This is a genomic window from Escherichia sp. MOD1-EC6098, assembly GCF_002965865.1.
In the GTDB taxonomy this organism is placed as follows: domain Bacteria; phylum Pseudomonadota; class Gammaproteobacteria; order Enterobacterales; family Enterobacteriaceae; genus Escherichia; species Escherichia marmotae.
Genome location: NZ_PTSN01000002.1, coordinates 1 through 57,671, shown reverse-complemented (window position 1 = coordinate 57,671; position 57,671 = coordinate 1). Strand labels below are relative to the sequence as shown.

Annotated in this window: 50 protein-coding genes (1 of these 50 running past the window's edge); 43 read left to right on the top strand and 7 right to left on the bottom strand. The window is 48.9% G+C overall.

The genetic code is table 11. The features are described 5' to 3' along the window. The 5 genes in view from hybC to hybG are tightly spaced (at most 12 nt apart) and all read left to right on the top strand, a layout consistent with a single transcriptional unit that may run on beyond the window. Positions 1 to 992 carry the 3' portion of a hydrogenase 2 large subunit gene (gene hybC, locus C0K55_RS02965; RefSeq protein ID WP_105266450.1) on the top strand. It extends 712 nt beyond the left edge of the window, so 992 of the gene's 1,704 nt are visible here — the last part of the coding sequence; its start codon lies off the left edge, out of view; the stop codon is at positions 990 to 992. Beyond that, entirely contained in the window at positions 992 to 1,486 is a 495-nt protein-coding gene (locus tag C0K55_RS02960) for a HyaD/HybD family hydrogenase maturation endopeptidase (protein WP_016249210.1), read from the top strand. The genes hybC and C0K55_RS02960 overlap by 1 nt, the downstream gene beginning before the upstream one ends. Continuing rightward, positions 1,479 to 1,967, top strand: coding sequence for a hydrogenase-2 assembly chaperone (gene hybE, locus C0K55_RS02955; protein ID WP_000134011.1), 489 nt, complete (start codon positions 1,479 to 1,481; stop codon positions 1,965 to 1,967). Before C0K55_RS02960 ends, hybE begins: the two co-directional genes overlap by 8 nt. Continuing rightward, positions 1,960 to 2,301: a hydrogenase maturation nickel metallochaperone HypA gene (hypA, locus tag C0K55_RS02950; RefSeq protein WP_000544957.1), complete on the top strand. Its 342-nt coding sequence runs from the start codon at positions 1,960 to 1,962 to the stop codon at positions 2,299 to 2,301. The genes hybE and hypA overlap by 8 nt, the downstream gene beginning before the upstream one ends. A 12-nt stretch (positions 2,302 to 2,313) precedes the next feature. Then, positions 2,314 to 2,562: a hydrogenase maturation factor HybG gene (hybG, locus tag C0K55_RS02945; protein WP_000334894.1), complete on the top strand. Its 249-nt coding sequence runs from the start codon at positions 2,314 to 2,316 to the stop codon at positions 2,560 to 2,562. A gap of 165 nt (positions 2,563 to 2,727) precedes the next feature. On the opposite strand, the gene yghU is transcribed toward hybG, so the two are convergent. Beyond that, on the bottom strand, positions 2,728 to 3,594 hold the full coding sequence (gene yghU / locus C0K55_RS02940) for a glutathione-dependent disulfide-bond oxidoreductase (protein WP_000131798.1): 867 nt from the start codon (positions 3,592 to 3,594) through the stop codon (positions 2,728 to 2,730). A 204-nt stretch (positions 3,595 to 3,798) separates the two neighbouring features. Between yghU and gss the strand changes: the two genes are divergently transcribed. Then, on the top strand, positions 3,799 to 5,658 hold the full coding sequence (gene gss, locus C0K55_RS02935; protein WP_001517098.1) for a bifunctional glutathionylspermidine amidase/synthase: 1,860 nt from the start codon (positions 3,799 to 3,801) through the stop codon (positions 5,656 to 5,658). Between the two features lie 301 nt (positions 5,659 to 5,959). Then, positions 5,960 to 7,459 (top strand): inorganic phosphate transporter PitB, encoded by a 1,500-nt coding sequence (pitB, locus tag C0K55_RS02925; protein WP_000933317.1) that lies wholly within the window; start codon positions 5,960 to 5,962, stop codon positions 7,457 to 7,459. Between the two features lie 48 nt (positions 7,460 to 7,507). Here the strand turns inward: pitB and C0K55_RS02920 are convergent, their stop codons facing one another. After that, the gene (locus C0K55_RS02920; protein WP_001517097.1) at positions 7,508 to 8,200 is read right to left on the bottom strand and encodes a dTMP kinase; all 693 of its coding nucleotides are present in this window, start codon (positions 8,198 to 8,200) and stop codon (positions 7,508 to 7,510) included. A gap of 173 nt (positions 8,201 to 8,373) precedes the next feature. Here C0K55_RS02920 and C0K55_RS02915 point away from each other — a divergent pair, with 173 nt between their 5' ends. From C0K55_RS02915 to lptG, 7 genes are all read left to right on the top strand, one after another. Further along, positions 8,374 to 9,087 carry a dTMP kinase gene (locus C0K55_RS02915; protein ID WP_105266449.1) on the top strand — a complete coding sequence of 238 codons (714 nt, stop codon included), beginning with the start codon at positions 8,374 to 8,376 and terminating at the stop codon, positions 9,085 to 9,087. Between the two features lie 31 nt (positions 9,088 to 9,118). Then, positions 9,119 to 9,820 (top strand): hypothetical protein, encoded by a 702-nt coding sequence (locus C0K55_RS02910; protein WP_105266448.1) that lies wholly within the window; start codon positions 9,119 to 9,121, stop codon positions 9,818 to 9,820. 102 nt (positions 9,821 to 9,922) lie between these two features. Continuing rightward, positions 9,923 to 11,272 (top strand): lipopolysaccharide biosynthesis protein, encoded by a 1,350-nt coding sequence (locus tag C0K55_RS02905; protein ID WP_000896902.1) that lies wholly within the window; start codon positions 9,923 to 9,925, stop codon positions 11,270 to 11,272. Continuing rightward, complete coding sequence (locus tag C0K55_RS02900; protein ID WP_038354416.1) at positions 11,272 to 12,096, top strand: hypothetical protein; 825 nt, start codon at positions 11,272 to 11,274, stop codon at positions 12,094 to 12,096. The genes C0K55_RS02905 and C0K55_RS02900 overlap by 1 nt, the downstream gene beginning before the upstream one ends. An 11-nt stretch (positions 12,097 to 12,107) precedes the next feature. After that, positions 12,108 to 12,665 carry a YtfJ family protein gene (locus tag C0K55_RS02895; protein ID WP_105266447.1) on the top strand — a complete coding sequence of 186 codons (558 nt, stop codon included), beginning with the start codon at positions 12,108 to 12,110 and terminating at the stop codon, positions 12,663 to 12,665. A gap of 30 nt (positions 12,666 to 12,695) precedes the next feature. Continuing rightward, positions 12,696 to 13,766: an LPS export ABC transporter permease LptF gene (lptF, locus tag C0K55_RS02890; RefSeq protein WP_000779618.1), complete on the top strand. Its 1,071-nt coding sequence runs from the start codon at positions 12,696 to 12,698 to the stop codon at positions 13,764 to 13,766. Further along, complete coding sequence (lptG, locus tag C0K55_RS02885) at positions 13,763 to 14,842, top strand: LPS export ABC transporter permease LptG (RefSeq protein WP_105266446.1); 1,080 nt, start codon at positions 13,763 to 13,765, stop codon at positions 14,840 to 14,842. Before lptF ends, lptG begins: the two co-directional genes overlap by 4 nt. Positions 14,843 to 14,876: 34 nt before the next feature. On the opposite strand, the gene spt is transcribed toward lptG, so the two are convergent. Genes spt through C0K55_RS02865 form a run of 4 tightly spaced genes read right to left on the bottom strand, consistent with a single transcriptional unit; the run spans position 14,877 to position 18,961 of the window. Beyond that, complete coding sequence (gene spt / locus C0K55_RS02880; RefSeq protein WP_000524948.1) at positions 14,877 to 16,049, bottom strand: serine palmitoyltransferase; 1,173 nt, start codon at positions 16,047 to 16,049, stop codon at positions 14,877 to 14,879. Next, the gene (locus tag C0K55_RS02875) at positions 16,049 to 16,297 is read right to left on the bottom strand and encodes an acyl carrier protein (protein ID WP_000248105.1); all 249 of its coding nucleotides are present in this window, start codon (positions 16,295 to 16,297) and stop codon (positions 16,049 to 16,051) included. Before C0K55_RS02875 ends, spt begins: the two co-directional genes overlap by 1 nt. Before the next feature lie 31 nt (positions 16,298 to 16,328). Continuing rightward, positions 16,329 to 17,243: an NAD-dependent epimerase/dehydratase family protein gene (locus C0K55_RS02870; protein WP_001077188.1), complete on the bottom strand. Its 915-nt coding sequence runs from the start codon at positions 17,241 to 17,243 to the stop codon at positions 16,329 to 16,331. Further along, positions 17,240 to 18,961 carry a fatty acyl-AMP ligase gene (locus tag C0K55_RS02865; protein WP_207105710.1) on the bottom strand — a complete coding sequence of 574 codons (1,722 nt, stop codon included), beginning with the start codon at positions 18,959 to 18,961 and terminating at the stop codon, positions 17,240 to 17,242. Before C0K55_RS02865 ends, C0K55_RS02870 begins: the two co-directional genes overlap by 4 nt. 370 nt (positions 18,962 to 19,331) lie before the next feature. On the opposite strand from C0K55_RS02865, the gene yghO reads away from it, so the two are divergent. Continuing rightward, positions 19,332 to 20,474, top strand: a complete 1,143-nt coding sequence (yghO, locus tag C0K55_RS02860) for a protein YghO (protein WP_061091046.1) — start codon at positions 19,332 to 19,334, stop codon at positions 20,472 to 20,474. A 6-nt stretch (positions 20,475 to 20,480) separates the two neighbouring features. Here yghO and glcC read toward each other — a convergent pair whose 3' ends face one another. Then, positions 20,481 to 21,245: a transcriptional regulator GlcC gene (gene glcC, locus C0K55_RS02855; protein ID WP_001517090.1), complete on the bottom strand. Its 765-nt coding sequence runs from the start codon at positions 21,243 to 21,245 to the stop codon at positions 20,481 to 20,483. A gap of 250 nt (positions 21,246 to 21,495) precedes the next feature. On the opposite strand from glcC, the gene glcD reads away from it, so the two are divergent. The 28 genes from glcD (at position 21,496) to C0K55_RS26455 (ending at position 57,564) form a co-directional block, all read left to right on the top strand. Then, entirely contained in the window at positions 21,496 to 22,995 is a 1,500-nt protein-coding gene (gene glcD / locus C0K55_RS02850; RefSeq protein ID WP_000026086.1) for a glycolate oxidase subunit GlcD, read from the top strand. After that, positions 22,995 to 24,047 carry a glycolate oxidase subunit GlcE gene (gene glcE / locus C0K55_RS02845; RefSeq protein WP_000943105.1) on the top strand — a complete coding sequence of 351 codons (1,053 nt, stop codon included), beginning with the start codon at positions 22,995 to 22,997 and terminating at the stop codon, positions 24,045 to 24,047. The genes glcD and glcE overlap by 1 nt, the downstream gene beginning before the upstream one ends. 10 nt (positions 24,048 to 24,057) lie before the next feature. Beyond that, entirely contained in the window at positions 24,058 to 25,281 is a 1,224-nt protein-coding gene (gene glcF, locus C0K55_RS02840) for a glycolate oxidase subunit GlcF (RefSeq protein ID WP_085449275.1), read from the top strand. A gap of 4 nt (positions 25,282 to 25,285) precedes the next feature. Then, complete coding sequence (locus tag C0K55_RS02835; RefSeq protein WP_105266948.1) at positions 25,286 to 25,690, top strand: GlcG family protein; 405 nt, start codon at positions 25,286 to 25,288, stop codon at positions 25,688 to 25,690. Between the two features lie 21 nt (positions 25,691 to 25,711). After that, positions 25,712 to 27,883 carry a malate synthase G gene (gene glcB, locus C0K55_RS02830; protein WP_105266947.1) on the top strand — a complete coding sequence of 724 codons (2,172 nt, stop codon included), beginning with the start codon at positions 25,712 to 25,714 and terminating at the stop codon, positions 27,881 to 27,883. Positions 27,884 to 28,237: 354 nt separating this feature from the next. After that, the gene (gene glcA / locus C0K55_RS02825) at positions 28,238 to 29,920 is read left to right on the top strand and encodes a glycolate permease GlcA (protein WP_000259271.1); all 1,683 of its coding nucleotides are present in this window, start codon (positions 28,238 to 28,240) and stop codon (positions 29,918 to 29,920) included. 493 nt (positions 29,921 to 30,413) lie between these two features. After that, positions 30,414 to 34,976 (top strand): lipoprotein metalloprotease SslE, encoded by a 4,563-nt coding sequence (gene sslE / locus C0K55_RS02815; protein ID WP_105266835.1) that lies wholly within the window; start codon positions 30,414 to 30,416, stop codon positions 34,974 to 34,976. A 325-nt stretch (positions 34,977 to 35,301) separates the two neighbouring features. Further along, entirely contained in the window at positions 35,302 to 36,111 is an 810-nt protein-coding gene (gene pppA, locus C0K55_RS02800; protein WP_105266836.1) for a prepilin peptidase PppA, read from the top strand. A gap of 65 nt (positions 36,112 to 36,176) precedes the next feature. Further along, positions 36,177 to 36,587 (top strand): type II secretion system pilot lipoprotein GspS-beta, encoded by a 411-nt coding sequence (gene gspS2 / locus C0K55_RS02795; RefSeq protein WP_001309757.1) that lies wholly within the window; start codon positions 36,177 to 36,179, stop codon positions 36,585 to 36,587. 17 nt (positions 36,588 to 36,604) lie between these two features. Beyond that, positions 36,605 to 37,564 (top strand): type II secretion system protein GspC, encoded by a 960-nt coding sequence (gspC, locus tag C0K55_RS02790; protein ID WP_000135106.1) that lies wholly within the window; start codon positions 36,605 to 36,607, stop codon positions 37,562 to 37,564. Between the two features lie 29 nt (positions 37,565 to 37,593). Further along, entirely contained in the window at positions 37,594 to 39,654 is a 2,061-nt protein-coding gene (gspD, locus tag C0K55_RS02785; RefSeq protein WP_105266837.1) for a type II secretion system secretin GspD, read from the top strand. Further along, positions 39,654 to 41,147, top strand: a complete 1,494-nt coding sequence (gene gspE / locus C0K55_RS02780; protein WP_000249315.1) for a type II secretion system ATPase GspE — start codon at positions 39,654 to 39,656, stop codon at positions 41,145 to 41,147. Before gspD ends, gspE begins: the two co-directional genes overlap by 1 nt. Further along, positions 41,147 to 42,370 carry a type II secretion system inner membrane protein GspF gene (gene gspF / locus C0K55_RS02775; RefSeq protein WP_016249202.1) on the top strand — a complete coding sequence of 408 codons (1,224 nt, stop codon included), beginning with the start codon at positions 41,147 to 41,149 and terminating at the stop codon, positions 42,368 to 42,370. Before gspE ends, gspF begins: the two co-directional genes overlap by 1 nt. A 16-nt stretch (positions 42,371 to 42,386) precedes the next feature. Further along, positions 42,387 to 42,842 carry a type II secretion system major pseudopilin GspG gene (gspG, locus tag C0K55_RS02770; RefSeq protein ID WP_001517083.1) on the top strand — a complete coding sequence of 152 codons (456 nt, stop codon included), beginning with the start codon at positions 42,387 to 42,389 and terminating at the stop codon, positions 42,840 to 42,842. Positions 42,843 to 42,845: 3 nt separating this feature from the next. Then, entirely contained in the window at positions 42,846 to 43,409 is a 564-nt protein-coding gene (gene gspH / locus C0K55_RS02765) for a type II secretion system minor pseudopilin GspH (protein WP_001517082.1), read from the top strand. Continuing rightward, complete coding sequence (gspI, locus tag C0K55_RS02760; protein ID WP_105266838.1) at positions 43,406 to 43,777, top strand: type II secretion system minor pseudopilin GspI; 372 nt, start codon at positions 43,406 to 43,408, stop codon at positions 43,775 to 43,777. Before gspH ends, gspI begins: the two co-directional genes overlap by 4 nt. Continuing rightward, positions 43,774 to 44,379, top strand: a complete 606-nt coding sequence (gspJ, locus tag C0K55_RS02755) for a type II secretion system minor pseudopilin GspJ (protein ID WP_061091037.1) — start codon at positions 43,774 to 43,776, stop codon at positions 44,377 to 44,379. The genes gspI and gspJ overlap by 4 nt, the downstream gene beginning before the upstream one ends. Next, on the top strand, positions 44,376 to 45,353 hold the full coding sequence (gene gspK / locus C0K55_RS02750; protein ID WP_000633185.1) for a type II secretion system minor pseudopilin GspK: 978 nt from the start codon (positions 44,376 to 44,378) through the stop codon (positions 45,351 to 45,353). Before gspJ ends, gspK begins: the two co-directional genes overlap by 4 nt. After that, positions 45,350 to 46,528, top strand: a complete 1,179-nt coding sequence (gene gspL, locus C0K55_RS02745) for a type II secretion system protein GspL (protein ID WP_016249199.1) — start codon at positions 45,350 to 45,352, stop codon at positions 46,526 to 46,528. Before gspK ends, gspL begins: the two co-directional genes overlap by 4 nt. Position 46,529: 1 nt before the next feature. After that, complete coding sequence (gene yghD / locus C0K55_RS02740) at positions 46,530 to 47,066, top strand: GspM family type II secretion system protein YghD (protein ID WP_061091036.1); 537 nt, start codon at positions 46,530 to 46,532, stop codon at positions 47,064 to 47,066. Positions 47,067 to 48,266: 1,200 nt separating this feature from the next. Further along, the gene (locus C0K55_RS02735; protein WP_001564072.1) at positions 48,267 to 49,043 is read left to right on the top strand and encodes an ABC transporter permease; all 777 of its coding nucleotides are present in this window, start codon (positions 48,267 to 48,269) and stop codon (positions 49,041 to 49,043) included. Beyond that, positions 49,040 to 49,732 (top strand): ABC transporter ATP-binding protein, encoded by a 693-nt coding sequence (locus C0K55_RS02730; RefSeq protein WP_061091035.1) that lies wholly within the window; start codon positions 49,040 to 49,042, stop codon positions 49,730 to 49,732. Before C0K55_RS02735 ends, C0K55_RS02730 begins: the two co-directional genes overlap by 4 nt. Positions 49,733 to 49,964: 232 nt before the next feature. After that, the gene (locus C0K55_RS02725; protein ID WP_105283412.1) at positions 49,965 to 51,722 is read left to right on the top strand and encodes a hypothetical protein; all 1,758 of its coding nucleotides are present in this window, start codon (positions 49,965 to 49,967) and stop codon (positions 51,720 to 51,722) included. 6 nt (positions 51,723 to 51,728) lie between these two features. Continuing rightward, entirely contained in the window at positions 51,729 to 53,471 is a 1,743-nt protein-coding gene (locus C0K55_RS02720) for a hypothetical protein (RefSeq protein ID WP_105268904.1), read from the top strand. 43 nt (positions 53,472 to 53,514) lie between these two features. Continuing rightward, on the top strand, positions 53,515 to 55,509 hold the full coding sequence (locus C0K55_RS02715; protein WP_061091032.1) for a glycosyltransferase: 1,995 nt from the start codon (positions 53,515 to 53,517) through the stop codon (positions 55,507 to 55,509). Positions 55,510 to 55,554: 45 nt separating this feature from the next. Beyond that, positions 55,555 to 56,664, top strand: coding sequence for a UDP-galactopyranose mutase (gene glf / locus C0K55_RS02710; RefSeq protein ID WP_105267081.1), 1,110 nt, complete (start codon positions 55,555 to 55,557; stop codon positions 56,662 to 56,664). 245 nt (positions 56,665 to 56,909) lie between these two features. Further along, on the top strand, positions 56,910 to 57,113 hold the full coding sequence (locus tag C0K55_RS26460; protein WP_236942601.1) for a hypothetical protein: 204 nt from the start codon (positions 56,910 to 56,912) through the stop codon (positions 57,111 to 57,113). A gap of 145 nt (positions 57,114 to 57,258) precedes the next feature. After that, positions 57,259 to 57,564, top strand: a complete 306-nt coding sequence (locus C0K55_RS26455) for an acyltransferase (protein ID WP_230076325.1) — start codon at positions 57,259 to 57,261, stop codon at positions 57,562 to 57,564. The last annotated feature ends 107 nt before the right edge of the window (positions 57,565 to 57,671 follow it).

Below are 57,671 nucleotides of genomic sequence, written 5' to 3'. Positions count from 1 at the left end.
AGCGCCTGATGTACATCAAGTCCTTCATCGACAAGCTGAGCGACTTTGTTGAGCAGGTTTATAAGGTTGATACTGCCGTTATCGCGGCGTTTTATCCGGAATGGCTGGAGCGCGGTAAAGGTGCGGTGAACTACCTGAGTGTGCCGGAATTCCCGACCGACAGCAAAAACGGTAGCTTCCTGTTCCCTGGCGGATATATCGAAAACGCGGATTTGTCCTCGTATCGTCTGATTACTTCCCATTCCGATGAATACCTGATCAAAGGGATTCAGGAAAGCGCGAAACACTCCTGGTATAAAGACGAAGCACCGCAGGCACCGTGGGAAGGCACAACCATTCCGGCTTACGACGGTTGGTCTGACGACGGTAAATACTCCTGGGTGAAATCACCGACTTTCTACGGCAAAACGGTAGAAGTGGGGCCGCTGGCGAACATGCTGGTGAAACTGGCGGCAGGACGCGAGTCTACCCAGAACAAACTGAATGAAATCGTTGCGATTTATCAGAAACTGACGGGCAACACGCTGGAAGTGGCGCAACTGCACTCCACGCTGGGGCGTATTATAGGTCGTACCGTTCACTGCTGCGAATTGCAGGATATCCTGCAAAATCAATACAGTGCACTGATCACTAATATCGGCAAAGGCGACCACACCACGTTCGTGAAGCCGAACATTCCGGCAACGGGCGAGTTCAAAGGCGTTGGCTTCCTTGAAGCGCCGCGCGGTATGCTCTCCCATTGGATGGTGATTAAAGACGGTATCATCAGCAACTACCAGGCGGTCGTTCCATCCACCTGGAACTCTGGCCCGCGTAACTTCAATGATGACGTCGGTCCGTATGAACAGTCGCTGGTGGGTACACCGATTGCCGATCCGAATAAACCGCTGGAAGTGGTGCGTACCATTCACTCCTTCGACCCGTGCATGGCCTGTGCGGTTCACGTAGTGGATGCCGATGGCAACGAAGTGGTTTCAGTGAAGGTTCTGTAATGCGTATTTTAGTCTTAGGGGTCGGCAATATTTTGCTGACCGATGAAGCCATCGGCGTGCGGATTGTTGAAGCGTTAGAGCAACGATACGTTCTGCCGGATTATGTTGAGATCCTCGATGGCGGCACGGCGGGAATGGAACTGCTTGGCGACATGGCAAATCGCGATCATCTGATCATTGCCGATGCCATTGTGTCGAAAAAGAACGCGCCGGGAACGATGATGATCCTGCGGGACGAAGAAGTTCCGGCGTTGTTTACCAACAAAATCTCTCCGCATCAGCTTGGCCTGGCCGACGTATTGTCGGCCCTGCGCTTCACCGGCGAGTTTCCGAAAAAGCTGACTCTGGTCGGCGTGATCCCGGAATCGCTGGAGCCGCACATCGGTTTAACGCCGACGGTCGAAGCAATGATTGAACCTGCGCTTGAGCAGGTTCTGGCTGCGCTGCGCGAATCAGGCGTGGAAGCCATCCCGCGGGAGGCAGCACATGACTGAGGAGATTGCTGGTTTCCAGACCTCCCCAAAGGCGCAAGTACAGGCAGCGTTTGAAGAAATTGCCCGGCGTTCGATGCACGACCTCTCGTTTCTGCATCCTTCCATGCCGGTGTATGTTTCCGATTTTACGCTGTTCGAAGGTCAGTGGACGGGGTGTGTGATCACCCCGTGGATGCTGAGTGCAGTGATCTTCCCCGGTCCGGATCAACTCTGGCCGCTGCGCAAAGTGAGTGAGAAGATCGGTCTGCAACTGCCTTATGGCACTATGACCTTTACCGTTGGCGAACTGGACGGTGTTTCGCAATACCTCTCTTGCTCGCTGATGTCGCCGCTTTCGCACAGCATGTCGATTGAAGAGGGCAAACGCCTGACGGATGACTGCGCGCGAATGATCCTTTCGCTGCCAGTCACGAATCCGGATGTGCCACACGCAGGGCGTCGCGCCCTGCTGTTTGGCCGCAGGAGTGATGAAAATGCATGAGTTGTCGCTTTGCCAGAGCGCCGTTGAAATTATCCAACGGCAGGCGGAGCAGCACGATGTTAAGCGCGTCACCGCCGTGTGGCTGGAAATTGGCGCGCTCTCCTGCGTTGAGGAGAGCGCGGTTCGTTTTAGTTTTGAAATTGTCTGCCAGGGAACGGTGGCGCAAGGGTGCGATTTACATATCGTCTATAAACCCGCCCAGGCCTGGTGCTGGGATTGCAGCCAGGTAGTGGAGATTCATCAGCACGATGCGCAGTGTCCGCTCTGTCATGGCGAGCGGTTGCGTGTCGATACCGGCGATTCGCTGATCGTCAAAAGTATTGAAGTTGAATAACCGGAGTTAACAATGTGTATTGGCGTTCCTGGCCAGGTGCTGGCCGTCGGTGAAGATATTCACCAACTTGCGCAGGTTGAAGTTTGTGGTATCAAGCGCGACGTGAATATCGCCCTGATTTGCGAAGGCAATCCGGCTGATTTGCTGGGCCAGTGGGTGCTGGTGCACGTCGGGTTTGCCATGAGCATCATCGATGAAGATGAAGCCAAAGCCACATTAGACGCGCTGCGCAATATGGATTACGACATTACCAGCGCGTGATAATTAAAGTCGGATGCTTTCGTAGGCCTGATAAGACGCGCGAGCGTCGCATCAGGCATTGTGCCTGATTGCCTGATTGCCTGATTGCCTGATTGCCGGATGCGGCGTGAACGCCTTATCCGGCCTACATCGGTCTGGAGGGCTTGCTGCGACGAACGCTAACCATTACCCCTGACGCTTATCTTCTGTATTTGTCTCGAAATCACTGGCGTCATGGCGCTCATGCAACTGCTCATTCAGCGGTCCGTTGGTGCGGTTAACAATACGCCCACGCTTCACCGCCGGACGTTCACCCACTTCTTTCGCCCAGCGTTGCACGTGTTTATAACTACCCGCATCAAGAAACTCTGCGGCATCATACACGCCGCCTAACACCACGTTGCCAAACCACGGCCAGATTGCCATATCAGCAATGGTGTACTCATCGCCCGCCACAAACTTATGCTGCGCCAGTTGCTTATCCAGCACGTCGAGCAGACGCTTGGCTTCCATAGTAAAGCGGTTAATGGCGTACTCAATTTTCACCGGCGCGTAATGGTAAAAGTGACCAAAACCACCACCGAGGAACGGCGCAGCACCCTGTAACCAGAACAGCCAGTTCAACGTTTCAGTGCGCTTCGCCAGATCCTGCGGCAGGAAGTAGCCAAATTTCTCCGCCAGATAAAGCAGAATCGAACCTGACTCAAACACGCGGATCGGCGGATTATGCGTATGATCGCGCAGTGCCGGGATTTTCGAGTTCGGGTTCACTTCGACAAAACCGCTGGAGAATTGATCGCCATCGCCAATGCGAATCAGCCAGGCATCGTACTCTGCGCCGGTGACGCCCAGCGCCAGCAGCTCTTCGAGCATAATCGTTACTTTCTGACCGTTTGGCGTACCCAGCGAATAAAGTTGCAACGGGTGCTTGCCAACAGGCAGCGTTTTTTCATGCGTCGGACCAGAAACCGGGCGATTGATATTGGCGAACGCGCCGCCAGCAGATTTATCCCACGTCCAGACTTTCGCGGGCTGATAAGTATTGTCAGTCATACTGAATTGCCTTCTGAGTGGTAGTGTTGAAGCAGTGTAGCAGCTCGCTTGCTGTACAGATTGTGAATTTTTTAACCCTTTGCACCAGCCGCTGCGTTGAGGTGTATGATAAGTCAGACCTCTGTCCGGTTAATGTCGCTGAGCAGGTAATCAGAGCACAACAATTACGCCAACTGCTTAGGTTGTATTGTTAAAGGTAAAGTGATGAGCAAAGGAACGACCAGCCAGGATGCCCCGTTCGGGACATTATTGGGCTACGCCCCCGGTGGTGTAGCAATCTACTCTTCAGATTACAGTTCTCTCGATCCGCAGGAATACGAAGATGACGCCGTATTCCGTAGCTATATCGACGATGAATATATGGGCCACAAATGGCAATGTGTTGAATTTGCTCGCCGTTTTCTCTTTTTGAATTACGGTGTGGTCTTCACCGATGTGGGCATGGCGTGGGAGATTTTCTCATTGCGCTTCCTGCGTGAAGTGGTTAACGACAACATCCTGCCATTGCAGGCATTTCCTAACGGCTCGCCGCGTGCGCCGGTCGCAGGAGCGCTTCTTATTTGGGATAAGGGCGGTGAATTTAAAGACACCGGCCATGTCGCCATCATTACCCAATTACGCGGCAATAAAGTCCGTATTGCGGAACAGAACGTGATTCATTCTCCATTGCCGCAAGGGCAACAGTGGACGCGTGAGCTGGAAATGGTGGTCGAAAACGGTTGCTATACCCTGAAAGACACCTTCGATGACACCACCATCCTGGGCTGGATGATCCAGACAGAAGATACCGAACACAGTTTACCGCAGCCGGAAATTGCAGGTGATTTGTTGAAAATCAGCGGGGCGCGGCTGGAAAACAAAGGCCAGTTTGACGGCAAATGGCTGGATGAAAAAGATCCGCTACAAAACGCCTACGTGCAGGCGAACGGTCAAGTGATCAATCAGGATCCGTATCATTATTACACCATTACCGAGAGTGCCGAGCAGGAGCTGATTAAAGCCACCAACGAGCTGCACCTGATGTATCTCCACGCCACCGACAAGGTGCTGAAAGATGACAATCTGCTGGCGCTGTTCGACATTCCGAAAATCCTCTGGCCGCGTTTGCGTCTCTCCTGGCAGCGTCGCCGTCACCATATGATCACCGGTCGTATGGATTTCTGCATGGATGAGCGTGGCCTGAAAGTCTACGAATACAACGCCGATTCTGCCTCCTGTCATACTGAAGCGGGCTTGATCCTCGAACGTTGGGCGGAGCAAGGCTATAAAGGCAACGGCTTCAATCCGGCTGAAGGGCTGATTAACGAACTGGCTGGTGCCTGGAAACACAGTCGTGCACGTCCGTTTGTCCATATCATGCAGGACAAAGATATCGAGGAGAACTATCACGCGCAGTTTATGGAGCAGGCGCTGCAACAGGCGGGCTTTGAAACGCGTATCTTGCGCGGGTTAGACGAGCTGCGCTGGGATGCTGCCGGGCAACTGATTGATGGGGAAGGGCGACTGGTTAACTGCGTGTGGAAAACCTGGGCATGGGAAACCGCGTTTGATCAGATTCGCGAAGTCAGCGACCGTGAGTTTGCTGCGGTGCCGATCCGTACCGGCCATCCGCAAAATGAAGTGCGCCTGATAGACGTTCTGCTGCGTCCGGAAGTACTGGTCTTTGAGCCGCTGTGGACGGTGATCCCTGGCAACAAAGCGATTCTGCCGATCCTCTGGTCGTTGTTCCCGCACCATCGCTACCTGCTGGATACCGATTTCACCGTTAATGATGAGCTGGTGAAAACCGGTTACGCCGTGAAGCCGATTGCCGGTCGCTGTGGCAGCAATATCGACCTCGTCAGCCATCATGAAGAGGTGTTGGACAAAACCAGCGGTAAATTTGCCGAGCAGAAAAACATTTACCAGCAGTTGTGGTGTCTGCCAAAAGTGGACGGTAAATACATTCAGGTATGTACCTTCACTGTTGGCGGTAACTACGGTGGGACTTGCTTGCGCGGAGATGAATCACTGGTCATCAAGAAAGAGAGTGATATTGAACCGTTAATTGTGGTGAAAGAGTAATAAACTTTGCCATAAACCGCACTGATTATGGAAATAACCAGTGCGGAAAATTGTTTGTGTAATAATCAAAACATTTATCGGGTGGATTTATTTAGATTAATAAATTCATAATATAAATATATTAGGGATTGAAATTCTTTGTCATGAATTCTTTCCGTGATTTCTGAATGGTGACTTATTCCCTGATCCTAAAGAAATAACATTGTTTTTATCACTAAAAAGCGATATTTCACTTTGCCCATGCCATTAAAGTCACTGATAATGCGTTCGTTCGTAAATTCAAAATGGCGTAATCTAATATATGCTAAATTTATTTGTTGGCCTTGATGTATATACGGGGCTTTTGTTATTACTTGCTCTGGCGTTTGTGTTGTTCTATGAAGCAATTAATGGTTTTCATGACACAGCGAATGCGGTCGCAACCGTTATTTATACCCGTGCCATGCAGCCACAACTTGCTGTGGTGATGGCAGCATTTTTTAACTTTTTTGGTGTATTGCTTGGCGGACTTAGCGTCGCCTATGCCATCGTCCATATGTTGCCAACCGATTTGTTGCTGAATATGGGGTCAACTCATGGTCTGGCGATGGTCTTTTCCATGCTGCTGGCGGCGATTATCTGGAATCTGGGAACATGGTTCTTTGGTTTACCGGCCTCCAGTTCGCACACCTTGATTGGCGCTATTATCGGCATTGGTTTAACCAACGCGCTGTTAACCGGCTCATCGGTGATGGATGCGTTAAACCTGCGTGAAGTGACCAAGATTTTCTCCTCGCTGATTGTCTCCCCTATCGTCGGTCTTGTCATTGCGGGAGGGCTGATTTTCCTGCTGCGCCGTTTCTGGAGCGGAACGAAAAAGCGTGACCGTATTCACCGCATTCCTGAAGATCGCAAAAAGAAAAAAGGTAAACGTAAGCCGCCATTCTGGACGCGCATTGCACTGATTGTTTCCGCTGCGGGCGTAGCGTTTTCGCACGGCGCGAACGACGGACAGAAAGGGATCGGCCTGGTGATGCTGGTTCTGGTGGGAATTGCGCCCGCCGGGTTTGTCGTCAATATGAATGCTTCCGGCTATGAAATTACCCGTACTCGCGATGCAGTGACCAACTTCGAACACTATCTGCAACAGCATCCGGAACTGCCGCAGAAATTGATTGCGATGGAACCCCCGTTGCCTGCGGCATCAACTGAAGGCACGCAAGCGACGGAGTTCCACTGTCATCCAGCAAATACTTTTGATGCGATTGCTCGTGTCAAAACGATGCTGCCGGGCAATATGGAAAGCTACGAGCCGTTAAACGTAAGTCAACGCAGTCAGTTGCGGCGCATTATGCTTTGCATCTCTGATACTTCCGCGAAACTGGCGAAACTGCCAGGCGTTAGCAAAGAAGACCAGAACCTGCTGAAAAAACTGCGCAGCGATATGTTAAGCACCATTGAGTACGCTCCGGTGTGGATTATCATGGCGGTAGCACTGGCGCTCGGTATCGGCACCATGATTGGCTGGCGTCGTGTGGCGATGACCATCGGTGAGAAAATTGGTAAGCGTGGCATGACGTATGCGCAAGGCATGGCGGCGCAAATGACGGCGGCAGTGTCTATCGGTCTTGCCAGTTACATCGGTATGCCTGTTTCCACAACGCACGTACTCTCTTCTGCGGTGGCGGGGACGATGGTAGTGGATGGCGGTGGGTTACAGCGTAAAACGGTAACCAGTATCCTGATGGCATGGGTGTTTACCTTACCGGCGGCAATTTTTCTGTCTGGTAGTCTGTACTGGATAGCATTGCAGCTTATTTAACCTTCCTGATAATGCCCGCTCCCTGCGATCGGGCATTATCACTTCTGACTAGTGATAACCTCGTGCCGTCATAAAATCCCTAATCGCTTTTTCCGCATCAATCAGCACCTGCTCCAGCGGCTGATTGGCATCGATATCAACCAGTTGTGCACCGCCAAAGGTTAACTGCGGCGTTATGGCTATCTTCCTTTCCAGCGATTCCCTTTTGTGGTCGGGTTTACGCGCGCAGGCAACGTCCAGATCGACATTGAGTTTGATGACCAGATCAGGCTTATGGCTCGCCATCCAGTGAAACGCCTTACGTTCCTGACTTGCCAGCCATGAGACAAAACGACCGCCTTCAACGTTAGGCGGGAACACCGTACCATCGTAAGCGCCAGGAATTTGGTCTTGCGGATAACGGTCGGTTAAAACAATTAACCCGCGACGACGACAGGCAAGCATATGGCGAAAGCGTAGTAAGCGACGGGCGACAAATGCTGTAATTACCAGCGCCGGAACGGGACCCGGTAATTTTTTCGCCGTTTTCACTTTATTGCGTTCAATAGATTTATTAAGTGATTTCCCCATTAAGGGCAATTTGACTACTGCTCGCCCCACATTCCCTGCTTGTTTCCCGAGATGAACTCTTTCTGCGGCACCATATTTTTCGACAACGGTAATGAGATGTTCACACACCGTTGACTTGCCTGAACCATCACTGCCGATAACGGCAATTAACGGAGAGGTTATTGATTGCATGAATATATCCTTAAATTTAAATATCCACCCAAAATATTTATTTGGTTAATGTGTTTTTATGAAAGCGTAATTCAGGGTAATACCACAATTAACCATTGTCACAATAAGGTTGAACGGATATTCTGAGCACGGACCACGTAATATTCAATACATTATTTGCTGCCGGGTTTTTCGTGAATCAACGTAATATGTCAATAATTAATTCCACGCCAGTGCGCGTTATTGCCATTGTGGGATGTGATGGTTCGGGTAAATCGACCCTCACGGTAAGTCTGGTGAATGAACTGGCAGCAAAAATGCCAACAGAACACATTTATCTCGGGCAATCGTCCGGGCGAATTGGTGAGTGGATTTCACAGCTCCCCATTATTGGTGCACCTTTTGGCCGTTATTTGCGAGGCAAAGCGGCACATGTGCATGAAAAGCCTTCAACGCCGCCCGGTAATATTACCGCGCTGGTTATTTATTTGCTTTCTTGCTGGCGGGCGTACAAGTTTCGCAAAATGTTGCGCAAAAGCCAGCAAGGCTATCTGCTCATTACAGATCGCTACCCGCAGGTTGAAGTGCCGGGTTTTCGCTTTGATGGCCCGCAACTGGCAAAAACTACTGGCGGTAACGGCTGGATAAAAATGTTAAGGCAGCGCGAACTGAAACTATACCAGTGGATGGCGTCTTATTTACCTGTGTTATTGATTCGTCTTGCTATTGATGAACAGACGGCGTTTTCGCGTAAGCCCGACCATCAACTGGCGGCGTTACAGGAAAAAATCGCCGTCACGCCACAACTGACGTTCAATGGCGCAAAGATCCTTGAACTGGATGGGCGGCAACCCGCCGATGAAGTCCTGCAAGTGTCACTACGCTCAATTCACGCCGCGCTTTCCTGATCACCAAAATGGATAAGGGATGATTTAACGAATGGATGCACTACACACGCAAACTGCTAATAGTACAACTGCGCCGCAGCCCAACTACATTCCAGGGCTGATTGCGGTGGTCGGGTGTGATGGCACGGGGAAATCCACGCTGACCACCGATCTGGTGAAATCACTGCAACAGCACTGGCAAACCGAGCGCCGCTATCTGGGGCTGCTCTCGGGCGAAGACGGCGACAAAATTAAACGCTTACCGTTTGTTGGTGTCTGGTTGGAGCGGAGACTGGCGGCAAAATCCTCCAAAACCCAAAGTATGAAAACCCAATCTCCGGCGCTTTGGGCGGCGGCGATTATGTACGGCTTTTCGCTGCGAAGAATGGCAAATCTGCGCAAAGTTCAGCGACTGGCGCAAAGTGGTGTTCTGGTGGTCAGCGATCGCTTTCCGCAGGCTGAAATTTCCGGTTTCTATTATGACGGTCCTGGGATTGGCGTCGAACGTGCGGCCGGGAAAATCAACATGTTCCTGGCGCAGCGTGAGCGGCAGTTATACCAACAAATGGCGCAATACCGCCCGGAATTAATCATTCGTCTGGGTATTGATATTGATACTGCTATCTCCCGCAAGCCTGACCATGACTATGCCGAGTTGCAGGACAAAATCGGTGTCATGTCGAAGATTGGCTATAACGGCACAAAAATTCTTGAGATTGATTCCAGAGCGCCCTACAGCGAAGTGCTGGAATAGGCACAGAAAGCGGTTTCTCTGATTGCCATCGTTTCTGACCGCCGACGTTTAACTTAAGGCTGGCGGGCTGTTTTTCATTTTCAACGATAAGGTCTGGCTGAATTGGCGGGTTTTAACATCAAACATTGGTTTGCAGATGGCGCATTTCGCACCATTATTCGCAATAGCGCCTGGTTAGGCTCCAGCAATGTCGTGAGCGCTTTGCTGGGTTTACTGGCGCTTTCATGCGCAGGGAAAGGGATGACGCCAGCCATGTTTGGCGTACTGGTGATTGTGCAATCGTATGCCAAGTCGATCAGTGATTTTATTAAGTTTCAGACATGGCAGTTGGTAGTGCAGTATGGCACGCCAGCCTTAACCAATAATAATCCCCAACAATTTCGCAATGTTGTCTCTTTTTCCTTTTCGCTGGATATCGTCAGTGGTGCGGTGGCGATTGTCGGCGGCATTGCCTTGCTGCCATTTCTTTCTCACTCGTTAGGTCTGGATGAGCAAAGTTTTTGGCTGGCGGCGCTCTATTGCACGCTTATCCCCTCAATGGCTTCCTCCACGCCGACCGGCATTTTGCGCGCAGTGGATCGCTTCGACTTAATTGCGGTGCAGCAGGCGACGAAACCTTTTCTGCGTGCGGCGGGAAGCGTCATTGCCTGGTATTTTGACTTTGGTTTTGCGGGCTTCGTGATCGCCTGGTACGCCTCGAATCTGGTTGGTGGCACGATGTACTGGTGGTTTGCTGCGCGTGAACTGCGTCGTAGAAATATCCATAACGCCTTCAAATTAAATCTGTTTGAGTCTGCCAGACACATTAAAGGCGCGTGGAGTTTTGTCTGGTCAACCAACATTGCTCACTCCATCTGGTCGGCGCGTAACTCGTGCAGCACGGTGCTGGTGGGGATCGTGTTAGGGCCAGCGGCCGCCGGATTATTTAAAATCGCTATGACATTCTTTGACGCTGCCGGAACGCCCGCCAGTTTGCTGGGTAAGAGCTTTTACCCTGAAGTGATGCGTTTAGATCCTCGAACCACCAGACCGTGGTTGTTAGGCGTGAAGTCCGGCTTGCTGGCGGGCGGGATCGGCATTCTGGTTGCGCTTGCGGTGTTGATCGTTGGTAAACCACTTATTTCGCTGGTATTTGGCGTTAAATATCTCGAAGCATATGACCTGATTCAGGTCATGTTGGGCGCGATTGTTATTTCGATGCTGGGTTTCCCGCAGGAATCATTGCTGCTGATGGCGGGGAAACAACGCGCTTTTCTCGTGGCGCAAACCATCGCTTCAATCGGCTACATCGTGTTGCTGTTCATGTTCTGCCATCTGTTTGGCGTGCTGGGGGCGGCGTTTGCCTATTTCGGCGGTCAATGTCTGGATGTGGCGCTCTCATTAATTCCGACCTTAAAGGCGTTTTTTCAGCGCCATTCATTGCGTTATAACGCAGCCGGAGAGAAATCCTGATGATGAGAAAATATTTCCCGCTTGAGGCGAGCGAGCGTTTATTTATTGCGGTTGAGGAAGATGATGTTATTGATGAGTGGGTCAGTTTACCATCGACAATTGCTTTGCGTTGTACTGCTGAAATCATTCAGGATAACTATGCGTTATGTCTGCAATTCTGGCTGAATGGTGTTAATCGTCAGGAGTTACTGCATTTAATCCGCAAACAGTCCAAAGGTGAGGAGCTTACGTCTGACGAGCGCAAACAGTTTAAATACATGCGGGCGCGCTACAAGCATTTACGTTTTGCCCAACGGTTGTATTTAAAAAAACACCGGGCGGGATTCTTATTCGGCAAAACGACGGTTTTTCTTGGGCGTTTTCAGGACGGTTTTCGTAACGGTAAGAAAAATATCGTGTCGTATTACGGAAACTTGTTACGTATTTATTTAAGCCCTCTTGTATGGTGGCTGGTGAGTTATTTATTACGCCATAGCCAGTTAGAAAGCGTGAACGGCTTTATCGCTTATCGCCAGAAGCAAATGCACATTCTGAAGGAGATTGTTGCCAAACCACAGCTTACAGGCAGGGAATTTCATGATGTGCGAAAAATCATCAGCCAGCAGGTTTCTTATTACGACACGTTAAGATCGCTTGATCCTGAAAATAAAGAGGCGTTGCAGATTTCCCGCTTTCTCGCAGCCATTAATGGCCTGATGGGAGATAAGCACGACGACATGGTGGCGGACGATATGGAAAATCGCCAGTCGTATGATGCACCAGTGGCACTCGATAGCGATATTCGTCAGCGTTTAGAACTGCTGATTTCGCGTTTTCCGCTATAACCGGGGTAATGATGTTATCTCGTTTGATTGTCGCACTGATTATCATGCTCTTATTACCTAGTGCGCAGGCACACAATTTCGTCACAGGAAAACCGGTTCCCCCTGTTTATATCCAGGAAGGCGGTGAGTTGCTGCTTAATAACGAAGAGATTCACTACCAAAAGTGGAATAGCACGCAACTGGCGGGAAAAGTTCGTATTATCCAGTATATTGCCGGGCGAAAGTCGGCAAAGAAAAAGAACTCATTGCTAATCAAAGCAGTAGAAATAGCAAATTTCCCTCAGGATCGTTTTCAGCCCACCACCATAGTGAACACCGATGATGCCATCTTTGGCACCGGTTATTTCGTGGCAGGTAAAATTGAAAAAAATAAACGCCGCTATCCGTGGGCGCAATTTGTTATTGACGCCAATGGTCTGGGACGTCTTGCCTGGCAACTGCCGGAGCAGAGTTCAACCATTCTGGTGCTGAATAAATACGGGCAAATCCAGTGGGCAAAGGACGGTAGCCTGGTGCCGGAAGAAGTAGATCATGTTATTGCGTTAGCACATAAGCTGATCAATGAATAAAAAATTCAAAGGATTGAGGGCGTTAGTGAGATGAAGTTGGTTGAGCACTACATCATGCGTGGTACGCGCCGTCTGGTGCTGATTATCATCGGTTTTCTGATCTTTATTTTTGCCAGCTACTCCGCACAGCGTTATCTGACCGAAGCGGCAAATGGAACCTTAGCGCTTGATGTTGTACTGGATATCGTTTTCTACAAGGTGCTGATTGCACTGGAGATGTTATTACCGGTTGGCCTGTATGTGTCGGTTGGTGTGACGCTTGGGCAGATGTATACCGATTCAGAAATTACCGCTATCTCTGCGGCGGGAGGCAGTCCGGCGCGTTTGTACAAAGCCGTTCTTTACCTGGCGATACCGCTAAGTATTTTTGTCACTCTGTTGTCGATGTATGGCAGGCCGTGGGCTTATGCGCAGATTTATCAACTGGAGCAACAGTCGCAGTCGGAGCTGGATGTTCGCCAGTTGCGGGCAAAGAAATTTAACACTAACGATAACGGACGAATGATCCTCTCTCAGACGGTTGATCAAGATAATAACCGCCTGACCGATGCGCTGATTTATACTTCTACCGCCAATCGAACACGTATTTTCCGCGCCCGTTCGGTCGATGTGGTCGACCCATCACCCGAGAAACCTACCGTTATGTTGCATAACGGAACTGCCTATCTTCTCGATCATCAGGGCCGTGACGACAACGAACAGCTTTACCGTAATCTGCAATTACATCTGAATCCGCTGGATCAAAGCCCTAACGTCAAACGCAAAGCGAAATCGGTCACGGAACTGGCACACTCTGTCTTTCCTGCCGATCATGCCGAGCTGCAATGGCGACAAAGCCGTGGCCTGACGGCGTTGTTGATGGCACTGCTGGCTATTTCTTTAAGCCGGGTAAAACCGCGGCAGGGGCGATTTTCTACGTTACTGCCACTGACATTACTGTTTATTGCCATTTTTTATGGCGGCGACGTCTGCCGCACCCTGGTAGCTAACGGCGCGATTCCCCTCATTCCTGGTTTGTGGTTAGTGCCCGGACTCATGCTAATAGGTCTGTTGATGCTGGTTGCTCGCGACTTCTCTTTGCTGCAGAAATTTTCCCGATGAATGTTTTCAGTCGCTATTTAATCCGCCATATCTTCCTCGGTTTTGCTGCCGCGGCCGGGCTACTGTTGCCGCTTTTTACCACCTTCAACCTGATTAACGAACTGGATGATGTCAGCCCTGGTGGTTATCGCTGGACTCAGGCGGTGCTGGTGGTACTGATGACCTTACCGCGCACACTGGTCGAGCTTGCACCATTTATCGCGTTATTGGGTGGGATTGTTGGCCTGGGGCAACTATCGAAAAACAGCGAACTTACCGCCATTCGTAGCACGGGTTTTTCTATTTTCCGTATTGCACTGGTGGCGCTGGTCGCCGGAATACTGTGGACTGTTTCGTTAGGCGTGATTGATGAGTGGGTTGCGTCGCCATTGCAGCAACAGGCACTGCAAATTAAATCTACCGCGGTAGCGTTGGGAGATGAGGATGATATTACCGGCAATATGCTGTGGGCCAGGCGCGGCAATGAATTTGTGACGGTGAAATCGCTGAATGAACTGGGTCAGCCTGTGGGCGTGGAGATATTTCATTACCGCGACGATCTCTCGCTCGAATCCTACATTTACGCACGCAGTGCCACCATTGAAAACGACAAAACGTGGATCCTGCACGGCGTGAATCACAAAAAATGGCTTAACGGTAAAGAAACGCAGGAAGCATTAGCCAATCTTGCCTGGCAATCGGCATTCACCAGTATGAATCTCGAAGAGTTATCGATGCCGGGGAATACTTTTTCTGTCCGTCAGCTCAACCATTACATCCATTATTTGCAGGAAACCGGACAACCGGGCAGCGAATACCGCCTTGCACTGTGGGAAAAGCTGGGGCAACCCATCTTAACTCTGGCGATGATTTTACTGGCTGTACCCTTTACCTTTAGCACTCCGCGCTCGCCGGGGATGGGCAGCCGTCTTGCTGTAGGCGTCATCGTTGGCTTGCTTACCTGGATCAGCTATCAAATCATGGTCAATCTGGGATTGCTATTTGCGTTGAGCGCGCCCGTTACCGCGCTCGGTTTACCGGTAGCGTTTGTGTTGGTGGCGTTGATTCTGGTGTATTGGTATGACAGGCAACATTAATCCAGCCGTGGCGTAACACCACGGCGGGCCAATATTACGACTTCAGGGTAGCAAATGCCTGAATGATGGTATCGATTTGCTCGCGGCTGTGAGCGGCGTTAACGCTACAGCGCAGCAGCGTAATACCCGCAGGTGCGGCAGGCGGCAGGATAAGATTCACATAAACGCCCAGCGAGATAAGCTCGCGCCAGATACGTAACCCTTCCTCTTTCGAACCGATTATCACCGGCACTACCGGGCTGATATGCGAGCTTAACTCATAACCCAACTTTTGTAGCCCGTCATACAGATGGTTGGCGTTATCCATCAGCTTTTGCCGCAGCTCTGGTTGTGTGGCAATGGTTTTTAACGACGAGCGCACGGTCGCAATGCAGGAAGGGGAAGGCGAGGCGGTAAAAATATACGGGCGGCTGCCGTAGCGCAGCACTTCCATCGCTTCCGAACCCACGGCAAAACCGCCAATGGAGGCCAGGCTTTTACTGAAGGTGCCGACGATAATATCCACATCGTCTTCAACGCCAACGGCTTCAACCAGTCCGCGGCCCGTTGCGCCTAATACGCCAAATGAATGCGCTTCATCGACAATCAAATAACCACCGAGGCGACGTTTGATATCAACGATTTCTGCCAGCGGTGCCACATCACCGAGCATACTGTAGATGCCCTCAACGATGATAATCGCCTCTTTTGCCCGTTCACCGAGGCGAACCATGCGACGCTCCAGATCGTTGGCGTCGTTATGGCGGAAACGAATAATTTCCGCACCGCCGAGAGAACAGGCGTCATAAATACTGGCGTGGCTGTCGGCATCGAGTAACACCACGGCGTTATGGTCGGCAAGTGCGCTGATGACACCTAAATTCGCGGTATAACCGGTTGAAAAAACGATAGCGGTAGGGCGATTGAAGAACTCTGCAATTTCTTTCTCTAATGCCAGATGCGGCGCATAACTGCCATTAGCCATACGAGAACCGGTGGTGCCGGTGCCTTGGGTCGCTAACGCCGCCTGACCTTCCGCAATGGCATCATGATTGAAGGTTAATCCGAGATAATTATTGGTCCCGGCCAGAATCACTTTTTTATTGCCGATACGGCCTTCGGTGGCGGAATACACTTCATCAATACAGGTGCCAAACGGCGTTAAACCGTTATCACTAAATTGCAGCCGCTCACCAGCAAGGCGCGCATATTTATCATAAAGCCCCATTATTTATTCTCCAGCCATGGAAGTAGAGTTTCCATTAATTGCGCAGGGGTTTTGACATCCAGCAGAATATTAATAGGAATGGAAATATCGAATCTGTCTTCCAGCATCATTAAGAGATCCATCACTTTGATCGACTCCAGGCCGAGATCGTTGACGAGATCGCTGTCGGGCTTAATTTCCACACCGTTTTCGACCAACTCCTGTAAACAGGAAAGGATGTAATCCATTACTATTTCACGATTTACCATAGAAACGTTAACACACCTTTAAACAAGACAATCAAAATAGCCCGTTGCGTAATGCGTGTTCCAGGCTAACCCCGGGAAACCAATTAATATCTTCAGAAATACATTTATTACTTGCCGACCAGTCGGCATGGGTTAATTCACGGATTTTCGAGCGGGTCAGCATGGGTTCTTTACCTGCGAGGCGACTCAACGCGGTACTGATATCCGCAAGGCAGGTGAGTAACGGCAGAGGAATACCGACCATCCGCACAGAACCACAACGGGCTACAGCGGCAAGCTGTTGGACACGTCGCCAGTCATAACCTCCGGCGATGCCATCGCATAATTCATACGTTTGCGTCTGTACGGAATCGGCGCTTAACCACTGACCCACAGCCTGGGCGAAATCGGTGACGTGCAGAAAAGAGAGCTGTGTATCTGGTGCGCCAGTACGTGGCAGAAGTCCGCGCAGCATCCAGTCAAACAGCGGTTTTAGCTCTTTATCGCCGGGACCATACACTGCAGTTGGACGAAAAACGCCCAGCGTGATTTCGCCAGCCATTGCTGCCAGTCGTTGTTCGGCTACGAATTTAGATTTTGCATACCAGGAGAGTTCGGGATGACGCGCCGCCAGTGAAGAGATAAACAGGAAACGTTGGCAGCAGCCGCTCTCTTTTGCCGCCTGCATCAGGCGCAGGCTGCCGTCGACGTTACAACGGGTAAAGATATCTTCTTTGTGTCCGCGCACTTGCCCGGCGCAATGGACCACCGCGCTGGCGCTGGCAACCAGTTCGCTAAGCGAATGCGTATCTTCCAGCGAACCGCGCACCCAGATGAGATTATCGCTAACGTGAGCGCGGGTAGTACGCGTCAAAGCGCGAACGTGAAAGCCGCGGGCGAGCAGGTTATCGATAATATATTTCCCGATAAACCCGGTAGCGCCCGTCACCGCGACAGTTTGATTCATACGAGAGATCCCTGAACATGAGGATTAGCGGCAACGGCCTTCTGATAACGTTTTTTCGCTTCTGCGCGGGCGGGCTTGCCGGAAGAGGTGCGGGGAATACTGTGGGGCGGTAACAGGTCGATAGCCGCAGTTACGCCAAATTCGCTTTGTATCCGCGCCGCCAGCGTGTGGATAAGCTGCGTGCGGCGCTTTTCGTCGCTGATCCGGCACTGGATCTGCAAAATAATATTTTCCTGGGCGGTAACAAAAGCAATGGCATCGCCAGAGTGAATTTCCGGTTCCTGTTCCGCAATATATTCAATATCCTGCGGCCAGATATTGCGGCCACGAATAATAATCAGATCTTTAATGCGCCCGGTGACATACAGATAACCGTCCAGCAGGTAACCGAGATCGCCAGTATCTAACCAACCCGTCGCGGCAATCTCGTTTTGTGAAGCCATGTCGCCAAAGTAGCCACTCATCAGGCTGGGGCCAGAGATGCAAATATGGCCCACCACACGTTCCGCTACCGGTATCCCCGCGTCATTACGGATTTCAATGCTATGTTCCGGCAACGCTTTACCGCAGTTGACGAAAGTTGATACGGCACGTGTCTCAACACCCGGCGTAACGGCTTTCCCCTGATATTCGAGGATGTCGCGATCCACGTCGTTAACCACAACCCCAGAGGCTTCATCGGAAAAGCTGACAGCCAGCGCGTTCTCTGCCAGTCCGTAGCACGGCATAAACGTTTTATCGTCAAAGTTAACTGGACGGAAACATTCAGCAAATTGATGGAGTTGTTCGGCGGAGATAGGCTCTGCGCCAATACCGGCGACGCGCCAGCAGGAGAGATCCAGTTCAGCGAGATCTCTTTCATTCACGCGGCGCTGGCACAATTCATAGCCAAATGGTGGCGCAACGGAGACGGTGCCGCGATTTTTGCTGATCAATTTAAGCCATTGCAGTGGGCGCATGGCAAAATCCTGGGTGCGCAAATAATCCACTGAAAGCTGCGTGGCGACAGGTGTCAGAAGAAAACCGACCAGCCCCATATCATGGTAGAAAGGTAGCCAGGAGACACAGCGATCGCCTGGGCGTAATTTAATGCCATCGTGGCTGATGGCACGTAGATTGGCCATCACTTCGCGATGAGTGATGATGACGCCACGGGGAAAACGGGTGCTGCCGGAGGTGTACTGCAGATAGGCGATATCGTCTGGCACTGGCAACGGGAGCGTAACATCGGCTTCTGGCAAGGTTTTAAACCAGGCGTGGCTCAAAACATGTAACTCGGGTTTGCCCTGCGTCGCGGCATTGACCAGCGGCAACCACTCATCACCAGTGATAATCGCCGCAGGCTGGCAGCTTGCCAGCAACCCTTGCAGTTTTGTGCTCCATGAATCCCGCTGACCGACGCCCATCGGAATCGCCAGTGGGACAGCGACTAATCCGGCATACTGGCAGGCAAAAAACGCTTCGACAAACCCGCTACTGGTTTCCGCAATCAGCGCCACGCGATCGCCTTTTTTCAGGTTTAGCGATAACAGTCGCCTGGCTCCTGTTTCCGCACGTGCTTTTAAAGTGTGATATTCCAGTTCATCTTCAAGCTGGCTACGCCTGTCATAAAAATTCATTCCGGCGTTACCCAGAGCGGCATAGTCCAAAGCATCAACCAGCGTTGGAAAATCGGCATAGCGCATAGGCAGGGAATGCGTAAAGATTTTATTGGACATATACACCACAAGAAAATTGGATATCAAAAATAAAATGACAATAATGCGGTGGATTATATATGCATAAAAGATAAATGAGATAGTATTTTCATTGGTGCGATATTGAACATTGATTAAAATAATAAGTTCTGTTTTTTGTTTCTTATTGTGAATGATATTTAATTTATGAATGTATTAAGTAATGCCTTGTCTGGTCGCATTAAGTCTATAAAAGGCATTATTAACCGTCTTACGCAGGCTCTGGTTTTACCGTAATTATTAATAAATATTATTTTATCTTCGTTTGTATTCATTGGGTGGATTATGAAGGTGCCGTTCGTTGCAGTTGCAGCCTGTTTTTCACCGTTAATTATTTGTTATCCACGTAAATATGGAATGCGATCTGCTGATGATTAAAATTGAAAAAGTAATAAATAAAAATGACTTAAAGGCATTTATCGCTTTTCCGTCGTCACTTTATTCCAATGATTCAAACTGGATCCCCCCTTTATGCATTGAACGCAGTGAGCATCTGTCACAAAAGAATCCGGGAACGGACCATATTATCTGGCAGGCGTGGGTGGCAAAAAAAGAGGGGCAGATAGTCGGGCGCATTACGGCGCAAATCGATACCTTGCACCGCGAGCGATACGGCGAAGATACGGGGCATTTTGGCATGATTGACGCCATTGATGATCCACAGGTATTTGCAGCCTTATTTGACGCAGCGGAAGGGTGGCTGAAGTCACAAGGGGCACGCAACATCACTGGCCCCTTCAGCCTGAATATCAATCAGGAGAGTGGGTTACTGATTGAAGGGTTTGATACGCCGCCCTGCGCGATGATGCCGCACGGCAAACCGTGGTATGCCGCGCATCTCGAGCAATTGGGCTATCAGAAAGGCATTGATTTACTGGCGTGGTGGATGCAGCGAACCGATCTCACTTTCTCTCCGGCGCTAAAAAAACTGATGGATCAGGTACGCAAAAAGGTGACCATTCGCTGCATCAATCGCCAGCGGTTTGCTGAAGAGATGCAGATCCTGCGTGAGATTTTCAACTCTGGCTGGCAGCACAACTGGGGCTTTGTGCCGTTTACCGAACGCGAATTTGCCACCATGGGCGATCAGCTTAAATACCTGGTGCCGGACGATATGATCTACATTGCTGAGATAGACTCTGCACCCTGCGCGTTTGTTGTCGGCTTACCGAACATCAACGAGGCGATTGCTGATCTGAATGGATCGCTCTTTCCCCTCGGCTGGGCAAAATTGCTGTGGCGCTTAAAAGTCAGTGGTATGCGCACTGCGCGAGTGCCGCTAATGGGTGTGCGCGACGAATATCAGTTTAGTCGTATCGGACCGGTAATCGCGCTGTTGCTGATTGAAGCATTACGCGATCCCTTTACCCGCAGGAAGATCGACGCGCTGGAGATGTCATGGATCCTCGAAACCAATACGGGCATGAATAACATGCTGGAACGTATTGGCGCACAGCCATATAAGCGTTACCGTGTGTATGAAAAGCAGATTTAACGCCCGCTAACTCTGGCTCATCTCCAGCGGCACCGCCGAGCGAATCAAGTGGTGACCTTCCAGTTCGATATTGTGGAGATTCTTTTTCACGGTCATCACATGATCGCGGGCCGCGCGCTGGGCCACATGCGGCAGTCGTTGCAAAACCGCGTTATAGATCCGCGCATGTTGGCGATCGATCTGCTTTTTTTGCTGGGGGCGATGGTAGAGATTATTCACGCTGGCAAACACCGAATTAAACATCAGATCGGTCAATGATTGCAGAGTGAAAACCAGCACCTGATTGTGGGAAGCCTGACAAATAGCGAGATGGAAAGCGTGATCCAACTGCGCATGTTCGATCAGTGAAATCTCTTTGTTGTTCTCACTGGCGGCGAGCATTTTTTCATAACAGCGAGTTATCAATACAAAATCAGCCTGGGTTCCCAGCGTTGCCGCCAACCTTGCTGATTCGCCTTCCAGTAATGCCCGGACGTCGAGCAGATCATACAGTGTTCGCGGCTGCGTGCTGAACAGATGGATCAGCGGACTGGTGTCCTGTACCCGATTAAGTCGCGCGACCCGAGAATCGCGCCCCTGCGCCGTTTCAATAATCCCGCGCCCGCGCAGCACCGTCAGCCCTTCACGCAGTGCGGAACGCGAGAAGCCGAGCTTTTCGCACAGTCGACGTTCCGAGGGAAGCGGCTGCCCGACCTTCAACACACCGTCGATAATTAACCGTTCGATACTCTCTGCAACCACTTCGCAAATAGGGCGACGTTCATCTTTCATTCCCGGACCTCGTGCACAGGTAGGACCAATTTTTCTGTTCTTAATTCGCGAAACACGCACATCATGCAAGTGATTATGTTACATCAATTTAACATTGAATTAACCTATGCGTGGTCACAGAGCTGGAAAAAAAATGGTCTGACCGGTAACTAAAGAGATAGACGAAAACAAAAAGCCCGCTTAATAACTGTTCACAGAAGCAGCACGCAAAAATCAGCTACCACACAACACAACAAAGCGAACCCTACTCATGAGCATCTTGTACGAAGAGCGTCTTGATGGCGCTTTACCCGATGTCGACCAAACATCGGTACTGATGGCACTGCGTGAGCATGTCCCCGGACTCGAGATCCTGCATACCGATGAGGAGATCACTCCTTACGAGTGTGACGGGTTGAGCGCGTATCGCACGCGTCCATTACTGGTTGTTCTGCCTAAGCAGATAGAACAGGTGGCGGCGATTCTGGCTGTCTGCCACCGTCTGCGTGTGCCGGTGGTGACTCGTGGCGCGGGCACCGGGCTTTCTGGCGGCGCGTTGCCGCTGGAAAAAGGCGTGTTGTTAGTGATGGCGCGCTTTAAAGAGATCCTCGATATAAACCCCGTCGGTCGCCGTGCGCGCGTGCAACCGGGCGTGCGTAATCTGGCTATCTCCCAGGCCGTAGCGCCGCATAATCTCTATTACGCGCCGGACCCTTCTTCACAAATCGCCTGTTCCATTGGCGGCAATGTGGCGGAAAATGCCGGTGGCGTTCACTGTCTGAAATATGGGCTTACCGTACATAACCTGCTGAAAATTGAAGTGCAAACGCTGGACGGAGAGACGCTGACACTGGGATCGGACGCGCTGGATTCGCCGGGTTTTGACCTGCTGGCGCTGTTTACTGGATCAGAAGGTATGCTCGGCGTGACCACCGAAGTGACGGTAAAACTGCTGCCGAAGCCCCCCGTGGCACGGGTTCTGTTAGCCAGCTTTGACTCGGTAGAAAAAGCCGGACTCGCCGTCGGTGACATCATCGCCAATGGCATTATCCCTGGTGGGCTGGAGATGATGGATAACCTGTCGATTCGCGCGGCAGAAGATTTTATTCATGCCGGTTATCCCGTTGATGCCGAAGCGATTTTATTGTGCGAGCTGGACGGCGTGGAGTCTGACGTACAGGAAGATTGTGAACGGGTTAACGACATCTTACGGAAAGCGGGCGCGACTGACGTCCGTCTGGCGCAGGACGAAGCGGAGCGTGTGCGTTTCTGGGCCGGTCGTAAAAACGCCTTTCCGGCGGTGGGGCGCATCTCTCCCGATTACTACTGCATGGACGGCACCATCCCACGCCGCGCGCTGCCTGGCGTACTGGAAGGCATTGCTCGTTTATCGCAGCAATATGATTTACGCGTCGCCAACGTCTTTCATGCCGGAGACGGTAACATGCACCCGTTAATCCTTTTCGATGCCAATGAACCCGGCGAATTTGCCCGCGCGGAAGCGCTGGGTGGGAAGATCCTCGAACTCTGCGTGGAAGTGGGCGGCAGCATCAGTGGGGAGCATGGCATTGGGCGCGAAAAAATCAATCAAATGTGCGCCCAGTTCAACAGCGATGAAATCACGACCTTCCATGCGGTCAAGGCGGCATTTGACCCCGATGGTTTGCTGAACCCTGGAAAAAACATTCCCACGCTACACCGCTGCGCTGAATTTGGTGCCATGCACGTGCACCACGGTCATTTACCTTTCCCTGAACTGGAGCGTTTCTGATGCTACGTGAGTGTGATTACAGCCAGGCGCTGCTGGAACAGGTGAATCAGGCGATTAGTAATAAAACGCCGCTGGTGATTCAGGGAAGCAATAGCAAAGCCTTTTTAGGTCGCCCTGTCACCGGGCAAACGCTGGATGTGCGTTGTCATCGCGGCATTGTGAATTACGACCCGACCGAGTTGGTGATCACCGCTCGTGCCGGAACGCCGCTGATGGCGATTGAAGCGGCTCTGGAAAGTGCGGGGCAAATGCTGCCCTGCGAGCCACCGTATTATGGTGAAGAAGCCACCTGGGGCGGCATGGTCGCTTGCGGTCTGGCGGGGCCGCGTCGACCGTGGAGCGGTTCGGTACGCGATTTTGTCCTCGGTACGCGCATTATTACCGGCAGTGGAAAACATCTGCGTTTTGGTGGCGAAGTGATGAAAAACGTTGCCGGATACGATCTCTCACGGCTAATGGCCGGAAGCTATGGCTGTCTTGGCGTACTTACTGAAATCTCAATGAAAGTGTTGCCTCGACCGCGCGCCACTATCAGCCTGCGCCGGGAAATCAGCCTGCAAGAAGCCATGAACGAAATCGCCCAGTGGCAACTCCAGCCATTACCCATTAGCGGTTTATGTTACTTCGACAACGGCTTGTGGCTCCGCCTTGAAGGCGGTGAAGGCTCGGTAAAAGCGGCGCGTGAACTGCTGGGGGGCGAAGAGGTTGCGGGTCAGTTCTGGCAGCAATTGCGTGAACAACAACTGCCATTCTTCTCGTTACCAGGGACTTTGTGGCGCATTTCATTACCCACCGATGCACCGATGATGGATTTACCCGGCGAGCAACTGATCGACTGGGGGGGCGCGTTACGCTGGCTGAAATCGACAGCCGATGACAATCAAATCCACCGTATCGCCCGCAACGCTGGTGGTCACGCAACTCGCTTTAGTCCAGGTGATGGCAGTTTTGCTCCGTTGCCTGCCCCTTTATTCCGCTATCACCAGCAGCTTAAACAGCAGCTCGACCCTTGCGGTGTGTTTAACCCCGGTCGCATGTACGCGGAACTTTAAGGAGCAGACTATGCAAACCCGGTTAACCGAAGAGATGCGCCAGAATACGCGGGCGCTGGAAGCTGACAGCATTCTGCGCGCCTGTGTGCACTGCGGATTTTGTACCGCAACCTGCCCGACCTATCAGCTCCTGGGTGATGAACTGGACGGGCCGCGTGGGCGCATCTATCTGATTAAACAGGTGCTGGAAGGTAACGAAGTTACACTTAAAACGCAGGAGCATCTCGATCGCTGTCTCACGTGCCGCAACTGTGAAACCACCTGTCCTTCTGGTGTGCGCTATCACACTCTGTTGGATATCGGGCGTGATATCGTCGAGCAAAAAGTGAAACGTCCACTGCCGGATCGAATGCTACGCGAAGGGCTGCGTCAGGTAGTGCCGCGCCCGGCGGTCTTCCGTGCGCTGACGCAAGTAGGCCTGGTGCTACGACCGTTTTTGCCAGAGCAGATTAGAGCAAAACTCCCCGCCGGGATCGTGAAAGCCAAACCGCGTCCGCCGTTGCGTCATAAGCGTCGGGTTTTAATGCTGGAAGGTTGCGTCCAGCCTACGCTTTCGCCCAACACCAACGCGGCAACCGCGCGGGTGCTGGATCGTCTGGGGATCAGCGTCATGCCAGCTAACGAAGCAGGCTGTTGTGGCGCGGTGGACTATCATCTTAATGCGCAAGAGAAAGGGTTAGCGCGCGCGCGAAATAATATTGATGCCTGGTGGCCGGCGATTGAAGCAGGTGCCGAGGCAATTTTGCAAACCGCCAGCGGCTGTGGGGCATTCGTTAAAGAGTATGGGCAGATGCTGAAAAACGATGCGTTGTATGCCGATAAAGCGCGTCAGGTCAGCGAACTGGCGGTTGATTTAGTCGAGCTTTTGCGTGAGGAGCCGCTGGAAAAGCTGGCGATTCGCGGCGATAAAAAACTGGCCTTCCACTGTCCGTGTACCCTGCAACATGCGCAAAAACTGAATGGCGAAGTAGAAAAAGTGTTACTGCGGCTGGGATTTACCTTAACCGACGTTCCCGACAGCCATCTGTGCTGCGGTTCGGCGGGAACTTATGCGTTAACGCATCCCGATCTGGCGCGCCAGTTGCGGGATAACAAAATGAATGCGCTGGAAAGCGGCAAACCGGAAATGATCGTTACCGCCAACATTGGTTGCCAGACGCATCTGGCGAGCGCCGGTCGTACCTCTGTGCGTCACTGGATTGAAATTGTAGAACAAGCCCTTGAAAAGGAATAACAAAATGAAAACTAAAGTCATTCTTAGCCAGCAAATGGCGAGTACAATTATTGCCGCAGGTCAGGAAGAGGCGCAGAAAAATAACTGGTCCGTTTCCATTGCTGTTGCCGATGACGGCGGTCATCTGCTGGCGTTAAGTCGTATGGATGATTGCGCGCCGATTGCGGCCTACATCTCCCAGGAGAAAGCGCGTACCGCCGCGCTGGGGCGCCGCGAAACTAAGGGCTATGAAGAGATGGTGAACAACGGACGTACGGCGTTTGTGACGGCACCGTTACTGACGTCGCTGGAAGGCGGCGTACCGGTTGTTGTTGATGGGCAGATTATTGGCGCTGTGGGTGTGTCTGGTTTAACCGGGGCACAGGATGCGCAGGTCGCGAAAGCGGCAGCAGCGGTATTGGCGAAATAAGCGAAAACGAGGAGATTAACAATGAGTGAAACCATAACGCAGGGCCGTTTACGCATTGACGCCAACTTTAAACGTTTTGTTGATGAAGAAGTTTTACCCGGAACAGGGCTGGACTCTGCGGCGTTCTGGCACAATTTTGATGATATTGTTCACGATCTGTCGCCAGAGAATCGTCAGTTACTGGCAGAGCGCGATCGCATTCAGGCGGCGCTCGACGAATGGCATCGCAGCAATCCGGGGCCGGTAAAAGATAAAGCAGCCTATAAATCTTTCCTGCGTGAACTGGGCTACCTGGTGCCGCAACCGGGCCATGTGACGGTGGAAACCACCGGCATCGACAGCGAAATCACCAACCAGGCGGGGCCGCAACTGGTGGTTCCGGCAATGAACGCCCGCTACGCGTTGAATGCGGCGAACGCTCGCTGGGGTTCACTGTACGATGCGCTATACGGCAGCGACATCATCCCGCAGGAAGGGGCGATGGTCAGCGGCTACGATCCGCAGCGTGGTGCGCAGGTTATCGCCTGGGTTCGCCGCTTCCTCGATGAATCACTACCGCTGGAAAACGGCAGCTATCAGGATGTGGTGGCGTTTAAGGTGGTCGACAAACAATTACGTATTCTGTTGAAAAATGGCTCAGAAACCACGTTGCGTACCCCGGCACAGTTTGTCGGCTACCGTGGCGATGCTGCTGCACCGACCTGCATTTTGCTGAAAAATAACGGTCTGCATATCGAACTGCAAATCGATGCCAACGGACGGATTGGCAAAGACGATCCGGCGCATATCAACGACGTTATCGTCGAAGCCGCCATCAGTACCATTCTCGATTGTGAAGACTCGGTCGCTGCGGTTGATGCTGAAGATAAAATCCTGCTGTACCGCAATCTGTTGGGGCTGATGCAGGGCACTCTGCAAGAGAAAATGGAGAAAAACGGTCGGCAAATCGTGCGTAAACTGAATGACGATCGTCAGTACACCGCCGCCGATGGTTCTGAAATTTCTTTGCACGGGCGCTCGCTGCTGTTTATCCGCAACGTGGGGCATTTGATGACTATCCCCGTAATTTGGGACAGCGAAGGCAATGAAATTCCGGAAGGTATTCTTGATGGCGTCATGACAGGCGCGATTGCCCTCTACGACTTAAAAGTGCAGAAAAACTCGCGTACTGGCAGCGTCTATATTGTGAAACCGAAAATGCACGGTCCGCAGGAAGTGGCGTTTGCCAACAAACTGTTTACCCGCGTTGAGACCATGCTTGGTATGGAACCAAATACCCTGAAAATGGGCATTATGGATGAAGAACGCCGGACCTCGCTGAACTTGCGTAGTTGTATCGCCCAGGCACGCAACCGCGTGGCGTTCATCAACACCGGCTTCCTCGACCGTACTGGTGATGAGATGCATTCGGTGATGGAAGCGGGCCCGATGTTGCGTAAAAACCAGATGAAATCGACACCGTGGATCAAAGCCTACGAGCGCAATAACGTGCTTTCCGGCCTGTTTTGTGGGCTGCGCGGTAAAGCGCAAATCGGTAAAGGGATGTGGGCAATGCCAGATCTGATGGCAGACATGTACAGCCAAAAGGGCGATCAGTTACGTGCCGGGGCGAACACGGCCTGGGTTCCGTCACCGACCGCAGCCACGTTGCATGCGTTGCACTATCACCAAACCAACGTACAGAGCGTGCAAGCCAACATTGCCAACACAGAGTTCAATGCAGAATTTGAGCCTCTGCTGGACGATCTGCTGACCATTCCGGTTGCTGAAAACGCAAACTGGTCGGCACAAGAGATCCAACAAGAGCTGGATAACAACGTGCAGGGGATTCTGGGTTATGTGGTGCGTTGGGTAGAGCAGGGGATTGGTTGTTCAAAAGTGCCGGATATCCACAACGTGGCGCTGATGGAAGACCGTGCAACGCTGCGCATCTCCAGCCAACATATCGCCAACTGGTTACGTCACGGTATTCTGACCAAAGAACAGGTGCAGGCGTCGCTGGAGAATATGGCGAAAGTGGTTGATCAGCAAAACGCTGGCGATCCGGCGTATCGTCCGATGGTGGGGAATTTTGCTAACTCGTGTGCGTTTAAAGCCGCCAGCGATTTAATCTTCCTCGGTGTGAAACAGCCAAACGGTTATACCGAACCGTTATTACATGCCTGGCGTTTACGCGAAAAAGAAAGTCATTAATAGCAATAGCAAAAGCCCCGGCAAGTTTTACCGCTGGGGCTATTATAGTTACTGCGGTAGTTCATTTATCCCGGAAATAACCGGAGCGATTATCAGGGTTTAATAAAATTAAATACCCGTAGCGCATCATTAGCGGGTTAAAACAACAATATGGACATCTTAACGATACTCTGCGCCTGTAGGTGCGGAACAGAACCCCTTACCCGATATACTTGTTATGCCTGAGGTAGCAATTGCGTTAGCGGCGTGCTGTTGCTGTAAAGTATAACGCCTATATTTTACAGTTCAGTCCTCTTTTGCTTATTACAACCTTAAGCATATCAAGCATATAAAGATAATAAGAGACTGAACAATATGGTTACCTGGACCCAAATGTATATGCCGATGGGAGGGCTGGGGCTATCCGCTCTGGTTGCCCTGATCCCGATAATATTCTTCTTCGTTGCGCTTGCGATATTACGTCTGAAAGGGCATGTCGCCGGAGCAATAACCCTTATATTATCGATATTGATTGCGATATTCGCCTTTAAAATGCCGATTGATATGGCATTTGCTGCTGCGGGATATGGTTTTATTTATGGTTTATGGCCAATCGCCTGGATTATTGTCGCGGCGGTATTTCTCTATAAATTAACCGTTGCCAGCGGCCAGTTTGATATTATCCGCAGCTCGGTTATCTCCATCACCGACGATCAACGTTTGCAGGTGTTGCTGATTGGCTTCTCTTTTGGCGCACTGTTAGAAGGAGCTGCGGGCTTTGGCGCGCCGGTGGCGATTACTGGCGCGCTGCTGGTGGGACTGGGCTTTAAACCGTTATACGCGGCGGGGCTGTGTCTGATTGCCAACACCGCGCCGGTGGCGTTTGGTGCGTTGGGCGTGCCTATTCTGGTTGCCGGTCAGGTGACTGGCATCGATCCGTTCGACATTGGCGCAATGGCGGGACGTCAGTTGCCGTTCCTGTCGGTACTGGTGCCGTTCTGGCTGGTGGCGATGATGGACGGCTGGAAAGGGGTGAAAGAGACATGGCCAGCGGCGCTGGTGGCGGGTGGTAGCTTCGCAGTTACCCAGTTCTTTACCTCTAACTACATTGGCCCGGAACTGCCGGATATTACTTCGGCGCTGGTGAGTATCGTCTCACTCTCTTTATTCCTCAAAGTCTGGCGGCCGAAAAATACCGAAACGGCAATCAGCATGGGGCAATCCGCAGGTGCGATGGTGGTGAATAAACCGTCTTCTGGCGGCCCAGTACCGTCAGAATACAGCCTTGGGCAAATCATTCGTGCGTGGTCACCGTTTTTAATCTTAACGGTGCTGGTCACCATCTGGACCATGAAGCCGTTTAAAGCGTTATTCGCTCCGGGCGGCGCGTTTTATTCGCTGGTGATTAACTTCCAGATCCCCCATTTGCATCAACAGGTACTGAAAGCGGCACCCATTGTCGCCCAACCGACGCCAATGGATGCGGTGTTTAAATTTGATCCACTCTCCGCTGGCGGAACTGCGATTTTTATCGCGGCAATTATCTCTATCTTCATTCTTGGTGTCGGGATCAAGAAAGGTATTGGCGTTTTCGCAGAAACGCTAATTAGCCTGAAGTGGCCGATATTGTCGATTGGCATGGTGCTGGCATTTGCCTTCGTGACCAACTATTCCGGCATGTCCACTACGCTGGCGCTGGTACTGGCGGGTACTGGCGTGATGTTCCCGTTCTTCTCGCCGTTCCTTGGTTGGCTGGGGGTATTCCTTACCGGCTCTGACACATCCTCGAACGCCCTGTTTGGTTCACTGCAATCAACCACCGCGCAGCAAATCAACGTCTCGGACACTCTGCTGGTGGCAGCAAATACCAGCGGCGGCGTGACCGGCAAGATGATCTCCCCGCAATCTATCGCCGTGGCCTGCGCCGCGACGGGCATGGTGGGCAGAGAATCTGAATTGTTCCGTTACACCGTGAAGCACAGTCTGATCTTTGCCAGCGTTATTGGCATTATCACGCTGCTGCAGGCATATGTGTTTACCGGAATGTTGGTTTCGTAATTCAATAGAGCCGGATGGCTGTAAATATCATCCGGCTTTTTTCATATCTGTTTCGTTATTCCGGCTAAACAATAGCAAGATCATTTCTCTATTTATTATCATCAGATCAATAATGTTTGATGATTAGATAACCCGGTAAATAATTAATGGCGTGAAAATCTGTGTTTTTTTACCACGCAAAACAAGCTGTATTAATTGTGTTCGCTTGATGAGCAAGTAGCGTGCTATCTGTTGCTTTTGCAATCGCAATCGTTAAAACTATCAATGACTTGAGATAGTAATATTGTGAATAATTGTTACTTTTTTGTTTGTTAAAAATTTTTATAAATCACCCCTCTGACATCGTATAGGGGATATTCCTATAAATTTTATCTATTTCGTTATCAATAATGCAGATTTCTTAAGAATGGAGGTCATTTTTAGAGAAGGTAAAACATAAAACTATTTCCACAGTTACGAATTTTTTAACTTTGTTTTGTCACTTGCGTTATTAATGAATAAGAAATTTAAATATAAGAAATCGCTTTTAGCGGCTATTTTAAGCGCAACCCTGTTAGCCGGTTGTGATGGCGGTGGTTCAGGCTCGTCCTCCGATACTCCGCCTGTAGATTCTGGAACAGGGGCTTTGCCGGAAGTGAAACCTGATCCAACACCAAACCCGGAACCGACGCCTGAGCCGACGCCGGACCCAGAACCTACGCCGGATCCAACACCTGATCCTGAGCCGACACCAGAACCAGAGCCAGAACCTGTTCCCACGAAAACGGGTTATCTGACCCTGGGCGGAAGCCAGCGGGTAACTGGTGCTACCTGTAATGGTGAATCCAGCGATGGCTTTACTTTTACACCTGGCAACACCGTGAGTTGTGTGGTTGGTAGTACGACCATTGCAACTTTCAACACCCAGTCAGAAGCTGCGCGTAGCCTGCGTGCGGTTGACAAAGTGTCGTTTAGCCTCGAGGACGCGCAGGAGCTGGCGGATTCTGAAAATGAGAAAACCAACGCTATCTCTCTGTTAACTTCCAGCGACAGTTGCCCGGCGGATGCAGAACAACTTTGTCTGACCTTCTCGTCAGTGGTCGATCGCGCACGCTTTGAAAAACTGTATAAGCAAATCGATCTGGCACCGGAAGAATTCAAAAAGCTGGTAAATGAGGAAGTGGAAAACAATGTCGCGACCGATAAAGCGCCATCCACCCATACCTCACCGGTCGTGCCCGTCACGACAGAGGGAACAACGCCGGATCTGAACGCCAAATTTGTGTCAGCTAATGCGGAACAGTTTTATCAGTATCAACCTACTGAAATTATTCTCTCCGAAGGCCGCCTGGTGGATAGCCAGGGATATGGTGTTGCTGGTGTTGACTACTACACCAATTCAGGCCGTGGTGTGACAGGGGAAAATGGTGAATTTTCCTTTAGCTGGGGCGAAACCATCTCCTTTGGTATCGATACCTTTGAACTTGGCTCAGTACGCGGCAACAAGTCGACCATTGCGCTGACTGAACTGGGTGATGAAGTTCGCGGCGCGAATGTCGATCAACTGATTCATCGCTATTCGACGACCGGGCAAAATAATACCCGTGTTGTTCCGGACGATGTACGCAAGGTCTTTGCTGAATATCCCAACGTGATTAACGAGATTATCAATCTCTCGTTATCCAATGGCGCGACGCTGGATGAAGGCGATCAAACCGTTGTGCAGCCAAACGAATTTATCGAGCAGTTTAAGACGGGACAGGCCAAAGAGATCGATACCGCGATTTGTGGCAAAACCAACAATTGCAACTCTGCTCGCTGGTTCTCGCTGACGACACGCAATGTTAATGACGGTCAGATTCAGGGCGTTATCAACAAACTGTGGGGTGTGGATACGAACTACCAATCTGTCAGCAAGTTCCATGTATTCCATGACTCCACCAACTTCTATGGCAGCACCGGTAATGCGCGCGGTCAGGCGGTGGTGAATATCTCCAACGCGGCCTTCCCGATTCTGATGGCGCGTAATGATAAAAACTACTGGCTGGCCTTTGGTGAAAAACGCGCCTGGGATAAAAACGAGCTGGCGTACATTACTGAAGCGCCTTCTCTTGTTGTGCCGGAAAACGTGACGCGCGATACCGCGACCTTCAACCTGCCGTTTATTTCGCTGGGGCAAGTCGGTGATGGCAAGCTGATGGTTATCGGTAACCCGCACTACAACAGCATTTTGCGTTGCCCTAATGGTTACAGTTGGGCCGGTGGTGTCAATGATAAAGGTGAGTGTACGCTCAGCGGTGATTCAGATGATATGAAGCACTTCATGCAGAACGTACTGCGCTACCTGTCAAACGACATCTGGCAGCCGAATACCAAGAGCACAATGACCGTGGGTACGAACCTGGAAAACGTTTATTTCAAACGTCATGGCCAGGTCACTGGGAACAGTGCTCCATTTGGCTTCCATCCGGATTTTGCAGGTATTTCTGTTAAACATTTGACCAGCTATGGCGATCTGAATCCGGAAGAAGTTCCGTTGCTGATCCTCAACGGTTTTGAATATGTGACTCAGTGGTCTGGCGATCCCTATGCAGTGCCTCTGCGTGCAGATACCAGCAAACCGAAGCTGACTCAGCAGGATGTGACCGATCTGATCGCCTATCTGAACAAAGGCGGCTCAGTGCTGATCATGGAAAACGTGATGAGCAATCTTAAGGAAGAGAGCGCGTCTGGCTTTGTGCGTCTGTTGGATGCCGCGGGTCTGTCAATGGCTCTGAACAAATCGGTGGTGAACAACGATCCGCAGGGTTATCCGGATCGCGTACGCCAACAGCGCGAAAAAGGTATCTGGGTCTATGAACGTTATCCGTTTGTCGATGGAAAACCGCCGTATACCATTGATGAAACAACGAAAGAAGTTATCTGGAAATACCAGCAAGACAACAAACCTGATGACAAGCCGAAACTGGAAGTGGCCAGTTGGCTGGAAGATGTCGATGGCGAACAGGTCAAGCGCTATGCCTTTATCGATGAGGCGGAGTTTAAAACAAAAGAGTCTCTGGAGGCGGCAAAGGCAAAAATCTTTGAAAAGTTTCCTGGATTACAGGAGTGTAAGGACTCGACATATCACTATGAGGTCAACTGCCTGGAATATCGTCCTGGTACGGGTGTTCCTGTGACGGGGACAATGTATGTTCCGCAGTATACGCAACTGAATCTTGACGCCGACACTGCGAAAGCGATGGTGCAGGCTGCGGATTTAGGCACCAACATTCAGCGCCTGTATCAACATGAGCTTTATTTCCGTACTAAAGGCAGTAAAGGCGAACGTCTGAACAGCGTCGATCTGGAACGTCTGTACCAGAACATGTCGGTCTGGCTGTGGAATGAAATTGAATATAGCTATGACAGCAGCAAGGATGACGAGCTGGGCTTTAAAACGTTCACCGAGTTCCTGAACTGCTACGCCAACAATGCCTATGCTGGCGGCACGCAGTGTTCTGATGAGCTGAAAAAATCGCTGATCGATAACAAGATGATCTACGGTGAAAGTAGCGGCAAAGCGGGCATGATGAACCCGAGCTATCCGCTCAACTATATGGAAAAACCGCTGACACGCCTGATGCTGGGGCGTTCCTGGTGGGATCTGAACATCAAAGTTGATGTCGAGAAGTATCCGGGAGCGGTATCGGCAGCGGGGCAGGAGGTTACTGAAAGCATCAGCCTGTACTCGAATCCGACCAAATGGTTTGCGGGTAACATGCAGTCTACTGGCCTGTGGGCTCCGGCTCAGAAAGAGGTCACTATTAAGTCCAATGCGGACGTTCCTGTGACTGTCACCGTGGCGCTGGCTGACGACCTGACCGGACGTGAGAAGCATGAAGTTGCTCTGAACCGTCCGCCAAAAGTGACGAAAACCTATGATCTGGATGCTCAAGGCACGGTGACCTTCAAGGTGCCTTACGGTGGTCTGATTTATATCAAGGGCAACAGCTCAAAGAATGAGTCAGCCAACTTCACCTTTACTGGCGTGGTAAAAGCACCGTTCTATAAAGATGGTAAGTGGCAACACGAGCTGAACTCCCCTGCGCCGCTAGGCGAGCTGGAGTCTGCGTCGTTCGTCTATACCACGCCGAAGAAGAACCTGAATGCCAGCAATTTCACGGGTGGCGTAAAACAATTCGCTAAGGAACTGGATACCTTTGCCAGCTCAATGAATGACTTCTACGGACGTGATGGCGAAAACGGTAAGCACCGGATGTTTACCTTTGAAAACTTGCCGGGTCACAAACACCGTTTCACCAACGATGTGCAGATCTCCATCGGTGATGCGCACTCTGGTTATCCGGTAATGAACAGCAGCTTCTCGACGAACAGCACCACGCTGCCGACGACGCCGCTGAACGACTGGCTGATCTGGCATGAAGTAGGGCATAACGCCGCAGAAACACCGCTGACTGTACCGGGCGCAACTGAAGTGGCGAACAACGTGCTGGCGCTGTACATGCAGGATCGCTATCTCGGCAAGATGAACCGTGTCGCTGAAGATATTACCGTCGCGCCGGAATATCTGGACGAGAGCAACGGTCAGGCATGGGCGCGCGGCGGTGCGGGTGACCGTCTGCTGATGTACGCACAACTGAAGGAATGGGCAGAGAAAAACTTTGATATCAAGAAATGGTATCCAGAGGGTACTCCTCTGCCAGAGTTCTACAGCGAGCGTGAAGGGATGAAAGGCTGGAACCTGTTCCAGTTGATGCATCGTAAAGCACGCGGCGATGATGTCAGCAATGACAAGTTTGGCGGCATAAATTACTGTGCCGAATCCAACGGTAACGCTGCCGACACGCTGATGCTGTGCGCCTCCTGGGTAGCCCAGACGGATCTTTCGGAGTTCTTTAAGAAATGGAATCCGGGCGCGAATGCTTACCAGCTTCCGGGGGCGAGCGAGATGAGCTTCGAAGGCGGAGTGAGCCAGTCGGCTTACAACACGCTCGCGGCGATGCACCTGTCGAAACCGGAAAAAGGGCCGGAAACCATTAATAAGGTTACCGAGTATTCGATGCCAGCCGAATAAGCCTGTAGGCCGGATAAGGCGTTCACGCCGCATCCGGCATGAAATAAGGCGCACCGGGTCAACATATATGCCCGATGCGCCAGCTTATCGGGCCTGGAGGGAAGAAGCCGCGATTACTTGCGTTGGCAGACGCCTGTAGGCCGGATAAGGCGTTCACGCCGCATCCGGCATGAAATAAGGCGCACCGGGTCAACATATATGCCCGATGCGCCAGCTTATCGGGCCTGGAGGGAAGAAGCCGCGATTATTTGCGTTGGCAGACACCTGTAGGCCGGATAAGGCGTTCACGCCGCATCCGGCAAGTTACAACAAATAACCTTTAACCATGCTTTTTGATGTTTTTCAGCAATATCCTGCTGCGATGCCTGTCCTGGCAACCGTCGGAGGATTAATCATCGGCAGTTTTTTGAATGTGGTGATCTGGCGTTACCCCATCATGCTTCGCCAACAAATGGCGGAGTTTCACGGTGAAACGCCGAGCACGCAGCTAAAAATAAGCCTGGCGCTGCCACGCTCGCATTGTCCGCATTGTCAGCAGACCATCCGCGTTCGTGACAACATTCCGCTGCTCTCCTGGCTGATGCTCAAAGGGCGCTGCCGCGACTGTCAGGCGAAAATCAGCAAGCGTTATCCGCTGGTGGAGTTATTGACGGCACTCGCTTTTTTGTTGGCAAGTCTGGTCTGGCCGGAAAGTGGATGGGGGCTGGCGGTGATGATATTATCCGCCTGGCTGATTGCCGCGAGTATCATCGACCTCGATAATCAATGGCTGCCCGATGTCTTTACTCAGGGAGTATTGTGGACGGGGCTGATTGCGGCATGGGCACAGCAGAGTCCGCTAACGTTACAAGACGCAGTCACCGGCGTACTGGTGGGGTTTGTCACTTTTTACTCCCTTCGCTGGCTGGCCGGAATAATTCTGCGTAAAGAAGCATTAGGCATGGGCGATGTATTACTCTTCGCCGCTTTAGGTGGCTGGGTGGGGGCATTGTCGCTACCCCATGTTGCTTTAATTGCATCATGCTGCGGGCTGATATATGCCGTTATTACAAAAAAAGGATCAACGACGCTGCCTTTTGGACCGTGTTTAAGTCTGGGCGGTATAGCAACACTTTATCTACAGGCATTGTTTTAATGATAACCACGTCATTATCGAAGTGACATTTTTACTCTCATTAATAACCTTAGAGATTATTTACTATGTCGATAAAACAAATGCCAGGGAGGGTATTAATATCGCTATTGTTAAGCGTTACAGGATTATTAAGTGGCTGCGCAAGTCATAATGAAAACGCCAGTTTACTGGCGAAAAAACAGGCGCAAAATATCAGCCAAAACCTGCCGATTAAATCTGCGGGATATACCTTAGTGCTGGCGCAAAGTAGCGGCACGACGGTAAAAATGACCATTATCAGCGAAGCGGGTGCTCAAACCACGCAAACGCCGGACGCGTTTTTAACCAGCTATCAACGACAAATGTGCGCTGACCCAACGGTGAAATTAATGATCACTGAGGGGATTAATTACAGCATAACGATTAATGATACACGCACAGGCAACCAGTATCAGCGGAAACTGGATCGTACCACCTGTGGAATAGTCAAAGCATAACGTCGGGTATATATAAATTGGCGCGGGTTGTTTTTCGTGACGCACGAATTTATCTCAATCAATGGCTGACTAAAATTCGTTACACTCTTAGCCAGGGACAATCTCTTAATACAGACAAAGAGCATCTGCGCAAAATTGCACGCGGGATGTTCTGGCTGATGTTGCTTATTATTTCTGCAAAAATGGCGCATTCACTCTGGCGCTATATCTCCTTTTCTGCGGAATATACGGCGATTTCCCCATCGGTGAATAAATCGACCCGTGCGGATGTAAAAACGTTCGATAAAAAAGACGTGCAATTAATCAGCCAGCAAAACTGGTTTGGCAAATATCAGCCCGTTGCTGCACTGGTAAAACAACCCGAACCGGCTCCGGTGGCAGAAACACGTCTTAACGTGGTACTGCGCGGGATCGCCTTTGGTGCCAGACCCGGCGCGGTTATTGAAGAAGGCGGCAAACAGCAGGTCTATTTGCTGGGCGAACGGCTTGACTCTCACAACGCGGTGATCGAAGAGATTTATCGCGATCATGTGGTGCTGCGTTATCAGGGAAAAATGGAGCGCCTGAGTCTGGCAGAAGAGGAGCGTTCCACCGTTGCCGTGACCAATGAAAAAACCGTCAGTGACGAAGCAAAGCAAACAGCCGCTGAACCTGCCGCCAGCACGCCAGTTGAGATCCCGGCTGCCGTGCGCCAGGCACTGGCGAAAGACCCGCAGAAAATTTTTAACTATATCCAGCTTACGCCTGTGCGTAAGGAGGGGATTGTCGGTTATGCAGTGAAACCGGGGGCAGATCGTTCTCTGTTCGATGCCAGCGGTTTCAAGGAAGGCGATATCGCCATTGCGTTAAATCAGCAGGATTTCACTGATCCACGAGCAATGATTGCTCTGATGCGGCAGTTACCTTCAATGGATTCCATTCAACTCACGGTTTTACGCAAGGGTGCGCGCTACGACATTTCCATCGCGCTGCGCTAACCGCATTTAATCCAGGAGAATCATTCATCGTGTTTTGGCGTGATATTACGTTGTCGATCTGGCGTAAGAAGACAACTGGCCTCAAAACAAAAAAGCGTTTACTGCCGCTGATGCTGGCAGCGGCATTATGCAGTTCACCAGTTTGGGCGGAAGAAGCCACTTTTACCGCCAATTTTAAAGATACCGACCTGAAATCGTTTATCGAAACCGTCGGCGCTAACCTCAATAAAACCATCATTATGGGGCCGGGCGTTCAGGGGAAAGTGAGTATTCGTACTATGACCCCGCTCAATGAACGCCAGTATTACCAGCTATTCCTTAACCTACTGGAAGCACAGGGGTATGCCGTCGTACCGATGGAAAACGACGTGCTGAAGGTGGTGAAATCCAGCGCCGCAAAAGTCGAGCCGTTGCCGCTGGTCGGTGAAGGTAACGATAACTACGCGGGCGATGAAATGGTCACTAAAGTGGTGCCGGTACGTAATGTGTCTGTACGCGAACTGGCACCGATTCTGCGCCAGATGATCGACAGTGCGGGTTCTGGCAACGTCGTTAATTACGATCCCTCCAACGTGATTATGCTTACCGGACGCGCCTCGGTTGTGGAACGGCTGACGGAAGTGATTCAGCGCGTGGATCATGCGGGAAACCGCACCGAAGAGGTGATCCCGCTGGATAACGCCTCGGCCTCGGAAATTGCCCGCGTGCTGGAAAGCTTGACCAAAAACAGCGGCGAGAACCAACCAGCAACGCTGAAATCACAGATTGTTGCTGATGAACGCACCAACAGCGTCATTGTCAGCGGCGATCCCGCTACGCGAGACAAAATGCGCCGTCTGATCCGTCGCCTGGATTCAGAAATGGAGCGCAGCGGCAACAGCCAGGTGTTCTATCTCAAATACAGCAAAGCGGAAGATCTGGTCGATGTTCTGAAACAGGTCAGCGGCACGCTCACCGCCGCTAAAGAAGAGGCGGAAGGCACGGTCAGTAGCGGACGTGAGGTTGTTTCTATTGCCGCCAGCAAACACAGTAATGCCCTGATTGTGACCGCGCCGCAGGACATCATGCAGTCGCTGCAAAGCGTGATTGAACAACTGGATATCCGCCGTGCTCAGGTGCATGTCGAGGCGTTGATCGTGGAGGTTGCCGAAGGCAGCAATATCAACTTCGGCGTGCAGTGGGCGTCGAAAGATGCCGGATTAATTCAGTTTGCCAACGGCACGCAGATCCCTATCGGTACGCTGGGGGCGGCGATTTCTCAGGCGAAGCCGCAGAAAGGCTCCACGGTGATCAGCGAAAACGGTGCCACCACCATTAACCCGGACACCAACGGCGATCTCTCCACGCTTGCCCAGCTACTTTCCGGCTTTAGCGGTACGGCGGTTGGCGTGGTGAAAGGCGACTGGATGGCGCTGGTGCAGGCGGTCAAAAACGACTCCAGCTCTAACGTCCTTTCTACGCCGAGCATCACCACGCTGGACAACCAGGAAGCCTTCTTCATGGTGGGTCAGGACGTTCCGGTATTAACCGGTTCTACCGTTGGCTCCAATAACAGCAATCCTTTCAACACGGTAGAAAGGAAAAAAGTCGGCATCATGCTGAAAGTCACGCCGCAGATTAACGAAGGTAACGCGGTACAGATGGTGATTGAGCAGGAAGTGTCGAAGGTGGAAGGACAGACCAGCCTCGATGTGGTGTTTGGCGAGCGCAAACTGAAGACTACCGTGCTGGCTAACGATGGTGAGCTGATTGTGCTTGGCGGTCTGATGGACGACCAGGCGGGAGAAAGCGTGGCGAAAGTGCCGTTGCTGGGCGATATCCCGTTGATTGGCAACCTGTTTAAGTCCACGGCAGATAAAAAAGAAAAACGTAATCTGATGGTGTTTATCCGCCCGACCATTCTGCGTGACGGTATGGCGGCAGACGGCGTTTCGCAGCGCAAATATAACTATATGCGCGCCGAGCAGATCTATCGCGATGAGCAAGGCTTAAGCCTGATGCCGAACACTGCGCAGCCGGTACTACCAGCGCAAAACCAGGCCTTACCGCCGGAAGTTCGCGCGTTCCTCAATGCCGGGAGAACGCGTTAATGGTGCCTGTAGCACAGGAAACCTCCGCTAACACCGTGCGTCTGCCCTACAGTTTCAGCCGTCGGTTTAGCCTGGTGGCATGGTGCGAAGCGTCGCTGGAGATCCTCCATGTTCATCCGTTGTCGCTCTCTGTTTTGCAGGAGCTGCAACGGGGGCTGAACGCGCCCTTTACGCTGCGGCAAATCGACGAGGCCGAATTTGAACAGCGGCTGAATGCGGTCTGGCAGCGGGACTCTTCCGAAGCTCGCCAGTTGATGGAAGATCTCGGTTCCGCCGAGGACTTCTTTACCCTCGCAGAAGAGCTGCCGGAAACGGAAGATCTGCTGGAAAGTGACGACGATGCGCCGATCATCAAGCTGATCAACGCCATGCTGGCAGAGGCAATTAAAGAAGGCGCTTCGGATATCCACATTGAGACGTTTGAAAAGAGTCTGGTGATCCGTTTTCGTGTAGACGGAACGCTACATGAAATGCTGCGTCCCGGGCGCAAACTGGCCTCGCTGCTGGTGTCGCGTATCAAGGTGATGGCGCGGCTGGACATTGCCGAAAAGCGCGTGCCGCAGGATGGACGTATTGCGCTGCTGCTGGGCGGCCGGGCGATTGACGTGCGCGTCTCCACCATGCCTTCTGCCTGGGGCGAGCGCGTGGTGCTGCGACTGCTGGACAAAAACCAGGCCCGCCTGACGCTGGAGCGTCTGGGGCTGAGTCATGAACTGACCGCGCAGTTGCGCCAGCTACTGCACAAACCGCACGGCATCTTTCTGGTGACGGGGCCGACGGGTTCTGGCAAAAGCACCACGCTGTACGCCGGATTGCAGGAGCTGAACAACCACTCGCGCAACATTCTCACGGTTGAAGACCCCATCGAATACATGATTGAAGGGATCGGTCAGACGCAGGTCAACACCCGTGTCGGCATGACCTTCGCCCGTGGCCTGCGTGCGATTTTGCGTCAGGACCCGGATGTGGTGATGGTCGGTGAGATCCGCGATACCGAAACCGCAGAAATCGCCGTTCAGGCATCGCTTACGGGGCACCTGGTTCTTTCCACGTTGCATACCAACACGGCGGTGGGGGCAATCACGCGTTTGCAGGATATGGGCGTAGAGCCTTTCCTGCTCTCTTCCAGTCTGACGGGCGTGATGGCGCAGCGACTGGTTCGCACGCTGTGCCCCGACTGCCGCCAGCCCGCACCTGCTACCGACGAAGAAAAACGCCTGTTGGGGATTACCGATGCGCGAACCGTCACTCTGTACCATCCGCAGGGCTGCCCCGCCTGTAATCACAAAGGTTTTCGTGGGCGTACCGCCATCCATGAGCTGATCGTGGTGGACGCCACATTGCGTGATTTGATCCACCGTCAGGCCGGGGAACTGGAGCTGGAACGTTATGTCCGGCAACACTCTGCGGGTATCCGCAGCAACGGCATTGAGAAAGTACTCGCCGGAGAAACCTCTCTCGATGAAGTGCTGCGGGTAACGATGGAGGCGTAATGGCACTGTTTTACTATCAGGCGCTACAGCGTAATGGTCGCAAAACCAAAGGCATGATTGAGGCGGATTCCGCGCGTCATGCCCGCCAGTTGTTACGCGGTAAAGAGCTCATTCCCGTGCACATTGAAGCCCGGCTGAATGCTTCGTCAGGGGGAATGTTGCAGCGTCGGCGGCACGCACATCGTCGTGTGGCGGCGGCAGATCTGGCGCTGTTCACCCGCCAACTGGCAACGTTGGTTCAGGCAGCAATGCCGCTGGAAACCTGCTTACAGGCGGTCAGTGAGCAAAGCGAAAAACTGCATGTGAAAAGTCTGGGAATGGCGCTGCGCAGCCGGATTCAGGAGGGGTACACCCTGTCGGACAGCCTGCGCGAACACCCCCGCGTCTTTGATTCCCTGTTTTGTTCGATGGTGGCTGCCGGAGAAAAATCCGGGCATCTCGATGTGGTGCTCAATCGCCTGGCGGATTACACCGAACAGCGCCAGCGCCTGAAATCACGACTGCTGCAGGCCATGCTCTACCCGCTGGTGCTGTTGGTGGTGGCAACGGGTGTGGTCACTATTTTGCTGACGGCGGTGGTGCCGAAAATTATCGAACAGTTCGATCACCTCGGACACGCGCTGCCCGCCTCCACCCGCACCCTTATCGCCATGAGCGACGCCTTACAAGCCAGCGGCGTTTACTGGCTGGCGGGATTGCTGGGGCTTCTGGTGCTGGGGCAACGACTACTCAAAAAGCCGACTATGCGGCTGCGCTGGGATAAAACTTTGCTGCGCTTGCCCGTGACGGGGCGGGTTGCTCGCGGGCTGAATACGGCGCGTTTTTCCCGCACTTTAAGCATCCTCACCGCCAGCAGTGTTCCGCTGCTGGAAGGCATTCAGACCGCTGCCGCCGTGTCGGCAAATCGCTATGTCGAGCAGCAACTGCTACTGGCGGCAGATCGCGTCCGCGAAGGAAGCAGTCTGCGCGCCGCGCTGGCGGATCTGCGCCTGTTCCCGCCGATGATGTTGTACATGATCGCCTCTGGTGAACAGAGCGGCGAGCTGGAAACCATGCTTGAACAGGCCGCGGTCAACCAGGAACGGGAGTTTGATACCCAGGTGGGGCTGGCGTTAGGGCTGTTTGAACCGGCGCTGGTGGTGATGATGGCGGGCGTGGTGCTGTTTATCGTCATCGCCATCCTCGAACCGATGCTGCAACTGAACAATATGGTTGGAATGTAATTTACGGAGTTATCACATGAATTCGTTATCCCGCACGCAAAAACCACGGGCAGGTTTTACCCTACTGGAAGTGATGGTGGTGATTGTTATTCTTGGCGTCCTGGCAAGTCTGGTGGTGCCTAACCTGCTGGGCAACAAAGAGAAAGCGGACAGGCAAAAAGCCATCAGCGATATCGTGGCGCTGGAAAACGCGCTGGACATGTACCGGCTGGATAACGGGCGTTATCCAACCACCGAGCAGGGGCTTGAGGCGCTGATCCAGCAACCGGCCAATATGGCAGATTCCCGCAACTACCGTACCGGTGGGTACATTAAACGGCTACCAAAAGATCCGTGGGGCAATGATTATCAGTATCTCAGCCCGGGTGAAAAAGGGATGTTTGATGTTTACACCTTAGGGGCGGATGGTCAGGAAAACGGAGAAGGGGCTGCCGCAGATATCGGTAACTGGAATTTACAGGAGTTTCAGTAATCAGTGCCTGGACGCGGATTCACTCTTCTGGAAATCATGCTGGTGATTTTCCTGATCGGCCTTGCCAGTGCAGGCGTGGTACAGACTTTTGCGACCGATTCTGAATCGCCTGCGAAAAAAGCGGCGCAGGATTTTCTGACTCGCTTTGCGCAGTTTAAGGACAAGGCAGTGATCGAAGGGCAAACACTCGGTGTGCTAATCGACCCGCCCGGCTACCAGTTTATGCAGCGTCGCCAGGGGCAGTGGTTGCCCGTTTCCGCGCCCCGGTTATCGGCACAGGTTACGGTGCCGAAACAGGTGCAGATGCTGTTACAACCCGGAAGTGATATCTGGCAGAAGGAGTATGCGCTGGAGCTGCAACGTCGTCGCCTGACGCTGCATGATATTGAACTGGAACTGCAAAAAGAGGCGAAAAAGAAGACACCGCAAATCCGCTTCTCGCCTTTTGAACCTGCCACACCGTTTACGCTGCGCTTTTATTCTGCGGCGCAAAACGAATGCCAGGCGGTGAAACTGGCGCACGATGGCGCGTTATCTCTCAGTCAATGTGATGAGAGGATGCCATGAAGCGCGGATTTACGTTGCTGGAAGTGATGATCGCACTGGCGATTTTTGCGCTGGCTGCCACGGCGGTATTACAGATCGCCAGCGGCGCGCTAAACAATCAGCAGGTTCTTGAGGAGAAAACGGTAGCTGGCTGGGTGGCCGAAAACCAGACCGCACTGCTCTACCTGATGACCCGCGAACAGCGGGCGGTCAGACATCAGGGCGAGAGCGATATGGCAGGAAACCGCTGGTACTGGCGAACGATCCCACTGAATACAGGCAACGCGTTGCTCCAGGCGGTGGATATTGAAGTCAGCCTTCACGAAGACTTTTCGCCGGTGGTTCAGTCACGGCGCGCCTGGTTTAGCGCCGTGGGAGGCCAACAGTGAAAAGGATTCGCCCTGGTTTTACGTTACTGGAAATGCTGGTGGCAATTGCCATTTTTGCCTCACTGGCATTGATGGCGCAGCAGGTGACAAACGGTGTCACGCGCGTGAATAGCGCCGTCGCGGAGCACGATCAAAAACTCAACCTCATGCAGCAAACGATGAGTTTTCTGACCCATGATCTGACCCAAATGATGCCGCGTCTGGTAAGAGGCGAGCAGGGCCAGAGGGAACCGGCGTTACTGGCGGGCGCAGGCGTGCTGGCGTCTGAGAGTGAAGGGATGCGCTTTGTGCGTGGCGGCGTGGTTAATCCGTTGATGCGCCTGCCGCGCAGTAATCTGCTCACTGTCGGTTACCGCATTCATGACGGTTACCTTGAACGGTTAGCCTGGCCGCTGACCGATGCAGCGGGCAGCGTGAAGCCAACAACGCAAAAATTAATTCCGGCAGATTCGCTCCGTTTGCAGTTCTACGACGGCACGCGCTGGCAGGCGAGTTGGTCGTCAGGGCAGGCGCTCCCTGTGGCGGTGCGCATGACTCTGCATTCGCCGCAATGGGGCGAGATTGAACGCATCTGGTTGTTACGTGGGCCGCAATTATCATGATCACCTCACCACCAAAACGCGGAATGGCACTGGTCGTGGTGCTGGTATTGCTGGCGGTCATAATGCTGGTAACCATCACACTTTCCGGGCGGATGCAGCAACAACTTGGGCGAACGCGCAGCCAGCAGGAGTACCAGCAGGCACTGTGGTACAGCGCCAGTGCAGAAAGCCTGGCGCTGAGCGCGCTCAGCCTGAGCCTGAAAAATGAACAACGCGTGTATCTGGCACAGCCGTGGGCTTCCGGCCCCCGTTTTTTCCCACTGCCGCAGGGGCAAATTGCCGTCACCCTGCGTGACGCACAGGCCTGCTTTAATCTGAATGCTCTCGCACAGTCGACGACGGCGACGCGTCCGCTTGCGGTGCAACAGTTGATTGCCTTGATCACGCGTCTCGATGTGCCTGCTTATCGGGCTGAGCTGATAGCCGAAAGTCTGTGGGAGTTTATTGACGAAGATCGCAGCGTGCAAACGCGGCTGGGTCGTGAAGACAGTGAGTATCTCGCCCGCTCGGTGCCGTTCTACGCCGCGAATCAACCGCTGGCGGATATCAGCGAAATGCGTGTGGTGCAGGGAATGGACGCCGGACTTTATCAAAAACTCAAACCGCTGGTCTGTGCGCTACCGATGACCCACCAACAAATCAACATCAACACCTTAGAGGTCGCGCAAAGCGTGATTCTTGAGGCGCTGTTCGACCCGTGGTTAAGCCCTGTTCAGGCGCGAGCATTATTACAACAACGTCCGGCGAAGGGCTGGGAAGATGTCGATCAGTTTCTTGCACAGCCGCTACTCGCTGACGTCGATGAGCGTACAAAAAAACAGCTAAAAACCGTCCTGAGCGTGGACAGCAACTACTTCTGGCTGCGTTCAGATATCACCGTGAATGAGATTGAACTGACGATGAATTCGTTAATTGTCCGCATGGGGCCACAACACTTTTCGGTTCTCTGGCATCAGACAGGAGAAAGTGAGTGAGTTCCATGCTTGAGATTTTTTTCCCGCTTTGCGCCTCTGACCCCATTCGTTGGCAGCGCTGTACCGTCGATGCGGAGCACGGCATCTGGCCTGACATTGCCGACGAACAGCTTCAGCAATGGCTGCAAACTGATACGATTCGGCTCTACATTCCCGGCGAATGGATCAGCATCTGGCAGGTTGAACTGCCTGATGTTCCCCGTAAGCAGATACCGACTATTCTGCCCGCCTTACTGGAAGAAGAGCTGAACCAGGATATTGATGAACTGCATTTCGCCCCGTTGAAAATCGACCAGCAACTGGCAACCGTAGCAGTGATTCACCAACAGCATATGCGCAACATTGCGCAGTGGTTGCAGGCAAACGGCATCACCCGCGCTACCGTCGCGCCGGACTGGATGTCCATTCCTTGTGGCTCTATGGCTGGCGATGCGCAACGGGTTATCTGCCGCATCGATGAATGTCGGGGATGGAGTGCCGGGTGGGCGCTGGCTCCGGTCATGTTCCGCGCACAGCTCAATGAGCAGGAATCACCGCTTTCGTTAACCGTGGTCGGCATTGCACCGGAAGAGCTATCTGCATGGGCTGGCGCAGACGCCGGACGCCTGACGATCACGTCTCTGCCCGCTATTACCACCTGCGGTGAACCAGAAGGGAACCTGCTGACAGGGCAGTGGCAACCTCGCGTCAGCTACCGAAAACAGTGGGCACGCTGGCGGGTGATGGTTCTGCCTGTATTGCTGATTCTGGTTGCGCTGGCAGTGGAACGGGGCGTGACATTATGGAGCGTCAGCGAACAGGTGGCGCAAAGCCGCGCCCAGGCAGAGAAACAGTTCTTAACGTTGTTCCCGGAGCAGAAGCGGATTGTGAATTTGCGCTCTCAGGTGACGATGGCGATGAAAAAATATCGCCCACAGACTGACGATACCAGGCTACTTGCCGAGTTGTCAGCGATCGCCAGCACCCTGAAATCGGCATCACTTTCCGACATTGAGATGCGTGGTTTCACCTTTGATCAAAAACGCCAGACGCTCCACCTTCAGTTGCGGGCAGCGAGCTTTGCCAGTTTCGACAAACTGCGTAGCGCACTGGCGGCAGATTATGTTGTGCAACAGGACGCGTTACAGAAAGAGGGTGATGCGGTTTCCGGCGGCGTAACGTTGCGGAGGAAATAACATGTTACGCGATAAATTGATTCACTATTTTCAGCAATGGCGTGAGCGCCAGTTAAGCCGTGGCGAACACTGGCTGGCACAACACCTGGCGGGGCGTTCGCCGCGCGAAAAGGGCATGTTACTGGCCGCGGCGGCGTTCCTGTTTAGCGCCGGATATTACGTCCTCATCTGGCAGCCGTTGAGCGAACGGATAGAGCAACAGGAGACGATGTTGCAGCAACTGGAGGTGATGAACACCCGACTGAAACGCGCCGCACCGGATATTATCGCAGCGCGAAAATCCGCCACGACAACGCCTGCACAGGTATCGCGGGTTATCAGTGACAGCGCTTCCGCGCATTCTGTGGTCATCAAGCGGATAGCCGAGCGTGGGGAGAATATTCAGGTCTGGATAGATCCGGTGGTGTTTAATGACCTGCTGAACTGGTTAAACGCGCTGGATGAAAAGTATGCGCTGCGGGTGACACAAATTGATGTCAGTGCAGGTGAGAAGCCAGGAATGGTGAATGTGCAGCGACTGGAGTTTGGGCGGGGGTAGGTGTTGCCATCCTTGTCATAGTCATCCCCTTAACTCCACCTGATAACCCTTAGCCCAATGGTGAGTGCGGAACTGTCAAACTCGCTCACCGGGCTGAGTATTGATGTCGTAAGAATGAGTCCTCCTTCCATACCATCATGGAGTGTTCAGCAATACTGCAGAAATTCGTTTCTCACTATTTAACCCCCGTTAATCAATACTTTTCCTGACTGCAAATACGCTTAAGAGTGGTGATATATTACCAGTGTTAATAGATTTCATAAATCATTGAGTGGTAATTGATAGAGCAAAACATATAGGATAATTATTAACTGATCTGTATTTTGTGTAGCCTGGAAATTGATAAAATTCCTGGAGACAATCAGGAAGTAAATTTTAAATAAAAAAACAATTTCCACAGAAATTATTAATCAATTTTAAACATTATCCCGTTTGATATATCAATCTGAGGATAGTGCTGGTCATAATACAGGTCAAAATGCACGCAGCAAATAATCATGTTGTATATTTTAATTGATAGAAATAGTTTCTGTAGGTATTATTTCGCGTGAGCTAAATAAAACTATTTCAGTGTGATCTTAATCACAAATATTACTGTATCAGGTATATAGGAGATATAAACAAGCAGTGAATGAGTGAATTTTAAATAGGGAAATAGTTTCGCAGAAAACAATTTAAGGGTAATAAATCGCGTGCGTTCTGAGATAAGGCAGATTGCAGGTGTTGTTGCACACCAAATTCTTATGAGGATTTATAATCAAGTAGTTAATATTGGTAATAAATAATAATTTCCCGCGAAATTAACAAATCGTTATGAAGATATGTGTTCCGGTGTAAACCAGGATGCATGAAGCTTTGTGTCTTTTTTTAGCCATAAAGAGTAGTCACAAAGAGGTAGAAATAACGATGGGGCATTTTCATGGGAATTAACTCTACATTCTGAAATGGCTTGTTTTCCTGACATTCCAGGAAGACCGAATACATTCATGCCTGAAGAATAGGATAGAGAAAAGAGACAGAAATAAACCAATTTATCCCTGCCGAAATAATTTCCGGCGAAATTGGTCGCGGGTGCTACAAAGTGCCTGATTGGTCTGAATAAAATTTATCCAGTTACAAACAAGTATTACCTCCAGTGTATTGGTAGCTGTTAAGCCAGGGGCGGTAGCGTACCTGAAGAGATTAGGATCACATCATCAAATGGCAAGAAGTGGATTTGAAGTCCAGAAAGTCACCGTAGAGGCATTATTTCTACGAGAAATACGAACACGCTTTGGTAAGTTCCGTCTGGGATATTTGTGGGCGATTCTCGAACCCTCTGCGCATTTGCTGATACTGTTGGGCATTTTTGGTTACATTATGCACCGCACGATGCCAGACATCTCATTCCCGGTGTTTTTACTTAATGGCCTGATTCCCTTTTTTATCTTTAGCAGTATCAGCAATCGTTCTGTAGGTGCTATTGAAGCGAATCAGGGGCTGTTTAATTATCGACCAGTAAAACCCATCGATACGATCATTGCGCGTGCATTGCTTGAGACACTGATTTATGTTGCTGTTTATATATTGCTTATGCTTATCGTCTGGATGGCAGGCGAATATTTCGAAATAACAAACTTTTTACAACTTGTGCTCACCTGGAGTTTGTTAATCATTCTTTCATGTGGCGTCGGCTTAATATTCATGGTCGTTGGTAAAACCTTTCCCGAAATGCAAAAGGTTCTACCGATACTTCTTAAGCCCCTTTATTTCATCTCCTGCATCATGTTCCCTCTGCACTCAATTCCTAAGCAATATTGGTCTTATCTACTCTGGAACCCATTAGTACATGTGGTGGAGCTAAGCCGCGAGGCTGTTATGCCTGGCTATATCAGCGAAGGCGTAAGTCTGAACTACCTGGCAATGTTCACATTGATAACTCTGTTCATTGGTCTGGCTTTATACCGAACTCGTGAGGAGGCAATGCTGACATCATGATTAAGATTGAGAATTTGACAAAGTCATATCGTACCCCAACGGGGCGACACTATGTGTTTAAGGATTTAAACCTCGAAATCCCTTCAGGAAAAAGCGTTGCCTTTATTGGTCGCAACGGTGCGGGTAAATCAACGTTGCTAAGAATGATTGGTGGTATTGACCGCCCCGACAGTGGAAAGATCATCACCAATAAAACAATATCATGGCCAGTCGGCCTCGCCGGTGGATTTCAGGGAAGTTTAACTGGACGCGAGAACGTAAAATTTGTTGCGCGGTTATACGCGAAGCAAGAAGAACTGAAAGAGAAAATAGAGTTTGTCGAAGAATTTGCTGAACTCGGTAAGTACTTCGATATGCCGATCAAAACTTATTCATCGGGTATGCGGTCGCGTTTAGGCTTTGGTTTAAGCATGGCATTTAAGTTTGATTATTATATCGTCGATGAAGTAACCGCAGTCGGTGATGCCAGGTTTAAAGAAAAATGCGCTCAATTGTTTAAAGAAAGGCATAAAGAGTCTAGTTTTTTAATGGTTTCACATAGTTTGAATTCATTGAAAGAGTTTTGTGATGTGGCCATTGTGTTTAAAGACAATAATGCGGTTGGTTTTTATGAGGATGTTCAGGAGGGGATAGAGGAGTATAAAAATTTAAAATGTTGTATATTGGTCGATTCTGAGTTATATGACTAAAAACATATATCTATGCAAATAAAAGGCAACAACATAAACAATAATTTTATTTTTATGATGCATCATAGTGAAAATAAAAACAAACTCTATTGATGGTATATTATGGTGCTATATAAAAATAATTATAAAATGCTATCATCCAGGAAGTGTTAATTATATCTAAATATATTCAATGCTATGTAATTTAAAAACTTATACGTATATCATCTATAGTTAACAAAAAGGTAATTTGATGAACAGAATAGTTGTTGTTGGCCACCCAAATTCTAAATTTGAGGAAGTTGAGGATATTCTTAGACAAAGAGGAATGGCTTATCCAAAATCCTCAAGGCGGGAAAATCTAACGCCAAGTGATATTACTACAACTATTTGTAATGCTTATCAAGTTCATCCATTAGAAGATATTGAAAACGAGAGTGAACTTCATCCATTACAGATTTCTCCTGTATGGAATAGCCTTGTTTTGGATTTAATGCTTAACAATATAGATCAATTATTTTGGGGGGGGTCAGATCCAAATTTAATATATTTACTAAATTATTGGTTGGATCTTGATGATAAGTTAATGTTTGTATTGGTTTATGATAAGCCTCAGTCAGTATTAATAGACAGAAAAAACGGAACATATGTAGACGAAAGAAATATTGAAAGAAAGATAAATAATTGGATCGCATATAATAGTACATTATTAAGATTCTTTCTGCGAAATAAAAAAAGATGCATATTGGTTAGTTCTGAACAAATAAAACGGAATGCTGAGGATTGTATACAACAAATTCAAGATCTTCTTGAGTTGCCATCTTTATCTTCAACATTAATAGAAAAGAATACAGATATTATAAATTCCTCTCAAACTAATGAATTATCATATCAGCTTCCAGTAATACATCAAGATATAATTAATATTTCTGGTATTGACTCAAGAGTTGTCAGGACTGCATTTTCAAATGAAATTACAGAGAATTACTTGCTAAAACATTTACTAGAATACTACCCTGCAAGTCAACAGCTTTATGCTGAATTACAATCTGTAGCTAATCTCCCGTCTCAATCATTTATACAAGAGATTCATCCAACTAAGGCTTTTGAAAATTTTATGCAACAACAGGATGTGAGTTATAAACTAATAACCGCACTCCATAAAGCATACAAAAAAATTAATAACGATACTCAACTTATACTATCTGAAAAAAATAAAGAACAATCGTTAGTATTGTCACAATTATATGAAGCCCAAGAAGATTTAGAGAGTTTTTATTTACACAAGAAAAATTTAGAAAAAGAGCTTAAAATTAAGGAGTACCATCTTGAAGATAAGGAAAGATTAGTTAAAGAAAAAGAAAAAGAAAAAGAACGTAATTGTTTAGAAATTAAACTAGGTGAGCTTGAAAAAGAATTCAAAACCACATTAAAAACATTGCAGGAACGTGAATCTCAAATAAAATTATCGCAACGATCAATACATGAGCTTCAAAGCAAGTTATCATCACTGAACGCGACTGAACAAAAAGCTAAAGAGCTGCGTTCTGGCATTTCACGATTAGAAGAAGAGAATAAATCATTAATATCCCAACTACATCGCGCCCAGGATGAGCTGGAGAAATATTATTACGATAACCAAAAGCTCAAGCAACAATTACCAGTACCACTGTATGGAGCAGCCCAGCGAATAAAAAATGAACTAGGGTATAAGCTAGGTGCAGTTATGATAAAACATTCGCACTCACTATTTGGTTGGTTAGGAATGCCTTGGGCTCTTTGCTCTGAAGCTAAAAAATACCGAAATCAAAAGAAAGATATTGTGCATAATAATGAACCGCCTATTTATGCATATAATGACGCCTTTGAAGCAGAACGAGTAAAAAAACATCTTTCTTATAGATTAGGACAGACATTACTTAAAAATATTAAGTCTCCATTAGGTTGGATTAAACTCCCATTTGCACTAGCACAAAATGTGCGACAGTTTCGATTAGAACGAGGTGAGTAATATACGATGAAATCAATATCTATGATTTCCCAACCGGAGGAAACATGGCTGGATTGTTTAAGTTCGATATATCCACCGACAGGCGTCATGGTCGTTGGTGCTGGAAATGGAAGCAGTATTTGGGTCCAATGGCTTTACAAAAAATGTGTGAACCATGTCATTTTGGTTGAAGGGAATCAGAAGCAGTTTCAGTTGTTAAAACATAATATTCCTTTAAATAAAGAATGGGTTTTCTTGAATAAGATTGTAATATTCGGGAGTGAGCCACATATTTTTCATTATGTAGATAACTCACGAGAAAGCGGGTTGTTATCTCCAGAGCAATTACATTCACTATGGCCAAATATAAAGTGTATAGATGAAGAGGTAATACATAATGGTATCACACTTAATAGCCTACAAAAAAGTGAAAACTTACCCTTGAATTGGCTATTTATTGATTGCCTACCCGCACCAGAAATTCTTGAGCATGCGGGGGATATGTTACATCGAATAGAGGTTGTAGTAAGTAGGGTAGTCATACAAGATGACCCATTTTCTGCTAGCCTAAAAAATTTAGACAAAGTCTTGAATGAAGTAGGCATGCGGCGGGTCCATTTATTTCAAGAACGTCATCCTTCTATAGGCTATGCTATTTATACTAGAAATTTAGCATTAAAAATAATTGAAGCAGAAAGTCTAAAGGCGGAAATTAAACAACAGCAGCGGAAAATAAATATATTACAGTCTAGTTTAGAACAGCAATCCGCTGAGTATAAGTTAAAAATTAATAATATTGAAAAAAATCACAAGTTAGAACTTGATAAAATCCTAGACAAAAAAAATCATATTGAGAATGAATTATTAGAACTAAAAAACAAATCGGAGCTGTCTGTTATTAATTTGAATGAGTTCCATGCTGTTAATGAAAACATTTTATCTAAATACGAAATGCATACAGATAATGTATGCGCGATGATGCAAAAGATAGAGAAGCAGCAAAAAGAAATATACATTCAAATTAATAAAAATTTACCTGTTTTAATAAAAAAAGAATTAGATGCAAAACTTAATAAATCTGTTCGTCATGTAGAATCCTTCATATCCATTCAACAATACTTGACTCATGGTGACTGTATAACAGGATTTCATGGTTGGCCAATAAGCCCGGACATGGGAGTATTTCTCTTAGAAAAAATACGTGAGCGAAATTATGATGCAATCATTGAGTTTGGAAGTGGAGTTTCAACTTTATTGATAGCTAAAGGTCTTATGGCATTTAATCTTTTCAAAGATAATGAAGATAAATGTTTCATTAGTTTCGATCATGATGAGTATTATTTTGCTAATACGCAAAATATGCTTGCTTATCATGGTGTCGAATCAATGGTTGATCTACATTTAGCCCCGCTAAAAGAATGGTCCGATAGTACAGGGCGCTATAAATATTACTCTTGTGAAGATGTATTAATTGAGTTAGCAAAGCGTTTACGGGATGGCCCTAAGAGATTATTAGTCCTTGTCGATGGGCCACCTGGTAATACATGTGCTAATGCGCGTTATCCTGCACTTCCATTTATGTCTCACTTTATATCAAATCATGAAATTGATTGGGTCTTGGATGATGCTTATCGCGATGAAGAAAAGTTAACAGCTGAGTTATGGGCAAAATATTGGTCAGCGGAAAATATACAGTTCACTCATGATTTTATAAAAAATGAAAAAGGAATGTTTTTTGCAACCACCTATGGCAAAAATTTCATTTCGTAATGGTATTGAGTGTTATTCAAAATTATAAAGGAGAATATAAGAAGTGAGTTTAAAGTTAGGAAATGCTTACTTTAGAGATGGGCAATACAAACTTGCCATTCAAGAGTATAAAAAAATAACAAAAGATAGCCCATTGTACCCATACGCTCTTTTAAATATTGAAAGAATTGAAAGTTTAGGATTCAATTGTAAAGAACAAGAATCTGAAATTAATGGTGCACCCCTGTTATCAATAATAATGCCAGTATTTAATGTTGGGCCTTATCTTGATGCTAGTATACTATCAGTTCTATCACAAACCTTAGTTGATTTTGAGTTAATTATTATCAATGATGCTTCAACAGATGATGGAAAACGTATCATTGAAATGTATGAAAATATTGATTCAAGAATAAAGTTTATTGATCTACGTTTCAACACGCTTGGTGGTGCGGGTATACCTAGTAACATTGGTATCAATGTAGCTAAAGGTAAATATATCGGTTTTGTTGATAGTGATGATTGGGTGTCGAAAGATGCTTTCGAAAAATTAGTTACTACGGCAGAAAAATTTAATGCTGAATTGGTCATTGGAGATTTTAATACATTTGATCAGGAAACCAGACTTGTTAGTCCAGCTTATGATAAGGAAAGATGGAAAGGCATACCTGTCGAAACTATAATATCTGGAGTAACCACACCACAACTATTCAGGTTATCCCCAGTCCCTTGGAGAAAATTATATCTTACGAAATTTATTAAGAGTAATGGAATAGAGTACCCTGAAGGAGATTATTTTTATGAGGATAATCCTTTGCATTGGTTTGTATTATCTAGTGCAGAACGAGTTGTAATGGTTGATCATATCATTAGTTACCATCGTATGGCCCGCGAAGGGCAAACAATGAGTTCAGCTCTATATAAGTTAGCAGCCCTTGCGTCACATCTTAATACAATTTCCAAATTTCTCTTAAAAAAACCAGTAAAGCATCAAGTTTTGTTCGATGAATTTTATGATTTCTGTTATAGAACTGATTGGATTACTACTCGTCAATCAGATTTAGTAACAAAAAATATAATAAGATCTCGCTTGTCTGATATCTATCAAAAAACACATAAAATACTACCACCGAAAAATATTAGGGATAATTTTAATAAGAGGTTTGTTGAATATGCTAATTCTTACCCTGATTTAGACTTGACAATTGTCATACCTGTATATAACTGTGAAGACTTAATTGCTGAAAGCATTGAATCAGTTCTTAAAATATCAGATATAAAATTCAATATTATAATTATTGATGATGGTTCAAATGATAGCACACAAACAATTTGCCAGGATTATGCGAAAAAATATACTAACGTAGTTTACTATCAGCAAGGTAATAAGGGCGCAGGACGAGCAAGAAACTCAGTAATTCCGCTATGTACAGGGAAATATACTTATTTTCTTGATGCGGATGATATTATTAATGCTAAATCATTAGAGCATGCGGTCAAGAAAGCAACTTTAGAAGATGCCGACTTATTGCTTATGAAGTATAAAATTGAATATTATGATGAGAAAAAAACAAGAGGTATGTTTAATGCAGATGAAAGATTATGGAAGTCATTTGAAAAAGAAAATCATAAAATAAGAAATTATGCTTCTTCTCTGATTAACTATCCATGGAATCGTATTATAAAAACAGATTTACTGCATGATGAAAATATTTTCTTTGGTCCTACTGTTGTGCATAATGATATCCCATATCATTGGCATAGCATAGTTGCTGCACAGAAAATATCTTACATCAACGATGAGGTTTGTATACATCGTAAGTTTGCAACAAGAAGCCAAATCACAAATATATCTGACAGTCGAAGACTTATGGTATTTGAAGCACTTCGTTATACTCAAGAACGGATTATGCACTATCAGGCTTTCTCAGAAATAAAACAGCAATGGATCAATTTCAGTGTGGAGCTTATTGATTGGGCAAAAGAGCGAATTCCTTCAGATATGCATGAAAGATTTAATGAATATAAAGAAGAGTTTATAAACTCTTTACCAAATTAAATATTCAAAATTAATATATTTTAATAATCATCAGTTGGAGATAAAATGTACGATTATCTTATTGTTGGGGCTGGATTATTTGGATGTACATTTGCTCGCCTGGCTACGGACGCTGGGAAAAAATGTCTTATTATTGAAAAACGCAAGCATATAGCAGGGAATTGCTATACGGAAAAAAAACATGGCATTCACCAACATATATATGGCCCCCATATCTTTCATTGCAATGATGATGATATATGGAATTTTGTGAATCGCTTTGCAAAATTTAATAGCTTTATAAATCGACCTATTGCTATAAATAATGGTAAAGCTTATTCTCTTCCATTTAGCATGTACACATTTAATGCTATGTGGGGAGTTCTGACACCAGAGGAGGCGATTGCAAAGATTGAATCACAAAAGCTTAAGTTAGAACGTGAACCATTAAATCTGGAAGAGCAGGCTCTTTCGCTAGTTGGCACTGATATATACAATACATTAATTCGCGATTACACTAAAAAACAGTGGCAGAAAGACCCTAAAGAATTACCCGCATCTATTATTACTCGCCTACCCGTGAGAATGACTTGGGATAATAACTATTTCTTTGATAAGTTCCAGGGCATACCCATAGGAGGATATACCTTAATGTTCGAAAACATGTTGAAGGGAATAGAGATTAGAGTAAATACTGATTATTTTGCTAATAAAGAATGTTTTGATAGGCTAGCGAAGAAAATTGTTTTTACTGGTAAAATTGATGAGTTCTATGACTATAAATTTGGGGAGTTAGAGTATAGGGCATTGAGATTTGAAAATGAACTATTGCCAATGAAAAATTATCAAGGCAATGCGGTCATTAACTACACATCAGCAGATATTCCATGGACCAGAATTATTGAACATAAATACTTTGATGAGGCGAGTGCTGAGGAGAATGTAACAATTATAACAAAAGAAATACCTGATGCGTGGGCTAGAGAAAAAATACCGTATTACCCTGTTGGTGATGAAGGTAACAGGCATATTTTCGAAAAATATAACAATCTTGCAAAAAATGATGAAAGAATTGTTTTTGGTGGTAGACTTGCTGAATATAGATACTATGATATGCATCAAGTGATTAGGTCGGCATTTACAAAGTTCGGAATTGAATTTAAAAATAATATTTGAAATGTATATGGTATATTTTTGTGCATTTATTTTGACAGGTGTTAAATGATTTTTTCAAAAGCGAAATTAATCATGATATGTATATATTGATATCATGTTAGAATGTGTTTTAATATTTTGTAATAAGTCTTTTTTAGTAATTGTTATTTAATAAATTTTGCAGTGAAAACAATTTCACATACACAAATAAAATTGAATCGTTATTTTAAGATTGAATGTTTATTCTCAAAGCAGAGATATGTAATATGACAATTGAAAATGATAAGTTTGTTTACAAATTAATTTTAGCTAATGGCAGTGAAATTGTAAACCCTACTATTGATGGACTTTCTGTAGAATTTAAAGGTAGCTATGGAGGTATAGTTGAAATCCATGAAGGGGCTATATTTTATAACACAAAAATAATATGTGGTAGTATGGCTCATATCTGTATAAAAAAAAACACATAACAAGGGGATTAAAAACACAAAAATAGAAACTGCATGCTCTTGCAGACACAAAAAATTATTTATCGATGAAGGGTGTTCTATAGAAAGTGCACGTTTTGCAATCGTAAACGATGATAACTTATCGGTATACATAGGTAAGGATTGTATGTTAAGTTCTGAAATAGTATTTAGATCTTGTGATGGACATACTATATATAGCATAGACAATAATAAAGTATTGAATGCTTCAAAACCGATAATCTTAGGAGATCATGTATGGGTTGGCGCAAAAGCAACCTTTCTCAAAGGAACTGTTATTCCTAATAATAGTATAATTGGTACTGGTTCCATAGTTTCAAAAGAATTTACTGAACAGTTTACAGCTATAGCCGGTATACCAGCAGAAGTAGTAAAAACTGGGGTAAATTGGGATCGAGACACTATTCCTGCCTTCTTGAGGAAAAGAACATAGTTGTAATAGTATTTTATTATTAATATCTTTGCTCAGATATTTATGGGTATTCGCTATTCTAAATGATTAGAGTATAACTTAAATATTGTTTTTTCTCGGTTAGATTA

Coding starts and splice junctions, on each gene's coding strand:
- C0K55_RS02960 (WP_016249210.1), top strand. CDS start 992: ATGCGTATTTTAGTCTTAGGGGTCGGCAATATTTTGCTGACCGATGAA.
- hybE (WP_000134011.1), top strand. CDS start 1,479: ATGACTGAGGAGATTGCTGGTTTCCAGACCTCCCCAAAGGCGCAAGTA.
- hypA (WP_000544957.1), top strand. CDS start 1,960: ATGCATGAGTTGTCGCTTTGCCAGAGCGCCGTTGAAATTATCCAACGG.
- hybG (WP_000334894.1), top strand. CDS start 2,314: ATGTGTATTGGCGTTCCTGGCCAGGTGCTGGCCGTCGGTGAAGATATT.
- yghU (WP_000131798.1), bottom strand. CDS start 3,594: ATGACTGACAATACTTATCAGCCCGCGAAAGTCTGGACGTGGGATAAA.
- gss (WP_001517098.1), top strand. CDS start 3,799: ATGAGCAAAGGAACGACCAGCCAGGATGCCCCGTTCGGGACATTATTG.
- pitB (WP_000933317.1), top strand. CDS start 5,960: ATGCTAAATTTATTTGTTGGCCTTGATGTATATACGGGGCTTTTGTTA.
- C0K55_RS02920 (WP_001517097.1), bottom strand. CDS start 8,200: ATGCAATCAATAACCTCTCCGTTAATTGCCGTTATCGGCAGTGATGGT.
- C0K55_RS02910 (WP_105266448.1), top strand. CDS start 9,119: ATGGATGCACTACACACGCAAACTGCTAATAGTACAACTGCGCCGCAG.
- C0K55_RS02900 (WP_038354416.1), top strand. CDS start 11,272: ATGATGAGAAAATATTTCCCGCTTGAGGCGAGCGAGCGTTTATTTATT.
- C0K55_RS02895 (WP_105266447.1), top strand. CDS start 12,108: ATGTTATCTCGTTTGATTGTCGCACTGATTATCATGCTCTTATTACCT.
- lptF (WP_000779618.1), top strand. CDS start 12,696: ATGAAGTTGGTTGAGCACTACATCATGCGTGGTACGCGCCGTCTGGTG.
- lptG (WP_105266446.1), top strand. CDS start 13,763: ATGAATGTTTTCAGTCGCTATTTAATCCGCCATATCTTCCTCGGTTTT.
- spt (WP_000524948.1), bottom strand. CDS start 16,049: ATGGGGCTTTATGATAAATATGCGCGCCTTGCTGGTGAGCGGCTGCAA.
- C0K55_RS02875 (WP_000248105.1), bottom strand. CDS start 16,297: ATGGTAAATCGTGAAATAGTAATGGATTACATCCTTTCCTGTTTACAG.
- C0K55_RS02870 (WP_001077188.1), bottom strand. CDS start 17,243: ATGAATCAAACTGTCGCGGTGACGGGCGCTACCGGGTTTATCGGGAAA.
- C0K55_RS02865 (WP_207105710.1), bottom strand. CDS start 18,961: ATGTCCAATAAAATCTTTACGCATTCCCTGCCTATGCGCTATGCCGAT.
- yghO (WP_061091046.1), top strand. CDS start 19,332: ATGGAATGCGATCTGCTGATGATTAAAATTGAAAAAGTAATAAATAAA.
- glcC (WP_001517090.1), bottom strand. CDS start 21,245: ATGAAAGATGAACGTCGCCCTATTTGCGAAGTGGTTGCAGAGAGTATC.
- glcD (WP_000026086.1), top strand. CDS start 21,496: ATGAGCATCTTGTACGAAGAGCGTCTTGATGGCGCTTTACCCGATGTC.
- glcE (WP_000943105.1), top strand. CDS start 22,995: ATGCTACGTGAGTGTGATTACAGCCAGGCGCTGCTGGAACAGGTGAAT.
- glcF (WP_085449275.1), top strand. CDS start 24,058: ATGCAAACCCGGTTAACCGAAGAGATGCGCCAGAATACGCGGGCGCTG.
- C0K55_RS02835 (WP_105266948.1), top strand. CDS start 25,286: ATGAAAACTAAAGTCATTCTTAGCCAGCAAATGGCGAGTACAATTATT.
- glcB (WP_105266947.1), top strand. CDS start 25,712: ATGAGTGAAACCATAACGCAGGGCCGTTTACGCATTGACGCCAACTTT.
- glcA (WP_000259271.1), top strand. CDS start 28,238: ATGGTTACCTGGACCCAAATGTATATGCCGATGGGAGGGCTGGGGCTA.
- sslE (WP_105266835.1), top strand. CDS start 30,414: ATGAATAAGAAATTTAAATATAAGAAATCGCTTTTAGCGGCTATTTTA.
- pppA (WP_105266836.1), top strand. CDS start 35,302: ATGCTTTTTGATGTTTTTCAGCAATATCCTGCTGCGATGCCTGTCCTG.
- gspS2 (WP_001309757.1), top strand. CDS start 36,177: ATGTCGATAAAACAAATGCCAGGGAGGGTATTAATATCGCTATTGTTA.
- gspE (WP_000249315.1), top strand. CDS start 39,654: ATGGTGCCTGTAGCACAGGAAACCTCCGCTAACACCGTGCGTCTGCCC.
- gspF (WP_016249202.1), top strand. CDS start 41,147: ATGGCACTGTTTTACTATCAGGCGCTACAGCGTAATGGTCGCAAAACC.
- gspG (WP_001517083.1), top strand. CDS start 42,387: ATGAATTCGTTATCCCGCACGCAAAAACCACGGGCAGGTTTTACCCTA.
- gspI (WP_105266838.1), top strand. CDS start 43,406: ATGAAGCGCGGATTTACGTTGCTGGAAGTGATGATCGCACTGGCGATT.
- gspK (WP_000633185.1), top strand. CDS start 44,376: ATGATCACCTCACCACCAAAACGCGGAATGGCACTGGTCGTGGTGCTG.
- yghD (WP_061091036.1), top strand. CDS start 46,530: ATGTTACGCGATAAATTGATTCACTATTTTCAGCAATGGCGTGAGCGC.
- C0K55_RS02735 (WP_001564072.1), top strand. CDS start 48,267: ATGGCAAGAAGTGGATTTGAAGTCCAGAAAGTCACCGTAGAGGCATTA.
- C0K55_RS02730 (WP_061091035.1), top strand. CDS start 49,040: ATGATTAAGATTGAGAATTTGACAAAGTCATATCGTACCCCAACGGGG.
- C0K55_RS02725 (WP_105283412.1), top strand. CDS start 49,965: ATGAACAGAATAGTTGTTGTTGGCCACCCAAATTCTAAATTTGAGGAA.
- C0K55_RS02720 (WP_105268904.1), top strand. CDS start 51,729: ATGAAATCAATATCTATGATTTCCCAACCGGAGGAAACATGGCTGGAT.
- glf (WP_105267081.1), top strand. CDS start 55,555: ATGTACGATTATCTTATTGTTGGGGCTGGATTATTTGGATGTACATTT.
- C0K55_RS26460 (WP_236942601.1), top strand. CDS start 56,910: ATGACAATTGAAAATGATAAGTTTGTTTACAAATTAATTTTAGCTAAT.
- C0K55_RS26455 (WP_230076325.1), top strand. CDS start 57,259: ATGTTAAGTTCTGAAATAGTATTTAGATCTTGTGATGGACATACTATA.